Consider the following 56,119-nt stretch of genomic DNA (forward strand, 5'->3'; position numbering starts at 1 on the left):
CATCAACACCGCGTACGCCACCCCGCTCCCGACGCCCCCCGACCGGCCGGCCCGGGATCACTGCGCCCACCTCACCGAACGCTGCACCCGCCTCGGCGAGGAGGCCGCCGCGCGTCGCCTCCGGCACCTCTTGCACCGCCCGCGCAGCCGCCCGGTCCCTCCATGTCACGGCCGCGAACCCCGCACGGGATTCGACTCAGCCGCCGGCTACGACATCAACACCGCGTACGCCACCCCGCTCCCGACGCCCCCCGACCGGCCGGCCCGGGATCACTGCGCCCACCTCACCGAACGCTGCACCCGCCTCGCCGAGCGAGCCGGCCGGGCCGCCGCGCGCCGGCTCCGGCACCGCTTGCAGCCGCTCGCGCAGCCGCCGGGTCCCTCCACGTCACGGTCGCGGACCCGCCGGGCCCCGACTCCGTCCGCGTCCGCCGTTCCGGGTGCTCACAAGCTCGTCCAGGTGCCCCGGTCCCTGGCCGTCGCGTGCAGGGCCTCGATGTCGGCCGGTTTGAGCATGCCGCCGGTGCGGGCGAGGTCGGGGAGGTCGCTGTCCGTCAGGACGCGGGCCTCCCTCGGGGGCGGGCTCACGCGGAGGTCGGCGGGTTCGACGAGGGCGAGGACGGGGCGTACCTCGGCGGTGAGGGCGTAGGAGGCCCGGCCTGCGTCGGCGCGGAGCCCGCGCAGCAGGGGGCGGGGCTCGTGGCGGCCGAGGGCGACGAGCGGGTCGGCGACCGTGACGCGCTGTCTGCGGGCGTAGAGGGAGCGGACGCAGAACAGGCCGCCGGGGCCGATCACCAGGTGGTGGATGCGGGCACCGCCGGGCAGCGGAACGGAGTGCAGGGTGCGCCAGCCCGCGCCCTCCAGCGCGTCCAGCGCCGCCCCGACCGTCTGTTCGGCCGCGAGGGCCCGGCGGCGCGGGTCGGGGCGGAACCGGTGCGGCGGTCCGGGGTCGCGGTCGAGGTCGATCAGCAGGGCCTCGCCGGGACGGTTGGGGGCGAGGTCGTCGTCGGGGTGCAGACTCAGCCGGGCCAGCTCGGCGGCGGTCGGCACGGGCGGCGGGCCCACCGTGACCGGGCCGGTGACGAAGGGGCGGAGGGCGGCGAGCACGTCCGCTCTCGACTCCTCGCTCAGCAGGTTCACCCGGCCCGTGTCACGGTCGTACCAGGCGACGTTGCTCCCGTCGGTGCGGCACACGTACAGGCGTTCCTGTCCGTGCCGCCAGGTCGGTATGACGCGCAGTCCTTTCATGCACCATCACCCCCGACCATGGGAACAGGCGGGGTGCTCCATCGGCAAGAAGCCGGATACCTTTGAGGGGACGACCCGTCGTCAGGGGCTTGGGGAGGCCGCCGTTGCCGCCGCGCAGAAAGCAACCCGACGTTCCGGCTCCGCTCGAACCATGGAGCGAGATCGTGCCCGGCCTGTGGATGGGCGGGCACGAGTTCGCGGGGCGGACCGGCACCGGAGAAGTCGAATTCGCCGTTGTGGGCGATGAGTTCGATCTCGTGCTGTCCCTGCTGCGGCTGCCCGGGTACGGGCCGGCCGACGGCGTCGAACACCATGTGTGGCCGATCCCGGACGGACCGCTCGACGGTACGCAACTGGCGGGCGTGATGCGGCTGGGGCAGGCCGCGTGCGACGCGCTGGAGGACGGCCGGAAGGTCCTCGTCCGCTGCTTCCACGGCTACAACCGGTCCGGTCTGGTCGTCGCCCACGCGCTGATCCGCGACGGGCACTCCGCGGAGGAGGCGATCCGGCTGATCCGCACCCGCCGCTCGCCGTGGGCGCTGCACAACGAGCTGTTCGTGGAGTATCTGCACACCGGGCTGCCCACCGTCCGCTTCCTGGAGGAGCTGGAGGAACTCGCCGAGTAGGGCGGAACGGGCCACGCATAAGGTGTACGGGACCGAAAGCCGCCCTTCCGTATCCAGGAGTCCCGTGTTCCACAGCCGCTCCGCGCGCGCGGCCGTCGGCGCCGTGTTCGCCGCGGCCGTCGTCGTGCCGCTGACGGGCTGCGGTGACTCCGGGGGCCTGGTGAGCGCGGGCGCGACGCCCACCGCGAACGGCCCGACCCGGCTGTGGCCCGGGCAGCCGCCCGCCTCCTCCCCCGCCTACGACTTCGGCGAGGCCGAGACCGAGGTGGTCAAGGGGGTGACGGCCCCCGGCGACGACATCCGGAAGGTGGACCCGGTGGCGGTCGTGCGCGCCGAGATCGCCGCGCACCCCGACGTGTACACGGGCTCCGCGGCCCCGTACCGCGGGACGGCCCGGCGCATGGCCGACTGCGACACGGGCGGCGACCGCGGCGAGTGCCCCGTCCTGGAGGCGTACCACCGGGACCTCACCGGCGACGGGCACGACGACATGGTGCTGGGTTTCCGGCTGCTGCCGGGCAACCAGACGGCCGTACGGATGTACACCTTCCGCAAGGGCCGGCTGGTGCAGGTGCTCGCCAACGACGACGCGGTGATCGCGGTAGAGCTGGCGGGCCGCACCGTGATCATCCGCACGCCCGCGGCGATCGTCGGCTACGAGTACCGCACACAGTGGAACTGGGACGGGGAGCAGCGGGCGATGCTGCTCACGCGGGACGAGATCCTGCGGGTCGGGGGGCCGTCGGGGGCGTCCGGGGGGCCCGCTCCGTCGCGTTCGCCTTCCGGGTCGTCGCCCTCGCCGTCCGCCCGGTCGTCGGAGAGTCCGTGATACGCGCCGGAGAGTCCGTCATACGCGCCGGAAAGCCCCTGATACGTGCTGGAGGGAAGCGTCCGGGGCTGCGCCGCCGGGCCGCCTCGCTCACCTGGAAGGCGCTGGCCTTCATCACCGTCATGTGCTGCGGTCTGGCCGCACTGCTCGGTGTCCTCGTGCATGTCTCGGTCACCCACCAGACGGTCGACGACGCCCGCTCGCGGGCTCTGGACCGGCTGGAGACCGCGACCCGGGCGTACGAGGCCGGGAACCGGCTCCCGCCGGACGCCGGGGTCGATCCGCCGGGGCTGCCGAAGGCGCTGCGCGCGCTGGCGGCGAGCGGGCGGCGCGGCACGATGATCGGCGTCGTCGACGGCTCCCCCACGATGTGGGCGGCCACTCCCGCCGACGGCCGCGCACTCGCCGTACGCCTCGACTACGCGCAGAGCGCGGCCACGATCGAGGGGCTCGACCGGGCCATCCTGGGCTCGTCGGCGCTGGCGATCGGGGTGACGCTGACACTGGGCGCGCTCGGCATCACCCGGGTCACCCGGCGGCTGCGCACGACCTCCCAGGTGGCGCGGCGGATCAGCGCGGGCGACCTGGACGCCCGGGTCGGTGACCCCCGTACGACGGATCCGACGCGCCACCGGGACGAGGTGGCAGCGGTCGCCGCGGCGCTCGACACGATGGCATCGACGCTCCAGCGGAAGCTGCTCAGCGAGCAGCGGTTCACGGCGGACGTGGCGCACGAGCTGCGGACACCCCTGACCGGGCTGCACGCGGCGGCCGAACTGCTGCCGCCGGGGCGTCCCACGGAGCTGGTGCGGGACCGGGTCGCCGCGTTGCGGACGCTGACCGAGGACCTGCTGGAGATCTCCCGCCTGGAGACGGGAAGCGAGCGGCTGGACCTGGAGGAGGTCCGCTTGGGCGTGCTGGCGGGCCGGGTGGCCTCGCACGCCGGTTCCGGCACGGAGGTGCGGGTCGTCGAGGACACCTGCGTCGAGACCGATCGGCGGCGGCTGGAGCGGGTGTTGGGGAATCTGGTGGCCAACGCGCACCGGCACGGGGCGCCTCCTGTGGTGCTCACCGTGAACGGGCCGGTGGTGACCGTGCGGGACCACGGGGGCGGGTTTCCGGAGTATCTCGTCACCGACGGGCCGCAGCGGTTCCGTACGGAGGGCTCCGCCAAGGGGCATGGGCTGGGGCTGACAATCGCCGTGGGGCAGGCGGAGGTGCTGGGGGCGCGGCTGGAGTTCTCCAACGCCTCCGACGGGGGCGCGACGGCCGCGTTGCGACTGCCCGGACCGGGGACTGATCTCGCGTCCGGGAGCCGGCCCTTCCCCGATGGCCCAATACGAAAGGCGCCCCGTTCTCCCTCCTCCTAACGTGGCGATTAGTCAGCTTCGCCCCCTTTCTGGAGGAGCATCACATGTCCCTGCGGATTCTGTTCATGCGGTTCGGCATAGCCGCCGCCGGTGGCGCGCTCATGGCGCTCGCGGCCACCACTCCCGCCGCGGCCGGCGAGGTCCGGGGCCACACCGGCGCCTCCCACAACACCGTCAAGGGGAAGGTCACGGCCCGTACCGGACTGATCCTGCGCAGCGCGCCGAACCGCGGTGGCGCGGTCATCCGTGTCGCGCCGTACGGCGAGATCGTCAAGATCTTCTGCAAGACCCAGGGACAGACCATCGACGGCAACCGTCTCTGGTACCTGCTCACCGACGGCACCTGGGCCTGGGGTTCGGCCCGCTACATCGAAACCTGGAAGACGCCACGCTGGTGCTGAGCTGAGCGACAAGGCGCACAAGACATTCCATTTGGGTAGGTTCCGGTCATGACCACCAAGGCCGGAACGACCCTGGCCGCGGATCCCGCGGACCCGTCCCCGCCCGCCGTTCGCCTCCCCCGGCGCAGAGGCGTCGAGTTCAGCCTCGTCGTCGTGGCCGTCCTGCTCTCCGTGTACGGCTACTGCGCCGTCGGCCTGGCGAAGAACGGCACGCTCCCGCCCGGCGCCGCCGACTACGGCGCCGGGCTCGGCGTGCTCGCGCTGCTGGCCCATCTGGCGGTGCGGCTGCGGGCGCCGTACGCCGATCCGCTGCTGCTGCCCATCGCGGTGCTGCTGAACGGGCTGGGGCTGGTGCTGATCCACCGGCTGGACCTGGAGACCCCGGCCGACCGTGCGGCACCCGCCCAGCTGAACTGGTCGGCACTGGGCATCGGGTTGTTCATCGTGGTCGTGGTCCTCCTGAGGGACCACCGGCTGCTCCAGCGGTACGCGTACGTCTCGGTGGTGGGCGCGCTGGTGCTGCTGGCGCTGCCGATCCTCTTCCCACCCGTCAACGGGGCCCGGATCTGGGTGCGGATCGCCGGATTCTCCCTCCAGCCGGGCGAGTTCGCGAAGGTGCTGCTGGCCCTGTTCTTCGCCAGCTATCTCGCGGCCAACCGCCACGCGCTGGCGTACGCCGGGCGCCAGATCTGGCGGTTCAAGCGCCTCCAGCTCCCCACCGGGCGGGTGCTCGGACCGATCGTCACCATCTGGCTGCTGAGCGTCGGGGTGCTGGTCCTGGAACGGGACCTGGGCACCTCTCTGCTGTTCTTCGGCCTGTTCGTCATCCTGCTGTACATCGCCACCGGCCGTACCGGCTGGATCGCGGTGGGACTGCTGCTCGCGGGGGTGGGCGCGGTCGCCGTCGGCTGGCTGGAACCGCATGTCCACGGCCGGGTCGAGGACTGGCTGGACCCGTTCGCGTCCATCGAGGCGGGGCGGGGCGCCAACCAACTCGCGCAGTCGCTCTTCGCGTTCGCCGCCGGGGGGCTGCTCGGCACCGGGCTCGGCCTCGGCGACTCGATCCTGATCGGCTTCGCCGCCAAGTCGGACTTCATCCTGGCCACGGCGGGCGAGGAGCTGGGCCTGGTCGGACTCTCGGCGGTCTTCCTGCTCTACGCCCTGCTGGTGGAGCGGGGCTACCGTGCCGGTCTCGCCCTGCGCGACCCCTTCGGCCGGCTGCTCGCCATCGGTCTGGCCTCGATCATCGCCCTCCAGGTGTTCGTGATCGCGGGCGGTGTGACCGGGCTGATCCCGCTGACCGGCATGGCGCTGCCCTTCCTGGCCCAGGGCGGCTCCTCGGTCGTCACCAACTGGATCATCGTGGCCCTGCTGATGCGGCTGAGCGACTCGGCCCGCCGGCAGTACGACGGCCAGGAGGAGAGGGACACGTGACCAAGTACATCCGCCGTGCCGCCGCGCTGTGCGCCCTGCTGCTCGTCGCCCTCCTCGTCAACGCCACCCGCGTCCAGGTCTTCCAGTCCCGTGCGTACGACGACCATCCCGCCAACCGCCGCCACGAGATCGCCCGTTGGGGCCAGCCGCGCGGGAACATCCTGGTGGGCGGCCGGCCCGTCACCGGCTCCAGGGACACCGGAGAGCAGCTCCGCTACGAACGGACGTACCGGGAGGGCCCGTTGTACGCGCCGGTCACGGGCTTCGCCTCGCAGGTGTACGGGACGACACTGCTGGAGCACGCCGAGAACCCCCTCCTCGACGGCAGCGACCCGATGCTGTCCTTCCTGCCCCTGTGGAACGACATCACCCGTGACCAGAACGCCGGCGGCGAGGTCGTCACCACCGTCGACGCGGGGGCGCAACGGGCGGCCTATCTGGGGCTGGGCGCCCGCCGGGGCGCGGTCGTGGCCCTCGAACCGGCCACCGGGCGCGTCCTGGCTCTCGTCTCCCGGCCTTCGTACGACCCCGGGCTGCTGTCGGGGAACGGCCCGTCGGTGGCGCGGGCCTGGGCGCGGCTCAACGCGGACGAGGGAAAGCCCCTGCTCAACCGGGCGGTGCGGCAGACGTATCCGCCGGGGTCGACCTTCAAGGTCGTGACGGCCGCCGCGGCGCTGGACGCCGGGGTGGTCCAGGACCTCGACGCCCCCACCCGCTCCCCCGCCCCGTACACCCTGCCGGGCACCACGACCTCCCTCACGAACGAGGTCGAGGGCTGCGAGGACGCCTCACTGCGCTACGCCTTCGAGTGGTCGTGCAACACGGTGTTCGCGAAACTGGGCGTGGACGTCGGCCTCGGCACCATGAGGGACACGGCACGGGCCTTCGGCTTCAACGACTCCGGGCTGCGCATCCCCTTCTCCGTGGCGCCGAGCAGCTTCGACACCCACATGGACCGGGCCCAGCTCGCGCTCTCCTCCATCGGCCAGTTCGACACCCGTGCCACACCTCTGCACATGGCGATGGTCACGGCGGCCGTCGCCAACGGAGGGACCGTCAGACCGCCGTACCTGGTGGAGCGCACCACCACGGCCGACGGCCGCACCGTCTCCACCGCCGGTACGCGGATCCCCCGTCAGGCCATGACCCCGACGACCGCCGGACAGCTCCGCGAACTGATGCTCGGCGTCGTCTCGGACGGCACCGGTACCAACGCCACCGTCCGGGGCGCCGCGGTCGGCGGCAAGACCGGCACCGCGCAGCACGGCATCGGCAACTCCGGCACCCCGTACGCCTGGTTCATCGGCTGGGCCCAGTCCCATGACGCGCCGGAGCCCGAGGTGGCCGTGGCGGTGGTGGTCGAGGACGCGGACGCGGTACGGGGTGAGATCAGCGGGGGCGGGGACGCGGCCCCGATCGCCAGGGAGGTGATGACGGCGGTGCTGAGAGGAGCCGGTTGAGCACGGCAGGCCCCTGGAGAGCGTCCACCCATTGAGATAACCGGTGTCGCCCCTGAGACGCCCGACCTATCGTTCGGTCCATGACTGCCGTCGCGTACGAACTGGCCCAGGTGAACATCGCCCGTCTCAAAGCCCCGCTCGATTCCCCCCGGCTGAAGGACTTCGTCGACGCGCTGGACCCCGTGAACGCGGCCGCGGACGCCGCCCCCGGCTTCGTCTGGCGTCTGCAGAGCGAATCGGGCAACGCCACGGACGTCCCGGTCCTCGGGGACGAGTGGCTGATCATCAACCTGACCATGTGGCAGGACATCGACGCCCTGACGACGTTCATGTACCAGGGGCAGCACCGGGAGATGCTGTCCCGCCGCAGGGAGTGGTTCGAGCGGCTGGCGGAGGCGGTCACCGCGCTGTGGTGGGTGCCGGCCGGCCACCGCCCCTCCGTCGCGGAGGCGGAGGAACGGCTCCTGCACCTCAGGGCACACGGCCCGACGCCGTACGCCTTCACCCTGCGGACGACGTTCCCGGCAGGGCCGGCCGAACCGACCGGAGGGCCGGCCACCGACGCGGCGCCGGGGGTCGCCGTAGGCTGACGACGCCGCGGCCGGGCGCGGCGGATGCCGACGCCTTGCTGCCGGAGGGGGCCGGATGCGGCCGTCAGCGGATCGGCCGGCGCAGGTCGGCCCGGACCCGGAGGGTCAGCCCGGCGCTCTCCGCCAGGTCCACCTTGTCCGGGTCCTCGCCGATCAGCGCGGGGTCGACCACCAGGACCGTGACGCCGGTGTTGCCGTCGTTCCAACCGCACTGCGGATAGACCGTCCGCGTCCCCAGATCCTTCCGGGCGAGAAGCTGGCAGGTCACGGTGACATCGGACCCCGCGGGACGGAAGTCCCGCGGCGGTACCACCACCTCGGTCCCGTCGAGCCCGTTCGCCCGCCCCAGCATCGCGTCGCGCGCCCCGTCGGGGTCCTTGAACCGGCCGTACAGACCGGTGATCGACAGCTGGCCGCCCCGGTTCACCGGCGTGTACGTGGCGGTGGCCGCCTCGACGTCCCGGGCACCCAGGGTGCGCTCGGCGTCCCGGGCGAAGGCGCCGTCGGACGCGTCGGAGTAGTCCCTCTTCAGCTCGTACTCGCCGTCGAGCAGCTTCGCAGGCAGCGTTAGCCGGTACTCGGCCGCCGGATAGGCGGCGTCGGAGTCGCCCCGGAGGAGCACGAACGCGGCTACACCCGCGACCAGCAGGAAAACGGCCCCTCCCACGATCCCGAGGACGAGCCCGGTCCGGCTCCCGCGCGTCGGCGGGGGCCAGTCCCCCTGGTGGGGCGAGCCGTCCGGGGCTCCCGGGACCGCGGCGGGCGCCGCGGCGTACCGGTCGTGCGACTGCGGGTGCGGCGGAGGCGTGGACATCCCGGCACGCTACCCAGCCGCCGGCCCGCGCAGGAGCCCCGAGCCCCTGCGCCGAGCGCTTCTTCACCGATAGTTCCGGCCGCGTTCGCCCCGCCGTCGCCGCACGCGCCCGGCCGGTTCGCCCGCGCTTCACGCACCGCACCGGTAGACGCGTCGTCAACAAGTCGCACGCAAGGGATTGACGGCCTTGCTGACAAGTAGTCTCATAAGCGGTGACCGCCGGTAACTGACCGAAAATCCCCGTACGACGAGGTGGGAACAGCCATGACGACGGTGACCTCGGTGTCCGAGGCGGAGGTGCTCCGTGACGCCCTCGGCCTGCTCAAGGACCGGGAGCAGGTGGCCGAGCGACTGCTCGCCTCCTCCGCGAAGCACTCCTTCGACCCGGACAAGGAGCTGGACTGGGACGCGCCCTTCGAGCCGGGGAAGTGGTTCTGGCCGCCGGAGCTGGTGTCGCTCTACGGGACGCCGATGTGGAAGCGCATGCCGGAGGAGCAGCGGATCGCCCTGTCCCAGCACGAGGCGGCGGCGCTGGCCTCGCTCGGCATCTGGTTCGAGATCATCCTCATGCAGCTGCTCGTGCGGCACATCTACGACAAGGCGGCGACCAGCGCGCATGTGCGTTACGGGCTGACCGAGATCGAGGACGAGTGCCGGCACTCGAAGATGTTCGCCCGCCTGATCACCAAGGGGGACACCCCGTACTACCCGGTGAGCCGTCTGCACCAGAATCTGGGCCGTCTCTTCAAGACGATCTCCACGACCCCCGGTTCCTTCACGGCGACCCTCCTCGGCGAGGAGATCCTCGACTGGATGCAGCGGCTGACGTTCCCGGACGAGCGCGTCCAGCCCCTCATCCGCGGTGTGACCCGGATCCACGTGGTCGAGGAGGCCCGGCACGTGCGGTACGCCCGCGAGGAGCTGCGCCGCCAGATGGTGACGGCGCCCCGGCTGTCCCGCAGCTTCACCCGGATCACCTCCGGTGAGTTCGCCCGGGTCTTCTCCGTCGCCTTCATCAACCCCGCCGTCTACACCAATGTCGGCCTCGACCAGCGCGAGGCGCTCGCGCAGGTGCGGGCGAGCGGGCACCGTCGCGACATCATGCAGACCGGCTCGCGCCGTCTGACCGACTTCCTGGACGACATCGGTGTTCTCCGGGGAGTGGGGCGGCGGATGTGGCGGTCCTCGGGGCTGCTGGGGTAGGGGGGCAGGGCGCCCAGTGGCCCGCGCGTGCCGGGCATGTCGGACTGCGAGATCCCCGGTGCACGAAGGGCACCTCGCTCGGTGAACCGGTCTGCCTCGGCTGCGGGAACCGCCGGCGGCAGTCCCGGATGCCCCTCGAAAAATGCCGCCCACGGAACCGCAGCCCGCACTCCCGGATCAGCAGCCACGTTGCCCGCGCATTGACCGCGACATGCAGGTCAAAGCTCCCCACGGTGGTGTCCAACAGACCTGAGTCGACCGACTCGCAATGGCAGAGCACCAGCGCGGTGACGTCCCCGGTTCACGCTCGACGCTGTCGAAGAGCTGAGCCGGCACAGCCGGGTCGCTCAGGTCCGTCTCGACGGCATGCGTTCTCGCCCCGAGGGACGCCACCTGCTTCCGCAACTCTTCGGGCCCACCGGGCTCCAGGCTCCACCGCATGCGCGCGTCCTGCGGAGTCCATTGCGTGAGGGCCACGTCCCAGCCGGCTCTGGCCAGACTCAGAACCACGGACGCCGCGCTCCCCGCCGAACGGCCCGCCCCCGTGAACGGGGCAAGCGGACGCCCCGACTTTCCCACGTCCTTCCGCCGCTCCAGGGGCGTCTCGCCGCTTATGACCCTCGTCCTGGCGGGCCACCCCACACCACAGCACCGGTTTTCCCCAGCACCAAGGCTGGATCAGACAGGGCCGCAAGGCACGGCCGGTCCTGGGCCGGATCAACCGGGGAGTCTTCCTGGAAGACCGGTTCACTCCGCGCGTGGATCCCAGCGGAACCGCCGCACTGCCACCACCGCACCGACCGCGCCCCACAGGAGCAGGACCACGAGGTCCCGCCAGGGGAGGCCGGTGCGGTCCGTGGTGAACGCACGGAGCAGGGCGTCGTTGAACGGCTTCACCGGCAGTGCGGCAGCGACGCTGTTCAACAGACCGGAGTGGATGGGCATGTACGTGCCCGAAATGAACACCAGCGGGAAGAGGACGAACTGCACGACCGACGGCGCGGCCTCCGCGTTGCGGATCAGCGACGCCACCGCGACCCCGAGGGCGCAGAAGGCTGCGGCGCCGAACACGAGCGTCAACACCAGCGCGGGCAGCTGCGAGGAGGCGGGCAGCGAGACGCCGTGGAGCCGGCCGACCACGGTGATGAGCAGGACGTCGGCGACGCTCACGACGATGCAGTGCGCCAGCAGCCCCACGAAGTACGCGGAAGCGGGCAGGGGCGTCGCCCGAACCCGTTTCAGGATCCCGTTCTGGCGCCGTGCCGCCAGCACGATCGCCAACTGGCTGTAACAGGAGCCCAGGACGGACACCGCGGCGATCGTCGACACGTAGTACTGGAGCGCGGACCGGCCGTAGTAGAAATCGCTCTTGCCCATGCCTCCGAACAGACCGCCGAAGATCGCGATGACGACGACCGGGAACGCGAACGTGAAGAACGCGCTCTGCGGATTGCGCCAGAACGTCAGCTGCTCGTAGCGGATCTGGTGCCACAGCAGGGCGAGTCCGCGGCGCCGGACCTGCCGGCCCGGGGCGCGGGGAACGGCAGTGCTCATGACGCGCTCCTTTCCGGCGTGCGTTCGGGCGCGCTCCGGTCCTGGGCGGTCAGGCGCAGATAGACGTCCTCCAGGCTCGGCCGGCCGACCGTCAGCCCGGCGAGCACGGTGCCGCGCCTGAGCGCCCAGTCGGTGAGCCGGTGCAGGGTGCCGGTCGGCTCCGCGGACTCCACGGTGACCAGGCCGTCCTCGTCCGCCTCGGCGACCACCGGCAGGTCGGCGACCGTGCTGCCGGGCGGCAGTGCGAAGCGGATCCGGGCTCGCGCGATGTCACGCCCCCCGAGGGTGGTGGGGGTGCCCTCGGCGACGATCCGTCCGGCGGAGATCACGGCCACCCGGTCGGCCAACTCCTGCGCCTCCTCCATGTAGTGCGTGGTGAGCAGGATGGTGGCGCCCGCGTCGCGCAGGTTCCGCACGAGCTGCCAGGCGCCGCGGCGCGCGTTCGGATCGAATCCGGTGGTCGGCTCGTCGAGGAACAGCAGGCTCGGGTTCCCGATCATCCCCAGCGCCAGGTCCAGGCGCCGCTTCTGGCCGCCGGAGAGCGTGCGGACCTTCTTCTTCTCCTGCCCGGCGAGGTCGACCAGGCCGATCACCTCGTCGACGTCGCGCGGCGCCGGGTAGTAGCCCGCGTTGCGGGCGATGGTCTCGCGGACAGTGAGGTAGGGCTCGACCGCGATGTCCTGCAGCACGAGCCCGAGCCTCTCGCGCAGGGTGCGCGCCGTGGACCGGTCGCCCGGGTCGAGGCCGAGGACGTCGACGTGACCGCCGTCCCGGGTGCGGAACCCTTCGAGGATCTCCATGGTGGTGGTCTTGCCGGCGCCGTTGCGACCGAGCAGCGCGAAGATCTCCCCGTGCTCGACGGTGAAGCTCACCCCGGCCACGGCCCGCACCGCACCATAGGTCTTGTGCAGGTCTTCGACGACGACCGCGCTAGACATGGCGGTCACCCGCCGTCCGGTGCGCGTGCGGCGGCGTCACACGTGGACGCACGTGACCTCCAACGTCAGGTCGAGATGGCGCCCGGCCATCCCGCGGGCCGCGATCACACCGAACTCGGTACGGTCGACGCGGGCGGCGGCACGGACGGTGAACGCGTTGGCCGTCACCCGCGCGTGCACGATGGACAGGCTCGCGGGCCGGGAGACCCCGCACGCGGTGAGCGTGCCGGAGACGGACGTGGCGTCCACCCGCTCGGAGACGAACGCGATCAGCGGGTTCCGGTCGGTGTCCAGGAACTTCGCCGACCGTACGTTGCCGTCCCGCTGGTCGTTGCCGGTGCTGAAACTCGCTGCGTCGATCTCCACGCGCAGACACGACTCCGACAGCGGCTCGGCCACGTCGACCGTGCCGCCCCGGATCGCGAACGTGCCGTGCACGGGCATGAGGCCGAAGAGGTGTCTGCTCTTGAACGAGATGGACGAGTTCTTCGTGTCGATCGTGTAGCGACCGAGCCGGGGAGATGTCGTGGTGGGGTTGCCTGTCGCATCCATGCCCTCATTCCACGGCGGCCGGCGCTCCGCGCGGCAGGGCGAGCAGTCGGTTCCCGGAGCGACGAACGGCTGGTCGTCGCGGGCCGCATGCGACTTTCGTAGGGTCCGCACGAGGCGGAGGTACGGGGTTGTCACGACGCGGCCGGGGTGGTGGCCCGCATGGCCTACGGTAAGCGTCATGACCGACGGACCGTGGCACCGCCGGCACTGGGTGGCCGTGGACGTGGCGATCGCGGCCGGCTTCGCGCTGCTCGACACCGGCACCACGGTGATCGGCGCCAGCTGGTGGCCGCACCACCCGGACACCCTCGCCTGGGTCATGCTGGGCCTGCAGGCGCTCGCCTGCGCCTCGCTGGCCTTCCGCCGCGTGGCCCCGCTCGCCGTCGTCGGCGTGCTCGGCGCGTTCACCGTCGCCGTGACGCTGCTGATCTCACCGGTCGGCGTGCTGACGCCCGCGAACGACACCAACGTTTGGGCCCCCTACGCGACCCTGGTGGCCGCCTACGGCCCGTTCTTCTTCCAACAGAACCGCCGCACGGCATTCCTCATGCTCGCCGCCTTCACCCTCCTCGTCATGCGGCCCTGGGAGCCGTCGGTCACCGTCATGACGATCGGGCTGCTGCGCACCGCGGTCGGCCCGCTGCTCGCGCTCTACTTCGACGCCCGCCGACGCATGGTCTTCGCCCTCGTCGAACGGGCCGAGCGAGCCGAGCGGGAGCGCCACCTGCTCGCCGAACAGGCCCGTGCCGAAGAACGCGCGCGGCTCGCCGGGGAGATGCACGACGTCGTCACACACCGGGTGAGCCTGATGGTGCTGCAGGCCGGAGCCCTGCGGGTGACGGCGCAGGACGAGGGGACCCGGCAGGCGGCGGAGGAACTGCGCGCCGCGGGCTGCCAGGCCCTGGAGGAACTCCGGGACCTGGTCGGCATCCTGCGCACCACGCCCGAGGTTGACCGGACGCCCTCGGTGGCGGGCTTCGCCGACCTGGTCGCCGAGTCGACGGCGGTGGGCACACCGACCGATCTGCTCGAGGACGGCGACCCGGCCCTTGCCTCACCGGTGGTCGGGCGCACCGCCTACCGCGTCCTGCGAGAGGCGCTGACCAACGCCCGCAAGCACGCGCCAGGCGCCCGCGTGACCGTGCGGGTGGAGTACGGCGAGGCCCAGGTGCGGATCACGGTCCGCAACAGTGCCCCGACCGGCAGAGCGAGCAGCGCCCTCGCGGGCACCGGCTCCGGCATGGGTATCGCGCATCTGCGCCGGCGCATCGAGCTCGTGCACGGCACCCTGCGTGCCGGGCCCTGTTCCGACGGCGGGTTCAGCGTCGAGGCGACGCTGCCCGCGTACGTCCCGACCGCGGAATCGGTGGTGTGAGCGTGGCCCGAGTAGTGGTGGTGGATGACGAGCCCATGGTGTGCGTCTTCCTGCGCACCATTCTCGACTCGGCCCAGGACCTGGAGGTCGTGGACGTGGCCCACGACGGCGCGGCCGGCATCGAGGCCGTCCGGCGCAGCCGCCCGGATGTCGTGCTGATGGACCTGCGCATGCCGCGCATGGACGGGCTGACCGCGATCGAACGCATCAATGAGCAGCTTGCCCAGCCGCCGAACATCGTGGTGCTGACGACCTTCGACGCCGACCAGTACGTGCTGCGTGCCCTGCGGGCCGGCGCCACCGGCTTCCTGGTCAAGTCGACCCCGCCGGAGGAGCTGATCGGGCTCGTGCGGACGGCTGCCCAGGGGCACACCGTCCTGTCGCCGTCCGCTGCCCGCCGGCTCATCGCCGCGTCGACGGACAGCCTTTCGGCCCGTGACCGCGCACGCGAGCTGGTCGCCTCGCTGACCGAACGGGAGGCCCAGGTCCTGGCCGGCCTCGGCGAGGGCCTGTCCAACGCGCAGATCGCGGCCCGGCTCTTCCTCTCCGAGGCCACGATCAAGGGCCATGTGTCGCGGATGCTGGACAAACTGGGCTGCGTCAACCGCACCCAGGCCGGCCTCCTGGCCCACGACGCGGGCATCATCGGCTCGTCGTAGGGCCAGGTGTCGCCACTTCCGGCCCGCCGGCCGCCGTCAGGCGCGCCAACGGCGCGGTGCGCCGGTCCTTCACCAGCTGCTCCGTCGGGAACCTTCTCGGCCGACGGCGCGGCGGGAGTTCGCCTCGTCGCGCCGCCGGGTGGCCGTGTCCTGGAAGACGGAGTCGGGCAGGATCCGTGACACCCGTTCGTACACCGGGCACGGCCCTGTCGTGGGCAGCAGCGCCACCGCGCTCCCTGCTCCTCCAGGCCTGCCCCCGCGGTTGAGACGGTCGGCCACCGGCGTGGTGACGCTGAGCCGCGGGACCCCGTACACCGGTGCGTTCGCGTGGGAGCCGCGGCCGCCGTGGTGGATCAGCAGGCGGCAGCTCGGCAGGCGGACGTCTGGAACCGACTCCACGGCACGCATGTGTCCGGCATCGGCCCGCGCTCCGCGACCTGCGCGGGCAGCGATGCGTCGACGACCTCGGCGTCGAGCTCCGCCAGGGCAGCTCGCTCTTCGTGAGTCCCGGCAGCCGAACCCGCACCCGAGCCACAGGGCGCCCACCCCCGCCGCGCGACTACGCTGCCCGTATGACGTCCGAGGCCCCCACCCGCGCGTACCGCCGCCTGAGCGTCGAGGAGCGGCGCAGCCAGCTCCTCGACGCGGCCCTGGAACTCTTCGCGCACAAAGCCCCGGAGGACGTCTCCCTCGACGACGTCGCGGAGGCGGCCGGTGTCTCCCGCCCCCTCGTCTACCGCTACTTCCCCGGCGGCAAGCAACAGCTCTACGAGGCGGCTCTCCGCTCGGCCGCCGACGAACTGGAGCAGTGCTTCGACGAACCCGCCGAGGGGCCGCTCACCGCCCGGCTGTCCCGCGCCCTCGACCGGTATCTGACCTTCGTAGACGAGCACGACACCGGTTTCAGCGCCCTGCTCCAGGGCGGCAGCGTCGTGGAGACCTCACGGGCGACGGCCATCGTGGACGGCGTGCGCCGGGCCGCCGCCGAACACATCCTGCGGCATCTTGGGGTCACGGAGCCGGATCTCCGTCTGCGGATGACGGTCCGGATGTGGATCACCGCCGTGGAGGCCGCCTCCCTCATCTGGCTCGACGAGGGCAAGCGGCCGGACGTGGCCGAACTGCGCGACTGGCTCGTGGAGCAGTTCGTCGCCTGTGTCACCGTCACCGCCGGCCGCGACCCGCAGACCGCGGCCGCCGTCCGGGGCGCCCTCGCGGTGGAGGCCGCGGACGGGGCCGTCGGCGGCCTGGCCCGTCGCGTGCTGCCCGTGGTCGGCGACGCCGCCCACCTGCTGTGACGGCCCACCTGCTGTGACAGCCCACCTGCTGTGACACTGGTCCGGTGAAGACACAGGACACTCCATTCGTCGGCGGCCCCCTGGACGGCCGCGTCCTGCCGGTGCTGCTCGGCATCACCGGGCACCCGCCGAAGACGTACCGGGTCCCCGTCCCCGATTCCGCGGGCGGCCCCGACACGGTGCTCGTGTACCGCAGGGTCGACGCCGGCCGGGGCGGGTTCATGCACCAGTTGTGGAAGTACGAGTACGACCCGGACGCGGATCCCGCCCGGCGCCCGAAGTGGCCGTGGTCCCGCCCGGAACGGCAATCCGCCACGCCGCCCGCGAAGCCGCCGTCCCCCGACGAGTGACCTCCGCGGGCCGGACGGCCCACCCGGCGCGCGCTGGTCCCCCGCTCCTCCCATCCTGCCGGTGCGAGATGGACGGCCCATCCGCGCACCGGAGGTGATGACGTGTCAGGAAAGGCCCTGCGTCTGGTCCGTACGGCGACGGCCACGGCGGTCGCGGCCGGCGCACTCCTCTCGGCGGCCACCGTCCCGGCCGCGGCGGCACCGCTGCCGCCGCCCCCCGACGACACGGCCGGGGCCGTGACGGCCGACGTCGACACCGCCGGGACCACCGCCGACGGCGACACCGCCGCCCCCGGCGGACGCTCGGTGGCCGAGCTTCTCACCGACCTCCGGCGGCTGTACCGCGAGGCCGAGGAGGCCAAGGAGGCCCACCGCGCAACCGAGGAGGAACTCGTGAAGCAGCGGGCGCGGGTCGCGCGTCTCGACCGGCGCCTCGCCGCCGCCCGGCTCTCCCTGCACCACAGCCGGAGCGCCGCGGGGCGCCTGGCCCGCCAGCAGTACCAGAACAGCAGCACCGACCTGTCCCCGTACGTCCGGCTGCTTCTCGCCCGCGACCCGCACCGGGCGCTGGAGCAGGGCCATGTGATCGGCCAGGTCGCCCAGGAACGTGCCCGGACCGTGGAACGGATGGTCGGCAGCGAGCAGACGACGGACGCGCTCGCCCGCCGGGCCCGCGCCGCCCTCGACCGCCAGCTCACCCTCACCGAGCGCCGCCGGACGGAACGCGACGCGGTACGGAACCGCCTCGGCGAGGTCGAGCGGCTCCTCGCCTCCCTCACCACCGAGCAGCTCGCCGGCATCAAGAGGCTGGAGAGGGGCGCGGCGGCCGCAGCCCAACGGAGGCTCGTCGCCTCCGGTGCACTCAGTGCCGTACGGCCGCCCACCCGTACCGGTGCGAAGGCGCTGCGCTACGCGGTCGCCCAGATCGGCAAGCCCTACAAGTGGGGCGCCGCGGGCCCGAAGGCGTACGACTGCTCGGGGCTGACCTCCCGTGCCTGGTCCCACGCCGGCCGGCGCATCCCCCGCACCAGCCAGGCCCAGTGGGCCCGCCTCCCCCGCGTCCCCCTCACCAAGCTGCGCCCCGGTGACCTGGTCGTGTACTTCCCGAGGGCCACCCATGTCGCCCTCTACCTGGGCAAGGGCCTGGTCGTCCAGGCCCCCCGCCCCGGCACCACCATCAAGGTCTCCCCCATCGCCGCCAACCCGCTCCTCGGCGCCGTACGCCCCGACCCCAGGGCCAAACCCCTGAAACGCTTCGACCTCCCGAAGCTTCCGAAGACGGCGACGAAGGGCTCGGACAAGGGCTACGACACGTAGTGAGGAGGGCTGCGGTCGCGGTGTCGGGGGGAGGGGGACTGGGTCCGGTGCTGTGACCGGAAAGGTTCACCGGCTCGCGACGCCCGGCACACCTTTCCGGTCACAGCACTGAGGGCTGTCCCGTGATCCGCGGTGGATCAGCGCACGGCGTCGGCGCGGCGAGGTGCCGTAGCCGGCGTCGTGCGCCCGCCGGGGATGACGGGACACCCCTTAGCCCCCCGCGACCTCCGACAGGTACGCCTCGGTCTTCTCCGCCTCGAAGAAGTAGTTCTCGAAGTCCGCCGGGTCGTCGAAACCGGCCGCGAAGCGGTCGGCCACCCGGGGCAGCGCGCCTGCCGCTCCGATCAGAGTCAGCACATGCTCCGGCGGCTCGCCGAGCATCGCGTTCGTCCACTTCGTCGCCGGACCCGCGGTCTCCGCCCAGAACCGTTCGAACGTCCGCCGCATCCACGCCTCGTCGAACTCCGCGTCGCCGTGGTCCAGGATCGCCCGCAGATACGTTGCTGCGCACTTGGACGCCGTGTTGGCGCCCTGACCGGTCAGCGGATCGTTGGTCACGACCACGTCGGCCACGCCGAAGGCGAGCCCGCCGCCGGGCAGGCGGGCGACCGGCTGCCGTACGACGGGGGTGTAGCGGCCGGCCAGCACTCCGCCCGCGTCGGTGAGTTCGACCCGGCGGGTCCGCGCGTGCTCCCACGGTACGTACCGCTCCATGAGGTCCAGGGTCAGGGCGAGGTGCTCGGCCGGGTCGTTGACGCCCTCGAAGACATCGGCGGGACCGCCGGGCACGCCCTCCCAGAAGAGCAGGTCCGCCCGGCCGGACGTGGTCAGCGTCGAGGTGACGAAGAGCTCGCCGACGCCGGGGACCAGATTGCAGCGCGCCGCCTCGTAGTCGGGGTGCTCGGGGCGCGGGTCCAGACCGTGGACGTACGCCGCCGCGAGGGAGCGCTGCGGCCGGGTGAACGGCGACCGGGCGGGGTCGCGGGCGAACATGGAGACCAGCTCGCCCTTGCCCGCGGCGACCAGGACCAGGTCGTAGACGCGGGCGAAGTAGTCGAGGTCGGAGACGGCCGCGCCGTGGATGACCAGTTGGCCGCCCCGCTGGGCGAAGGTGTCCAGCCAACCGGCCATCTTGACCCGCTGGTCGACGGACTGGGCGTACCCGTCGAGCCGCCCGACCCAGTCGACGAGGCGCTCGGCCCCGGGGCCGGAGACGGAGACGCCGAGGCCCACCATCCTGGGCGCCTGGGACTCCCAGAAGTTCAGCCCGAGGTCCCGCTCGTGCTGCAACGCGGTGGGGAACATGCACTGCGTCGACGTGACCCGCCCGTGCCGGATCTCGTCCGCCGTACGGTTGGACATCAGCGTGACCTCGTACCCGTGCGACTGGAGGCCGAGGGCGAGCTGGAGCCCGGACTGGCCGGCTCCGACGACGAGTATCTTCCGCATCCGGACTGGTCTCCTCCTACGCCGCTGGGTGCCCCGCGCCCCGCCGGGGCTACTCGGGGCTGACGGATATCGCGTGCCCGCAGAGCGCGAGCAGGGTCTCCAGCACCGAGGCCCGGTCCCGCGCGTCCATGATCATGACAGGTACATGGGCGGGCACGGTCAGCGCGTCCCGTACGTCCTCCGGCTCGTAGCGGTCGCTGTCGTCGAACTCGTTGACGGCGACGATGTACGGCAGGCCGCAGCTCTCGAAGTAGTCGAGCGCGGGGAAGCAGTCGGTGAGGCGGCGGGTGTCGGCGAGGACGATGGCCCCGATCGCGCCGCGCACCAGGTCGTCCCACATGAACCAGAACCGCTCCTGGCCGGGTGTGCCGAACAGGTAGAGGACCAGGTCGTCGTCGAGGGTGATGCGGCCGTAGTCCATGGCCACGGTGGTGGTGATCTTCTCCGGGGTCGCGGAGAGGTCGTCCGTCGCGGCGCTGGCCTCGGTCATCAGGGCCTCGGTGCGCAGCGGGGTGATCTCGGAGACCGCGCCGACGAGGGTGGTCTTGCCGACGCCGAAGCCGCCCGCCACCACGATCTTGGTGGCGATGGGGGCGCGGGTCAGGTCGGCCTGCCAGGGTTTCAGGTCCTCCTCGGGCTCCGGCTCGTACCGGGGCGCGGGCGCCCCGGCCAAGCGGTCGAGGCCGCGGGAGGCGGCCCGGGCGAAGCCGCCGGGCCGGGGGGCGTCGACGGTGACGCCCGGGGTGACGCCGGGCGAGGCGTCGGGGGTGACGCCAGGCGAGGCGGCGTCAGAGACGGCGGAGTCCACTCAGCACCCTTTCCAGCAGAGCGCGGTCCGGCTGTCCCGGTCCGTGACCTGTTCCGTACACACGGATCTTTCCCTGGTCCGCGAGATCGCTGAGGAGGACGCGGACCACACCGAGCGGCATCTTCAGCAGCGCGGCGATCTCCGCCACCGTCCGCATACGGCGGCAGAGTTCGACGATGGCCCGCATCTCGGGCATCACCTTGGTGGTGAGTGAACCTCCCCCACTGCTGGACGCGTGGGCGCTGCCCCCGTCCGACTCCGGCCTGTCGGCCGGGGCTTCGAGTACGGCGACGAAGGTCTCGACGAGGAGCACATGACCGAAGCGGGTGCGGCCGCCGGTCAGGGAGTAGGGGCGTACGCGGGCGGGTTTGCGGTCCCCGCCGCGCACCGGGAGCCTCTTGTGAGGGCTCCGCTGCGGGCCCGGCTTCCTCGCCGAGCCCGGCTTGGGGGCGCGCGCCCTGGTCTTCTTCGCGCCGCTCATCGCCTGCTCCCGGCCGCCTCGATCTCCTCGGCCTCCAGGGACTTGCGCAGTTCGCTGCGGAGCTCGGGCGTCAGGACGTGTCCGGCGCGGCCGACGAAGAGAGCCATGTGGTACGCCACCACGCTCATGTCGCAGTCCGGGGAGCCGTGGACGCCGAGCAGCGAGCCGTCGCTGATCGACATCACGAAGAGGCTGCCCTCGTCCATCGCGACCATCGTCTGCTTGACCCCGCCGAACTCCATGAGCCCCGCGGCACCGATGGTGAGGCTGCCGATGCCGGAGACGATGGTGGCGAGGTCGGCGGCGGAGCCCCGGGGGCCCTGGGGCCGTTCGCCCTGGGCCTCGCGGGCCTCGGCGTTGCGGCCGGGGTCGGAGGAGAGCAGGAGCAGACCGTCGGAGGAGACCACCGCGACCGACAGCAGTCCCGGCACCTCCTCGACGAGGTTGGTCAGCAGCCAGTGCAGGTTGCGGGCTTCACTGCTCAAGCCGAAGGTACTGGGCGCGGTCAACTGCTTGCCTCCTCGGAAGTGCCCCCCGTGGTGTCAACTGCCTCTGTCCGGTACTCCTGTGGCTCGGGTGCCCGTGTCTCGCCCGACTGCTCGGCGATCTCCGCCTCGACGTCACGGCGTCCCTCCCTGGCCCCCTGGTGGAACCCGCCGAGCCGACGCCTGAGCTCCTCGGCGTTCACGCCCCCCGCGCGCGGCTGCGGGGCCGTGGGCGCGGGCGCGGTGATCCTGGGCGTGCGCTTGGGCAGGCCCTTGTCGGTGAGGCGCGGGGCCTTCGCCGACGTACGCGCCGCGTCTCCCTCGTCGGCGGCGCGCTCATGGGTGTCGGGGCCGATGCCGTACGGGTCGTCGGCGTCCTCGTCGGCGGCCGTCTCCGGGGCCACCGGAGCGAACAGCTCCATGGTGGTCTCGGAGACGGACTCCGTCGGGGTCCCCTGCGCGTCGTCCCGTTCGTCGTCGGCCTCGTCGTCCCCGGCCGTGTCCGCGTTCCCCTCGCGGGCAGCCGTGTCCGTGTCCGCGTTCCCCTCGCGGACGGCCGTGTCCGTGTCCGCGTTCCCCTCGCGGACGGCCGTGTCCGTGTCCCCGTCCGTCTCTGCGTTCGTGTCGGGTTCGGTGTCCTCGTCCTGCGCGGCGCCGTCCGCGTTCCCCGCGCGTCCGGCGGCGTGAGCGGCCTCCCGTGCCAGCAGTGCCCGTTCCGCGGCCTCGATCAGCGGGTCCCCGTCGCCCTCCGGCTCACGTACGGCGACGCTGCGGGCGGGCAGGGCGCCGTCGTTGGTCTCGGCGGCGATGCCGGGCATGGACAGCACGGGCCCCGCGGCGAGCGACGGCCCGGCGGCGGGCGCGGCCGGCACCGCGGCCAGCAGCGACTTGGGCAGGACGACGACCACGGCGGTGCCGCCCGACGTCTGCTCCTGAAGCCGGACGCGGGTGCCGAGCCGGTGGGAGAGGCGGGCCACGACGTAGAGGCCGAGACCGAGGCTGTCGCCGTCCTCCTGGTCGTAGGGGGCCTCGGGGTCGAAGTCGGTGAGGCGGGCGTTCAGCTTCGCGAGCCGGTCGGCGGCGATGCCGATGCCGCCGTCCTGGACGGAGACGGAGACCTCGCCGTTGTCCATCAGCCGGCCGGAGATCTCGACGGACGTCTCCGGCGGTGAGAACGACGTGCCGTTCTCCAGGAGTTCGGCGAGGAGGTGGCTGAGGTCGTCGGCGGCGAACCCGGCGATGTGCGCGCTCGGCGGCAGCGCGGCGATCCGGACCCGTTCGTAGCGCTCGATCTCGCTGACCGCGGCGCGGACGACGTCGACCAGCGGGACGGCCCCGGCGTGGTGCTGGATGTGCTCGTGGCCGGCGAGGACGAGGAGGTTCTCGCTGTGGCGCCGCATGACGGTCGCGAAGTGGTCGAGCTTGAAGAGGGTGGAGAGCCGTTCGGGGTCCTGCTCGCGCTCCTCCAGGGACTCGATGACGGCGAGCTGCCGCTCGACGAGGCCGAGGGTGCGCAGCGCCAGGTTCACGAACGTGCCGTGGATGCTGTGCTGGATCCTGCCCAGGTGGGCGCCGGCCTCGGCGAGTTCGGCGCGCAGCCGGTCGCGTTCGTCGGCCATGGTCTGGCGCTGGCCGATGAGGTGCTTGCGGTCGCCTTCCAGGGGCGCGAGCCGCTCGTGCAGCGCGAAGGCGTGCGCGTGGAGCGCGTTGACGGAGCGTACGACCTGGGCGAACTCGTCGTTGCGGCCGGTGAACTTGATGGGTTCCTCGGCGACGGGGTCACCGGCGACGCGGGCGGAGCCGATGCGCAGCACCGCGAGCGGGCGGGTGAGGGAGCGGGCCATGCCGGTGGCGACACCGACGGCGAGGAGCATCAGCGCGCCGAGGAGGGCGACCCGGATCTCCAGTGCGGTCACGTCGTCGTCGCGCAGCTGGGCGAGGTCCTTGGTGCGCCGGTCGTAGAGGGAGGACTCGGCGCCGCGCATCAGGTCGACGCGGGCGGACAGCGCGGTGTCGATCTTGGTGGCGCTGGTGCCCTTCTCGTCGTCGGAGAGGACGGGCCGGTCGGTGAAACGCGCGAGGTACCTGTCGGCGGCGTTGGCCTCGGGGCCGGTGACCGTGGCGTCGTAGGCGGAGCGGGTGGTGGCGGGAGCGATCTCGCGGAAGTGGGCGAGAGCGGCGTCGGAGCGCACGCGGGCCTGCTGGGCGGCGGCGGCGAGGGCGTCGCGCTGCTTCTCGTCGGCGGCGGAGGAGCCGGTCGTGGTGGTGGGCAGCCCGGTGGCCGGGTCGACGACGGTCTGCGTGGTGCTCGGGATGCTGAGCGCGGCGACGAGCAGGCCCCGGGCTGCGGCGGCCTGCTGGACGGCGGTGTCGAGTTCGGCGAGGGCGTACGCCCCGCCGCCCGCGCGGGGCGGCAGTTGCTGGGCGAGTTCCTCGGCGAGCGCGTGGAGTTCGCTGACGACGGCGGTGTACGCCTGATGCGCTTCCAGAGCGGTGCTCCGGCCGGAGAGCGCCGCTTTCCGTACGGCGGCGATGGACCCGATGTCCTTGCGCAGCGCGGCGGATGTGTCGGTGTCGGCGCTCAGCTCGGCGACCTGACGGTCGACGCGGTCGGCGCGCTGCTCGTCGGGCGCGGCCGACTTGGACCGCCCGGCGGCGATGTACGCGGTGACCTCGTCACGCTCGTCGGCCAGCGCGTGGGCGAGGGTGAGTGTCTCCTGGGTCTGCTCGGCGAGCGTGACCAGGCTCTGGGTGTCGTGCAGTTGCTCCGAGGCGGCGAGGATCGACGGCGCCCCCGCGCCCGCGATGGCGGCGGCCACGACGGCCACGGCGATGATGAGCCGGTTGCGCACGTGCGCCTTGCGCCCGGTGCCGACGGTGGGGGCCTGCTGCGCCGTCCCCTGCTGGTTCGGGGAGGCCGCGGAGGCCTTCGAAGCTGCCTTCTTGCCTGTGCGCCGAGGCCGCGTCTTCTGCACCGGTGCTCGCATTCCTGACTCGTTTACCCATGGGTCCGGGTGACGTTCCGTCAACTTGTGAGCGTCCCCCCGGTACGGCTCCCGACCCTCCCAGTGCCGGTGGGCGGTGGTCCCGCATCATCGGTCCCGCCACCCGAAGGAGTGAACATCGCCGGAGAGTTGGCGGGCAAGTTCCACCGGCTCGTGCCGACGCCCCGCACAGTCGGCCGGTTGGACGTCGGCGACGCGCTTTGGCAGTATTCGCCGCCGCGCTTCACCACTCACGATCATTCCATGCCAAACCCGGCGCCCGGCTTGGAGGGTGCGGGCCGCACGGCGACCATTGTCGGCCTTTCACGGATCTTGTGGAGGGCTCGTGCAGACTGGCCGAATGCGTACTGAACTCGTCTCGGAGCCCGGCGATCCCAACCGCCCCAACGAGGACTTCGCGTCGGTCGCGCTTCCCGCCGGAGGACAGGGCGGCACCGTTGTCCTCCTCGACGGCGTGACACCACCGCCCGCCGAATACGGCTGTCGACATTCGGTCGCATGGTTCGTCTCCCGCCTCGGCGGCGCACTGACCGAACTGTCCCTTTCGGAACGGGATTCACCCCTGACGGCAGTGCTTTCGCAGGCAATCACTCGTACCGCCCGTGCGCACGCCCAAACCTGTGACCTTTCTCACCCAAGAACCCCACAGGCCACGGTGGTTCTGGCGCGGTGGTCGGAGGAGACGCTGGAGTACCTGGTCCTCTCCGACTCCGCGCTGCTGCTCGAAGGCCCGGACGGGCTGGTGACGACGGTGCTGGACGACCGCCTTTCGGAACTCCCGCGCGCTTCTCTCGCCACCGCCGCGATCGCCGACTCCACCGTCCGCAACAAGGAGGGCGGTTTCTGGACGGCGGCGGCCGATCCCGCCGTGGCCGCACGGGCGGTGACCGGGACCGTTCCGCGCGCAGGGGTACGGGCCTTGGCCGCCCTGACGGACGGGGCGACGCGCTGGGTGGAGAAGTTCCGCGAGGGCGGCTGGGAGGACTGCTTCACCTTCCTGCGGAAGGAGGGCGCGGCCGCGCTGGTGGAGCGCGTACGGGACCTGGAACACGCCGACGCCGAGCGCCGGTTCCTCGGGCGGGCGAAGACCCATGACGACGCGAGCGTGGTGTACGCGGAGCTGTGAGGGCGCGGGCCGCTGAGCGCGGTCAGCCGGTCAGCCCTCGACACCCTTGTTCAACTGGTTCAGGAGCCGCGCGAGTTGGGCCACCTCGTCCCGGTCCCAGTCGGCCAGCTGGCGCACGTACGCCACCCGACGGGCGTCCCGCACCGCGCGGAACCGCGCCCGCCCCTCGTCCGTGAGGTGGACGAGCCAGGCGCGGCCGTCGGCGGGGTCGGGCTCGCGGGCGATGAGGCCGAGGTGTTCGAGCGCGCGCAGCTGACGGGACATCGTGGCCTTGCCGACGCCGATGTACGCGGCGAGTTCCGTGGCGCGCAGCCGGCCCGTCTCGTCGAGCCGGGCGAGCAGGCCGTACGCGGCGGACTCCAGGTCCGGGTGGACCGCCCGGGCCATCTCGCCGGACTTGGCGCGGGCGCGCCGCAGCAGGACCGTCAGTTCCCGCTCCAGCGCGAGGAAGGCCTGGTCCATGCCGCCGGTCGGCGTCCCGGGCCCGCCATCGCCCGCGCCGCCGTTTCCGCCCTCGTCCTGCACGTCAGCGCTCCTGATCCCGATCCGCGTTGCCGAAGAGTTGCCGAAAGTTTCCGCCGGGGACGGTTGTCGCGGGCGGCGCCGTAAGTATTCCGCAGGTGGCGGGTGACACCGACCGCCGGGAAGGCGCGCGCGACGGGCGCCACCCGCACGGGGCACCCAAGGGAGAGGCCCGGGCCTCCCTCACGGGACCCGGGCCTTCCCTCGTCCGGTGGATGTCCGTCACGTCACCACCGGAGCTCCATGGCGCCGCCCGTGCGCCGGGCGGCCGTACCGTGCGGTCGTCAGGCCGCCGCCGGGACCGCCACCTCCGCCGGTGACAGGGCCAGTTCCAGCACCTGGCGGACGTCGGTGACGGCGTGGACCTCCAGCTTGTCGAGGACCTCGGCGGGGACGTCGTCCAGGTCGGGCTCGTTGCGCTTGGGGATGATCACCGTGGTGACCCCGGCCCGGTGCGCGGCGAGCAGCTTCTGCTTGACGCCGCCGATGGGCAGGACCCGACCGGTGAGCGAGACCTCACCGGTCATCGCCACATCCGTGCGGACCAGCCGGCCGGACAGCAGCGAGGCCAGAGCCGTCGTCATGGTGACACCGGCGCTCGGTCCGTCCTTGGGCACCGCACCCGCCGGGAAGTGGATGTGCACGCCCCGGTCCTTCAGATCGGCGACGGGCAGCTCCAGTTCGGCGCCGTGCGAGCGCAGGAAGGAGAGCGCGATCTGCGCGGACTCCTTCATCACGTCACCCAGCTGCCCGGTGAGCGTCAGCCCCGCCGCTCCCGTCTCCGGGTCGGCCAGCGACGCCTCGACGTAGAGGACGTCGCCGCCCGCGCCGGTGACCGCGAGCCCAGTGGCCACACCGGGGACGGCCGTACGCCGCTCCGCCGGGTCCTGGGCCGACTCGGGCACGTGGTGCGGGCGCCCGATCAGTCCGCGCAGGTCGGCGTCGGTGACGGTGAAGGGCAGCTCTCGCTCGCCCAGTTCGTGCTGGGCGGCCACCTTGCGCAGCAGCCGGGCGACCGACCGCTCCAGGTTCCGCACGCCCGCCTCGCGGGTGTACTCGCCGGCGAGCTTGCGCAGCGCGCTCTCGTCGAGGGTCACCTCGTCGGTGTCGAGCCCGGCCCGCTCCAGCTGCCGCGGCACCAGGTGGTCACGGGCGATGACGACCTTCTCGTCCTCCGTGTAGCCGTCCAGCCGGACGAGCTCCATACGGTCCAGCAGCGCCTCGGGGATCGCCTCCAGGACGTTCGCCGTGGCGAGGAAGACGACGTCGCTCAGGTCCAGCTCCACCTCAAGGTAGTGGTCCCGGAAGGTGTGGTTCTGCGCGGGGTCGAGGACTTCGAGCAGCGCGGCGGCCGGGTCGCCCCGGAAGTCGGAGCCGACCTTGTCGATCTCGTCGAGCAGGACGACGGGGTTCATCGAGCCCGCCTCCTTGATGGCGCGGACGATACGGCCGGGCAGCGCGCCCACGTAGGTACGCCGGTGGCCGCGGATCTCCGCCTCGTCCCGTACGCCGCCGAGGGCGACCCGGACGAACTTGCGCCCCATGGCGTGGGCCACGGACTCGCCGAGGCTGGTCTTGCCGACGCCAGGCGGCCCGACGAGGGCGAGCACGGCACCGCCGCGCCGTCCGCCGACGACGCCGAGCCCGCGGTCGGACCGCCGCTTGCGCACGGCGAGGTACTCGGTGATGCGTTCCTTCACGTCCTCCAGACCGGCGTGCTCGGCGTCCAGGACGCCCTTCGCGCCCTGGATGTCGTACGCGTCCTCGGTCCGCTCGTTCCAGGGCAGTTCGAGCACGGTGTCGAGCCAGGTGCGGATCCAGCCGCCCTCGGGCGACTGGTCGCTGGACCGCTCCAGCTTGTCGACCTCCTTGAGCGCGGCCTCCCGGACCTTCTCGGGCAGGTCGGCGGCCTCCACACGGGCGCGGTAGTCGTCGGACTCCTCGCCCTCCTTCTCACCGTTCAGCTCGCGCAGTTCCTTGCGGACGGCTTCGAGCTGACGGCGCAGCAGGAACTCCCGCTGCTGCTTGTCGACGCCCTCCTGGACGTCCTTGGCGATGGTCTCGGCGACATCCTGCTCGGCGAGGTGGTCGCGGAGCTGCTGGGTGGCGAGCTTCAGCCGGGCGACCGGGTCGGCCGTCTCCAGCAGCTGCACCTTCTGCTCGGTCGTCAGGAACGGCGAGTATCCGGAGTTGTCGGCGAGCGCGGAGACGTCGTCGATCGCCTGCACCCGGTCCACGACCTGCCAGGCGCCGCGCTTGCGCAGCCAGCTGGTGGCGAGTGCCTTGTACTCCTTGACCAGTTCGGCGACATGGCCGGGCAGCGGCTCCGGCACGCTCTCCTCGACCCTGGTCCCCTCGACCCACAGCGCGGCCCCGGGCCCGGTGGTCCCGGCCCCGATCCTCACCCGGCCGCGCCCCCGGATCAGCGCCCCCGGATCGCCGTCGGCGAGCCGCCCCACCTGCTCGACGGTACCGAGCACACCCGTGACCGCGTACGCGCCGTCGATCCGCGGCACCAACAGCACCCTCGGCTTGCCCCGTTCCGCCCGCGCCGCCGCCTGCGCGGCTTCCACCGCGGCCCGTACATCCGTGTCATTGAGGTCCAGCGGCACCACCATGCCGGGCAGCACGACCTCGTCGTCGAGCGGCAGTACGGGCAGGGTGAGCGGTGCGGACATCGAAGCCATGATCTCTCCCTCGGCATTCAAGTTGAGCTATGCCGACTCAATGCACATGAGCCCCGGGATGTTCCCCGAGGGCCGAGGTGTTCGCTGTGGGCGATCAAAGAGGGGCGTCGCCCCGAAGCCGAAACCCGCTGGCCCTTCACGGCTGCGCGTAATAGTCTGAATGCGAGTTCACCCATTACCATCACGCGCAGACAGGGGCGACAGTGGACGGAATCGTGCGGGCCTGGGTCGACGGCTGGGTCGTCTCGCGCGGGGCGGCGCCCCCGGTGGTGGAGCCCTGGGGCTACACCATCGACAACGGAACGGCCGCTCACGTCACCCGCCATGTCCTCGCGGCGACGCACGACGACGTCGAGGAGGAGACGGTCCGGAAGGTGGCCGACGCCGTGACCGGGTCCGGGGTGTGGCTCAAGGTCTTCGCCGAGGCGACGCGAGTCGGCCCCTGGCTGGGTGAGGGCTGGTGGGTCGACCCGGAGCCGGGCTGGCTGATGGCCGTACCCCTACGGGCGCACGCAGCACCGGCCGCCACCGCCCCCGGGGGATACCGCCTGCGGACCTGGTCCCGAGGCGGCGTGATCCGCGCGATGATCGCCGCACCGGACGGCTCCTGGGCGGCACGCGGGCAGATCGCCCCGACTGGACGGACCGCGGTCGTGGACCAGATGGAGACCTCCCCGTCCCACCGCCGCCGAGGCCTCGGCACGCTCGTCATGCGCACCCTGACCCGGTCCGCGCTCGAACAGGGCGCGGAGGTCGGAGTACTGGGCGGAACACCGGAGGGCCGGGCCCTGTACGAGTCCCTGGGCTGGACCACGGTCGCGCCGCTGACGACCGCGAGATTCGACGGCCGGCAGTAGGGATGTCGATCCTCCGCCCTGCGCCAGGCGCCGCCCGGCGGACGGCCCTGGGGACACGGCCTGGGTGACGGCCTTCACCGAGGCACCGGCCCCGGCCCCGGCGCGTCACGGGCCAACGTGTCACGGGCCACCGCCGCCGCCCGCCAGCGCCGTACCACCGGCCACGCGGCGATCCCGATGCCGAGGGCGATCAGATGCCCCCAGTTGGTCATCGGGTCCGCGAACACGAGCAGGTCGTCCACGAGCATCCCGCCGAAGGCGAGCAGCAGAGGCCAGCGCGACCACCACGGCAGCAGGGCGGCCAACGCGCCCACGCTCGCCGCCACCCCGAAGCTGATCCCGTAGTCGAGGCGGTGCAGTGAGCTGCCCGGCAGCCCGCCGGTCAGGACGGACAGTGCCACCGGGACCTCGGTGGCGAGGGTGGCGAGGACATGGCCCAGCAGGAAGACCGCGGCCGTCCGCCGGCCGCCGATCCGGCGTTCCAGCGCGGTCAGCACCAGTACGAAGGCCGGTGTGTAGGGCGATGCCACCCCGCCCGCGATCCACAGCGCGCTCGCGACCAGCACCGGCACCGGGGCGCCCAGGAGATGTGCCACGTCCGTGCTGAAGCCCTGGTGCAGAGCGTGGACGAGGGCCGGGTCCGCGTACTCGGTGATGACCGAGGTGGCGGCGAGGACGGCCAGGTACCAGAAGGTGAAGGGCGTGTCGGTGGGGATGGGCAGCAGCCGCCAAGGGCGTGGGAGGGAGGCGCGGGTGGGACATGCGCGACGGCCGGGCGCGGCCCGGACCTTCCGGCCGCCGAACTCCGAAGCCTCGGCCCGCTCGTGTCCGCCCACCGAGGGCCCGGGCTTCGCCCCGCCCCCTACCGATGTCGCCGTACCCGGCTGTCGTGGGATTCCGTCCAGGAGCGGCCCGGCCGCCGACGGTGGCGTCACGTCGGTCCGGTTCAGCCCTTCCCCGGTCTCCACACGGTCCAAGGCGAGGCGCTCCTTCCGTTTCGCCTCCACCTTCGGTACGCCGCCACACCGCTGTCTGTGACCTGTGCCACCTTCACCGTGATTCACAGCAATCCGACAGCCTCACCCCACCGCCGGCTTGGCGTTTCACCGGGGCCGACCGCGTGAGGGGCCACCGCGTCCACTTCCTGATGGCCCGCATCCGCGGGGCTTGCCGAGAAACGCGTCGACAACCCCGTACGCCCGTCGCCGCGCGAGGAGTTCGGGCTCGGGCTCTTCGCGTGACGGTGCGTCGGCGCGCCCCGGAGATCCGAACGCACCCCGACGCCACGGGCCGGCGCTCCGCACCCGCCGACCCCCGGCGCAGCGGTCGTAATTCAGCCGCCGTCAGGCGAGGGAGCGTGAAAATGGAGGGATGACCACCATCGACGTACCCGAAGTCATCGACCGGCGCGAGGGCCCCTACGGCGAGGTCGTCCTGCGGCGGCACGGGGAGCTGTTGCAGATCATCGCCAACGGGTGCTTTCTGATGGACACCTCCGACGGGCGCTCGGAACGTCTGCTGGTCGACACGGCCCTCGACGCCCTGACCGGACGTTTTCAGCCGAGTGTGCTGATCGGGGGTCTGGGCGTCGGCTTCTCGCTCGCACACGCCGCCGCGAACCCGAGTTGGGGCGCGATCACCGTTGTCGAACGCGAACCGGCCGTCATCGACTGGCACCGCACGGGACCCCTCGCCGAACTGTCCGCAGCGGCCCTCGCGGACTCGCGCACGGAGATCGTGGAAGCCGATCTCGTCCAGTACGTCAATGAGACTTGCGCCACGTTCGACGCGCTCTGCCTGGACATCGACAACGGGCCCGACTGGACCGTCTCCGAGAGCAACGAAAACCTGTACTCACCGGCCGGATTGGCAAGCTGCGCAAGGGTGTTGAACCCCGGCGGCGTACTGGCCGTGTGGTCGGCACAGCCTTCCCCGGAATTCGAGGAAACCTTGGGGAATGCCGGGTTCCAACAGGTGCGTACCGAAGAGATCCCCGTTGCCCGAGGAGTTCCGGACGTGGTGCACCTCGCGGTCCGACCTGGATAGCCCTGGCGTGGTGACTGCCCGTACCCTGCTTGCCTGGCGCCGATCATTCAAGCGTCAATCGCAGTCATGCGCAGCCATGCGTAGTCAAGGGATCACCCCACGGATTCCGGAAAGCAACTCAGGGGCGGGCGATGGAGCAGACACACACCTCCCACAGCGGCACGACGGCGACCCCGGGCGCACAGCGCCGGGTGCTCGTGGTCGAGGACGACCCGACGATCGTCGACGCCATTGCGGCCCGCCTGCGCGCCGAGGGTTTCGTCGTACAGACCGCGTCCGACGGCCCGGCGGCCGTGGACACGGCGGAGGCATGGCAGCCCGACCTGTTGATCCTCGACATCATGCTGCCCGGCTTCGACGGCCTGGAGGTGTGCCGGCGCGTCCAGGCCCAGCGGCCCGTCCCCGTGCTGATGCTCACCGCGCGGGACGACGAGACGGACATGCTGGTCGGGCTCGGCGTCGGCGCCGACGACTACATGACCAAGCCGTTCTCCATGCGTGAACTGGCCGCGCGCGTCCATGTGCTGCTGCGCCGAGTGGAGCGGGCCGCGCTGGCCGCCACCACCCCGCGCTCGGGCATCCTGCGCCTCGGTGAGCTGGAGATCGACCACGCGCAGCGCCGCGTCCGGGTGCGCAGCGAGGACGTCCACCTCACCCCCACCGAGTTCGACCTGCTCGTATGTCTCGCGAACACGCCGCGTGCCGTACTCTCGCGCGAGCAGCTGCTCGCCGAGGTCTGGGACTGGGCGGACGCGTCCGGGACGCGGACCGTGGACAGCCACATCAAGGCGCTGCGGCGGAAGATCGGCGCGGAGCGGATCCGCACGGTGCACGGTGTCGGGTACGCCCTGGAGACCCCGACTCCCTGAGCCACGCCCGCACCGCGCGCGTCGGACTTGCGTAGGCACAGGGGGCTGGTGGCGATATGAGCGGAGTCGGTGACCCGCGGTCGGGGAACCTCGGTGACGCGCAGTCACGGAAGGTCGCCGGGCCGCTGGGCGGTCTGCGTCCCTTCTCGATCAAGACGAAACTGGGCACGCTCGTCGTCGTCTCCGTTCTGATCACCACGGGTCTGTCGATGATCGCGGTGCACACCAAGACGGAGCTGCGCTTCATCACGGTGTTCTCGATGATCGCCACACTGTTGATCACGCAGTTCGTGGCGCATTCGCTCACCGCTCCGCTGGACGAGATGAACGCGGTCGCCCGGTCCATCTCGCGCGGCGACTACACCCGCCGGGTCAGTGAGAACCGCCGGGACGAGCTGGGCGACCTGGCGCACACGATCAACCTGATGGCCGACGAACTGGAGGCCCAGGACCGGCAGCGCAAGGAGCTCGTGGCGAACGTCTCCCACGAGCTCCGCACCCCCATCGCGGGCCTCAGGGCTGTGCTGGAGAACATCGTGGACGGCATCGCGACCGCCGACCCCGAGACGATGCGTACGGCGCTGAAGCAGACGGAACGCCTGGGCCGGCTGGTCGAGACACTGCTGGACCTCTCCCGCCTCGACCACGGCGTGGTCCCGCTCCGCAAACGCCGTTTCGAGGTGTGGCCGTACCTCTCCGGGGTCCTCAAGGAGACCCAGATGGTCGCCGCCGCGCGCGGGGGCATGGCCTCCGGTTCCGGCGCCCACACCCGCAAGGACGTCCACCTCCACCTCGACGTCCACCCCCCGGAGCTGACCGCGCACGCCGACCCCGAACGCATCCACCAGGTGGTCGCCAACCTCATCGACAACGCGGTCAAGCACAGCCCTCCGCACGGCCGTGTCACCGTCAAGGCCCGCCGCGGGTCCACGCCGGAATCCCTGACCCTCGAGGTGCTGGACGAGGGCCCCGGCATCCCGGAGTCCGAGTGGCACCGTGTCTTCGAGCGCTTCAACCGCGGTGCCGTGAGCCGTCCGCACGGCCCTGGCAGCGACGGCGGCACCGGCCTCGGCCTCGCCATCGCCCGCTGGGCCGTCGACCTCCACGGCGGCCGCATCGGGGTCGCCGAGTCCCCCAAGGGCTGCCGCATCCAGGTGGCCCTGCCCGGCGTACCGCCCCAGCGCTCGCCCCAGTCGTAGGGTCGCGCCGCGGAGGAGTCGAGAGCCGGGGTGGTCCGGTGAGCGCGGCACCGTCGTGGCCGCTCGCGCGGTTCCCTGCGGCCCCTGTCGACATGGGGGCGCGCCCTGCGCCTTTCAGAGGGCGCGGCGAACCGCGCGACGAGGCACGGCGCGGCCTCGGACGCACACGGGCACTGTCTCCCCCGGGGATCGCGGGGCCGGGGCGACGGCGACCCCGGCGCAGGTACCCACGAACCGGTGGCTGAATCCCCTCACCCTTGCCAGATTTCGCTCATCCTGTCAGGGCTTACATCTCTGCCAAGTTGACGTAAAGTTCGAACCGGAGCCACAAGATCCACGTTCGATCCGCATCGACGGACACGTGTGATCAGGTGCGTTCAGGCAGCGGGCCGCGTGTTCATCGCCGCAGGCCCCGCCCGACGCATGCCCCATCTGTGCTCACGACACCCATTCCGGACCGGAACCCCGCTTGTTTCCCGCCATTTCCAGCGCCGAAACACGCATTCCGATGTGACTTACGCGACGATGAAGGGGCTCGACCTGACCTTCCCGGCCACGGAGGCGTAGCCTTTATTCCCGCTGTCCATCACCTTGTGAAGCGGAAGAGGGCGGTTGCCGCCGTGTCGCCACAGTCCCCCAGTAACTCGAGCATCTCGACCGACGCAGACCAAGCGGGTAAGAACCCCGCCGCGGCCTTCGGTCCGAACGAGTGGCTCGTCGACGAGATCTATCAGCAGTACCTCCAGGACCCGAATTCGGTAGACCGAGCCTGGTGGGACTTCTTCGCCGACTACAAGCCGGGGGCGGCTGCCGCCTCGGCTCCGGCGGGTACTGCGGCGAAGGGGGCCGCAGCGACCACCACGCCCGCGGCACCCGCCGCCCCGGCCCAGGCCGCTCCCGCGGCTCCGGCCGCGCCCGCTCCGGCCGCCGCGAAGCCCGCCGCCGCTGCCCCGGCCCCGGCCGCCGCGAAGCCCGCGGCCGCCGCGCCCGCCAAGCCGGCCGCCGCTCCCGCGAAGCAGCCCTCGCCGGCCGCGCCCGCCGAGGGCCCGGAGCTGATCACGCTGCGCGGCCCCGCCGCCGCCGTCGCGAAGAACATGAACGCGTCGCTGGAGCTGCCCACGGCCACGTCCGTGCGCGCCGTCCCGGTGAAGCTGCTCTTCGACAACCGCATCGTCATCAACAACCACCTGAAGCGCGCCCGGGGCGGGAAGATCTCCTTCACGCACCTGATCGGCTACGCGATGGTGCAGGCCATCAAGGCGATGCCGTCGATGAACTGGTCCTTCGGCGAGAAGGACGGCAAGCCGACCCTCATCAAGCCGCCGCACGTCAACCTCGGCCTCGCCATCGACCTGGTCAAGCCCAACGGCGACCGCCAGCTGGTCGTCGCGGCGATCAAGAAGGCCGAGACGCTGAACTTCTTCGAGTTCTGGCAGGCCTACGAGGACATCGTCCGCCGCGCCCGCGACGGCAAGCTGACGATGGACGACTTCACCGGCGTCACGGTCTCCCTGACCAACCCCGGCGGCCTCGGCACCGTCCACTCCGTGCCCCGTCTGATGCCCGGCCAGTCCGTGATCATGGGCGTCGGCTCCATGGACTACCCGGCCGAGTTCCAGGGCACGAGCCAGGACACCCTGAACAAGCTCGGCATCTCGAAGGTCATGACGCTCACGTCGACCTACGACCACCGGGTGATCCAGGGCGCCGCCTCCGGCGAGTTCCTCCGCCAGGTCGCGAACCTGCTGCTCGGCGAGAACGGCTTCTACGACGACATCTTCGAGGCCCTGCGCATCCCCTACGAGCCGGTCCGCTGGCTCAAGGACATCGACGCCAGCCACGACGACGACGTCACCAAGGCCGCCCGCGTCTTCGAGCTGATCCACTCCTACCGGGTCCGCGGCCACGTCATGGCCGACACCGACCCGCTGGAGTACCGCCAGCGCAAGCACCCCGACCTCGACATCACCGAGCACGGGCTCACCCTGTGGGACCTGGAGCGCGAGTTCGCGGTCGGCGGCTTCGCCGGCAAGTCCCTGATGAAGCTCCGCGACATCCTCGGCGTCCTGCGTGACTCGTACTGCCGTACGACCGGCATCGAGTTCATGCACATCCAGGACCCGAAGCAGCGCAAGTGGATCCAGGACCGCATCGAGCGCCCGCACACCAAGCCGGAGCGCGAGGAGCAGCTGCGCATCCTGCGCCGCCTGAACGCGGCGGAGGCCTTCGAGACCTTCCTGCAGACGAAGTACGTCGGCCAGAAGCGCTTCTCCCTGGAGGGCGGCGAGTCCGTCATCCCGCTGCTCGACGCGGTCATCGACAGCGCCGCCGAGTCGCGCCTGGACGAGGTCGTCATCGGCATGGCCCACCGCGGCCGTCTGAACGTCCTCGCGAACATCGTCGGCAAGTCGTACGCGCAGATCTTCCGCGAGTTCGAGGGCAACCTCGACCCGAAGTCGATGCACGGCTCCGGCGACGTGAAGTACCACCTGGGCGCCGAGGGCACCTTCACCGGCCTCGACGGCGAGCAGATCAAGGTCTCCCTGGTCGCGAACCCCTCGCACCTGGAGGCGGTGGACCCGGTCCTGGAGGGCGTCGCCCGCGCCAAGCAGGACATCATCAACAAGGGCGGCACGGACTTCACCGTCCTGCCGGTGGCCCTCCACGGCGACGCGGCCTTCGCGGGCCAGGGCGTGGTGGCCGAGACCCTGAACATGTCGCAGCTGCGCGGCTACCGCACCGGCGGCACGGTCCACATCGTCATCAACAACCAGGTCGGCTTCACCGCGGCCCCCGAGTCCTCCCGCTCGTCGATGTACGCGACGGACGTGGCGAGGATGATCGAGGCCCCGATCTTCCACGTGAACGGCGACGACCCGGAGGCCGTGGTCCGCGTCGCGCGGCTCGCCTTCGAGTTCCGCCAGGCGTTCAACAAGGACGTGGTGATCGACCTCATCTGCTACCGCCGCCGCGGTCACAACGAGTCGGACAACCCGGCCTTCACCCAGCCGCTGATGTACGACCTGATCGACAAGAAGCGCTCGGTGCGCAAGCTCTACACCGAGTCCCTCATCGGTCGCGGCGACATCACCCTGGAAGAGGCCGAGCAGGCGCTCCAGGACTACCAGGGCCAGCTGGAGAAGGTCTTCACCGAGGTTCGCGAGGCCACGTCGCAGCCGGCGTCCGCGCCGTCCCACGACCCGCAGGACGGCTTCCCCGTCGCGGTGAACACCGCGGTCACGGCCGAGGTCGTCAAGCGCATCGCCGAGTCCCAGGTCAACGTCCCGGACCACATCACCGCCCACCCGCGTCTGCTGCCGCAGCTCCAGCGCCGGGCGTCGATGGTCGAGGACGGCACGATCGACTGGGGCATGGGCGAGACCCTCGCCATCGGCTCCCTGCTGCTGGAGGGCACCCCGGTCCGCCTCGCCGGCCAGGACTCGCAGCGCGGCACCTTCGGCCAGCGTCACGCGGTGATCATCGACCGTGAGACGGGCGAGGAGTTCACGCCGCTGATGTACCTCTCCGAGGACCAGGCGCGGCTGAACGTCTACAACTCGCTCCTGTCCGAGTACGCGGCGATGGGCTTCGAGTACGGCTACTCGCTGGCCCGCCCCGACGCGCTCGTGATGTGGGAGGCCCAGTTCGGCGACTTCGTCAACGGCGCCCAGACGGTCGTGGACGAGTTCATCTCCTCCGCCGAGCAGAAGTGGGCGCAGACCTCCGGTGTCGTCCTGCTCCTCCCGCACGGCTACGAGGGCCAGGGCCCGGACCACTCCTCGGCCCGCCCCGAGCGGTTCCTCCAGCTCTGCGCGCAGAACAACATGACGGTCGCCATGCCGACCCTGCCGTCGAACTACTTCCACCTCCTGCGGTGGCAGGTGCACAACCCGCACCACAAGCCGCTGGTGGTCTTCACCCCGAAGTCGATGCTGCGCCTGAAGGCCGCCGCGTCGAAGGCGGAGGAGTTCACGACGGGCGGGTTCCGCCCGGTCATCGGCGACGACTCGGTCGACCCGGCCGCCGTCAAGAAGGTCGTGTTCTGCGCCGGCAAGGTCTACTACGACCTGGAGGCCGAGCGGCAGAAGCGCGGCGCCACGGACCCCGCGGCCGCCGAGACGGCGATCATCCGCCTCGAGCGTCTCTACCCGCTGCCGGGTGCCGAGGTCCAGGCGGAGATCAAGAAGTACCCGAACGCCGAGAAGTACCTGTGGGCCCAGGAGGAGCCGGCGAACCAGGGCGCGTGGCCCTTCATCGCCCTCAACCTGATCGACCACCTGGACCTGGCGGTCGGCGCCGACGTCCCGCACGGCGAGCGTCTGCGCCGCATCTCCCGCCCGCACAGCTCGTCCCCCGCCGTGGGTTCGGCCAAGCGGCACCAGGCGGAGCAGGAGCAGCTGGTGCGTGAGGTGTTCGAGGCGTAAGCACCCTCGACGGCATCCGTACGCGGCCGGGCCGCACCCCTTCCGAGGGGTGCGGCCCGGCCGTTTTCCCGCACTTATCCTTGACCCATGTACTTCACGGACCGTGGCATCGAGGAACTGGAGAAGCGGCGCGGCGAGGAGGAGGTCACCTTCGAGTGGCTCGCCGAGCAGCTGCGGACCTTCGTCGACCTGAACCCGGACTTCGAGGTGCCGGTCGAGCGGCTGGCGACCTGGCTGGCACGGCTCGACGACGAGGACGACGAGTAGGTCCCGGAAGTGATGCCCCGGTCCACGAGGCCCCCGACTTCTCAGCTCCGGGGGCGCGGCCGGGGTCAGTCGTGAGGGCGGCAGAGCTCGTACATCAGGCCGAGGGCGCCGTGGGCGACCAGGAGGGCACCCGCGACGGCCCAGCCACCGCTGCGGCGACGCAGGCCCCAGGCCGTGAGCGGCAGGCCCGCGAGAAGCTGTGTGGCGGCGAGGGCGCGGGCCCGTGACGTGCCCGCCCAGGGCAGCCAGGGGCCGAGACGGCCGCGTTCGAGCGCGTCGAGTTCCATGCGCACGGCTCCGCGCCAGCCGGTCCATTCGATGCGCTGGACGTCGGACTGGACGCGGGCGACCTCGCGGAGACGGTCGGCGGGTTCGCCCGGTGTGAGGCCGGCCGGGAGGACCACACCGGCGCGGGCCAGGACGGCGAGGAGGCCCAGCATGCGGGTGCGGGCGTCCGCCGACGGGTCCGGTTCGGTGAGGTCGTGGAGCGGCTGGGCGTCGAGGACCGGGTCCAGGCCGAGCCGCGCGGCGAACGTGCGCATCGCCTCGTCCTCGCCGACGGGGGTGCCGTTCCTGAGCCATACGTAGCCGACGGTGCGGCGAAAGCCGGCCGCCAGGGTGTAGCCGCTGCGGTCCGCGTCCCACCAGAGGGCCAGCACGGGCCAGGGAGCGCCGACGGCGAGCGCGGTGGCCCAACCGGTCAGGACACGGTCGACGGGCTCCCCTCCGTGCATCCACGGCTTTCCCTCGGGTACGAGCGCGCTCCACTCGGGGCCGGCCGACGTGAGCAGCATCCGCTCCCGGAGGAGCTGGGCGACGGGGGCGACCGCGTCGCGGTCCGCGCGGCAGAGCAGCAGGGCGCCCGGGGACGGCGCGGATCGGGGGCGCGGGGATCCCGGAGTGCTTTCCGTCGACATGCATCCACGCTAGGGCGATTTGTTCGCATTCATCCTGCGGGGTCACCAGAACGGGTGTCTTGACTTCCGACGCGCGCGATATATCGTGAATTACATGAGACGCGATATGGCGCGTTGCGCAGTCCTGTTCGGTCAGTTGTAGGGGCCGGCCTGCTGCCGGGCCGGCCCGGCATGGGGCCGGTCTGCCATCGGGCCGGCTTGTCCTAGGGGGTCAGCACATGTCCGAGTGGTCGGTAGCCGAGCCACGGAAGCTCACGTTCGACGAGCCGGTGACGGCGCTCCAGGTGCGCGTCGTCAACGGAACGGTGAACGTCGTGGGCACTGACGAGAGTTCCGCCCGTCTGGAGGTGTCGGAGCTGGAGGGGCCGCCCCTGACGGTGACGCAGAAGGACGGCACCCTGACCGTCGCGTACGACGATCTGCCGTGGAAGGGCTTCCTGAAGTGGCTCGACCGCAAAGGCCGGCGTCGCAGCGCCCTGGTCTCCCTCGCCGTCCCGGCGGGCACGCGCGTCGAGGTGGGCGCGGTCGGCGCGAGCGCCGTCATCTCGGGGGTGGAGGGGCGTACGGAGGTGAAGGGCGTCTCGGGCGACACCACCCTGGTCGGCCTGTCGGGACCGGTCCGGGCGACGACGGTCTCCGGGAACGTGGAGGCGCAGGCCCTCGCCGGAGACGTCCGGCTGAGTTCCCTCTCCGGTGACCTGACCGTCATCGAAGGGTCCTGCCCGACCCTCAAGGCGGACTCGGTGAGCGGCTCGATCATCCTGGACCTCGACCCCGTCGGTGGCCCGAGCCAGGTCGGTCTCACCAGCGTCTCCGGTGAGATCGCCATCCGCCTCCCCCACCCCGCCGACGCCGAGATCGAGGCCAACACCGCCAGTGGCACCATCTCCAACGCCTTCGAGGACCTCCGCGTCAGCGGCCCCTGGGGCGCCCACAAGGTCACCGGCCGGCTCGGCACGGGCAACGGCCGGCTGAAGGCCACGACCATCTCGGGTTCCATAGCGCTTCTGCGCAGGCCTCCGGCGGAGGACGAGCCCTGGGACGAGGGCGAGGGCGGCGGCCCATCCGGGACCGTCCACGCCGGTGAGGGCGTACCGGCGGGCGGCGGCGCGACCGGCCGCGAGGCCGCGCGGGACATCCCACCGGCCGAGCCGTCCGACGCCGTGACCGACAATGCGTCTGCCGGTGCCGCCGAGCCGTCCGACGGCCAGGCCGACGGCACGAGCCCCAGCACGACCGACAAGAAGGTGCTCTGACATGCCTCCCGTCTTCGCCCACGGACGCCTGCGGTTGTATCTGCTGAAGCTGCTGGACGAGGCGCCGCGCCACGGCTACGAGGTGATCCGACTGCTGGAGGAACGCTTCCAGGGCCTGTACGCGCCCTCCGCCGGCACCGTCTACCCCCGCCTCGCCAAGCTGGAGGCGGAGGGCCTGGTCACCCACACCACCGAGGGCGGCCGGAAGGTGTACGCGATCACGGACGCCGGCCGCGCCGAACTGGCCGACCGCAGCGGGGAACTGGCCGATCTGGAGCTGGAGATCCGGGAGTCGGTGGCGGAGCTGGCCGCCGAGATCCGGGCCGATGTACGGGGGGCGGCGGGCGACCTGCGCCGCGAGATGCGTGCGGCGGCCTCCGCGGCACGCAAGGGCCCCGGAGCCGGCGCCGGGGAGCACGAACCGCTCGGGGAGTTCGGGGAGCAGGCCGACAAGGAGGCATGGCGCGCGGCGAAGGAGGAGATGCGCCGCGTCAAGCAGGAGTGGAAGGAGCAGGCCCGGCGCGCCAAGGACGAGAGCCGTCGCGCCCGCGAGGAGGCCCAGCGGGCCCGCCGTCAGGCCAAGGAGGCACAGGAACGGGCCCGCACACAGGCACAGGAGGAGCTCCAGCGCATCGCCAAGCGGGTCCAGGAGCACGTCCAGGACCACTTCTCCCGTGGCGACTGGCCGACCGGGGTACGCGAGGGCCTGACGGAACTGGCGAAGGAGTTCGGCGAGTTCGGGAAGGACTTCGGAAAGGAGTTCGGGAAGGACCTCGGCTTCGGACGCCCGGGGGCGGAGTCCGGCTCGGGTACGGCGGGCACGGGGGGTGCGCCGGCCACGGGTGCGGAGGCCGGTGCGGGTACGGGTGGGGCGGGTACGGGTGGGTCCGCCAGGGCGACGGAGGCGGGCGGCACCGGCGCCTGGGAGCCGGACTACACGACCACACAGGAGGACTTCCCGGGCGCCTACGAGCCCACATGGGTGCACGAGGCCTCTACCGGCGACCCGGCCCGCGATCTCGACCGGCTCCTCGACCGCTTCCGCGACGACATCCGCGACGCGGCCCGCGACCACGGGGTCACGGAGGACCAACTCCGCGATGCGCGCCGCCATCTGTCGACGACCGCCGCCCACATCGGAGCGGCACTGCGGGCAGCCAAGGGGTGAACGGGGAATCGGAGCGGCCCACGCCTCGCGGCGGGGCCCCCTCCCTCGTCAGCTCGCCCTGGCCTCGCCCGGCCCGTACAGCACGCGTTGCAGGGCCTCGTAGGTCACACCATGGTCGGCGAGGACCTCGGCGGGAACTCCGGGGCGGGTGGTGAGCGCGAGGAGCATGTGCTCGTCGCCGATGTGACGGTCGCGGTGGGACTGGGCGACGCGAAGGGAGCGGGTGAGGACGTCCTTGGCTTCGCGGCTGAAGGGGCGGTGCCCCGAGCGGCGAGCCCGGCCGCTCCTGTCGCCGCGCCCACCACCCCTTCGGCCGAACCGTTCGCTTCCGTCCCCGTCACCGTCACCCCGACCCCTCCCCGGTTCCAACGCGCCTGCCCCATGGGCCTCCTCGACTCGGGAGATGATCTGCGAGAGGTCGATACCGAGATCGGAGAGGGCGTCCGCGTCGGCGCGGGTGAGGCCGCCCCGGCGGCGGGCATCGGCCAGAGCCTGTTCGACGGAGCCCCGGTTGTCGGCCAGGCCCAGCGAGGCGAGGGCGAACGAGGCGCGGCTGGCGCGGCGGTCCAAAAGGGCGAGCAGGAGGTGTTCCTCGGTCACCTTGTCGGCGCTGGAGCGTTCCGCGTGGTCGACCGCGGCGAGGACCACGGCACGGGCATCCTTCGTGAACCGTTCGAACATCAATGCCTCCCGTACTTCTTGTGCACGGCCTGCCTGCTCACACCGAGTTCCGTGGCGATCTCCTGCCACGACCAGCCCTGGTTGCGCGCGCTGCGCACCTGTACCGACTCCAACTGCTCCAGCAGCCGCCGCAGCGCGGCGACGGCCCGCAGCCCGATCCGGGGGTCGCGGTCGCCGGCACGCTCGGCGAGATCCGTTGCTTCGGTCATGGCGTCAACTTACGTTGACAAAGTCCGGCTGTCAACGTTGGTTGACATGACGAAGGCCGGCCCGAGGGAACCGGGCCGGCCTTCGTACCGCTTGTTCAGCAGGAGGGAGCCGTCAGGGGTTGGTGAGCACGATCTTGCCGAAGAGGTCGCCGGACTCCAGGCGCTCGAAACCCTCACGGGCGCGGTCGAGGGGGAGCACCTCGTCGATGACGGGGCGGACACCCGTCGCGGCACAGAAGGAGAGGAGGTCCTCCAACTCGTCCTTGGTGCCCATGGTGGAGCCGACGACTTTGAGTTCGAGGAAGAAGATGCGGGTGAGCTCGGCGTGGGAGGGGCGGTCGCCGCTGGTGGCACCGGAGATGACGAGCGTGCCGCCGGGGCGCAGCGACTTCACCGAGTGGGACCAGGTGGCGGCGCCGACGGTCTCGATGACCGCGTCGACGCGCTGCGGCAGCCGCGCCCCCGACTCCAGCGCCTCGACCGCGCCGAGTTCCAGCGCCCGCTTGCGCTTCGCCTCGTCCCGGCTGGTGGCGTAGACACGCAGGCCGGCCGCCTTGCCGAGCACGATCGCGGCGGTGGCGACACCGCCGCCGGCGCCCTGGACGAGGACGGAGTCACCCGGACGGACGCCGGCGTTGGTGAAGAGCATGCGGTAGGCCGTCAGCCAGGCGGTGGGCAGGCAGGCGGCCTCTTCGAAGGAGAGCTCCGCGGGCTTGGGGAGGACGTTCCACGTGGGGACGGTGACCAGTTCGGCGAAGGTGCCCTGGTAGCGCTCGGTGAGGATGGACCGGGGCTCCTTGGGGCCGACTCCGTGGCCGCTCTGGCCGATCACCGAGTGCAGGACGACCTCGTTGCCGTCCTCGTCGATGCCTGCGGCGTCACAGCCGAGGATCATGGGCAGCTTGTCCTCGGCGAGGCCGACACCACGCAGGGACCACAGGTCGTGGTGGTTCAGCGAGGCGGCCTTCACCCTGACGGTCGTCCAGCCGGGCCTGGACTCCGGGGCGGGGCGGTCACCCAACTCCAGTCCGTTGAGCGGGTTGTCACGGTCGATACGGGCGGCGTAGGCAGCGAACATGGGCCTGACCATAGGTGTACGGCGCACCTGATGGAACCGGGCAACGCTGTGACACGCGTCCCGCGAAGGGCTGCGCCCCGCGGAGCCCCCGGGAATCTGCGGGTGGGTGGGGGCTGATCGCGCAGTTCCCCGCGCCCCTGGAGGAACGGGCCTGCGGCCCGCCCTCCCCCTGAAAAGCACGGGGGGCAGCCCCGGTCGCTTTTCAGGGGCGCGGGGAACTGCGCGAGCAACCACGAACCACCCGCAGCCGCCGACGAACCCGCACCCCCGAGCCACTAGGCACCCAAATCCGCCCCCCCAGCAAAAAGGCGGCCCCGCCCCCACCCACGGGGACAGGGCCGCCAAACGCACTCGCACCCACCTCAGCGGCGAGCGACCCCCTCCGCCCGCGCGGCCGCGGCCACCGCCGCCGTCACCGCGGGAGCGACCCGCTCGTCGAACGGGGACGGGATGACGTAGTCGGGGGCGAGGTCGTCACCCACGACCGCGGCCAGCGCCTCCGCCGCCGCGATCTTCATCCCCTCGGTGATCCGCGACGCCCGCACCTGGAGCGCCCCCGCGAAGATGCCGGGGAAGGCGAGGACGTTGTTGATCTGGTTGGGGTAGTCGGAGCGCCCGGTCGCGACGACCGCCGCGTACTTGTGGGCGACGTCCGGGTGCACCTCGGGGTTGGGGTTCGCCATGGCGAAGACGAACGCGCCCTCGGCCATCGAGGCGACGGCCTCCTCAGCGACCGTACCGCCGGAGACGCCGATGAAGACGTCGGCGCCCGCGAGCGCATCCTCCAGGGAGCCCGTGATCCCGGCCTTGTTGGTGAACCCCGCCACCTCGCGCTTGACGTCGGTGAGGTCCTCGCGGTCCGCGGAGATGATGCCCTTGCGGTCGGCCAGGGCGACGTCGCCGATGCCCGCCTCGACCAGCATCTTGGCGATCGCCACACCGGCCGCGCCGGCACCCGAGATGACGGCCCGCAGCTGACCGATCTCCCGGCCGCTGAGCCGCGCCGCGTTCCGCAGCGCCGCCAGCGTCACGACGGCCGTACCGTGCTGGTCGTCGTGGAAGACCGGGATGTCCAGGCGCTCCTGGAGCCGCTTCTCGATCTCGAAGCAACGAGGGGCCGAGATGTCCTCCAGGTTCACGCCGCCGAAGGACGGGGCGAGCCGGACGACGGTCTCGACGATCTCGTCGACGTCCGTGCAGGCGAGCGCGATCGGCACCGCGTCGACGCCGCCGAACTGCTTGAACAGGATCGCCTTGCCCTCCATCACGGGGAGGGACGCCTCGGGGCCGATGTCGCCGAGGCCGAGGACCGCCGTACCGTCCGTCACGACGGCGACGACGGAGGACTTCCAGGTGTAGTCGTCGACCAGCTCGGGACGCTCGGCGATGGCGGTGCACACCCGCGCGACGCCCGGCGTGTAAGCGAGGGACAGGTCGTCCTTGTCGCGGATCGGCACCGTGCTCTGCACGGCCATCTTGCCGCCGCGGTGCAGCGCGAAGGCGGGGTCGAAGGAGTCGGGGGCGCCAAGGGAATTGAGGGGCTCCCCGTTGCCTTCCTGGCCCGTACTGCCGTCGCTGCTCTCGGTGCGAGGATTGACAATCTCCGCTGCCACTGTTGTTTACCCCTTAAGTCTTCAAGGTTTGAGGGTGACCGCTCCCGGTTCGGGAGTGGGCGGGCACCGCGTAAGGCCCAGGTCAACCGGTACGTACGGCGACACGTATGGGCTCAGACGCGACGGGCGCGCCGCACACGCGCCCTGGGCCCCGGATGAGGGGTGTAAGGAACCTTCTTACCGGACGGACGGCGCCGACGACGAGTCCAGACCCGTTCATACCTTGAAGGTCACAACTCGAAGGTCATTTGCGGCCCTCTGGGGGCGCCACGACTCGTCGACGAATGACGGGACAAGTCGGATAATCCATGACAGCACCCCATACCGCCGCGTGCGCGCGATTCACAGCCGACCGCATCCTGAGATGAACAGAAGATCTTCCGGCCTGAAGAGATAAATTCCGCACAAGATCCTGCGCGATCGCACGGTCCGCAGCGGTTCATGGGCCATTCGGGGTTGACCCGTTATGCGATTTTGACATTGCGGGTCATCTGAATAGACATGCCCGAATGGCAAGATGCCGTAATCACACGAGGTCGCGACACTCGAAGAAGCGTGTCAACCATCGACCTAGGCAACTCCACCCATCCCGCCGGAGGAACCCACCATGACCGCAAGCACCACTCGTCGTACGACCGGCCTGCGCTCCCGGACAGCCGCGGTCGGCGCGATCGCGGTCGCGGGCGCCCTGCTGCTCACCGGCTGCGGTGACCAGACCAAGGACGACAACGGCAGCGCCACGGCCGGCTCGGCCCCCCTGGCCGAAAAGCTTCCCTCGGAGATCCGCAGCAAGGGTGTCATCCGCGTCGGCTCGGACATCGCGTACGCGCCGGTGGAGTACAAGGACGACGCGGGCAAGGTCGTCGGCATCGACCCCGACATCGCCGCCGCGATGGGCAAGCAGCTCGGTGTCGAGTTCAAGTTCGAGAACGGCACCTTCGACACCCTCATCGGCGGCCTTGCCGCCAAGCGGTACGACATCGCGATGTCGGCCATGACCGACACGAAGGACCGCCAGGAGGGCATCGACTCCGAGACCGGCAAGAAGGTCGGCGCCGGCGTGGACTTCGTCGACTACTTCACCGCGGGTGTCTCGCTCTACACCAACAAGGGCGACGACCAGGGCATCAAGACCTGGGACGACCTCTGCGGCAAGACGATCGCCGTCCAGCGCAACACGTTCTCGCACGACCTCGCCAAGGACCAGGCGAAGAAGTGCAAGGACGACGGCAAGGGCACCCTCAAGATCGAGGACTTCGCCACCAACCCCGAGGCCGAGACCCGGATGCGCGCCAAGGGCGCGGATGTCGTCTCCGCCGACTACCCGGTCGCCGCCTACTCGGTGAAGACGTCGGGCGGCGGCAAGTACTTCCAGATCGTCGGCGACCAGGTCGAGGCAGGCCCGTACGGCATCGCCGTCGCCAAGGACAACACCAAGCTGCGGGACGCCCTGCAGGCCGCGGTCCAGGCGATCATCGACAACGGCGAATACAAGAAGATCATCGAGAAGTGGGGCGTCGAGGACGGCGCCGTAACCGAGTCGAAGATCAACGGCGGCTCCTGATTCTCGGCTCGGTTCTGAAAGGCTCCACCCGTGACTGTTGACGTCAACAAGACGGACGGTCCTGCCGACACACCCCCTGCCGGTCCGGAGGCCATCAAGGCCATCCCGGTCCGGCACCCGGGGCGCTATGTGTCCGCGGCCATCGCGCTCGGCCTCCTCGGCTCGATCATCTACGCCTTCGCGCAGGGCAACATCAACTGGGGCGCGGTCCCCGAGTACTTCTTCAACGGCCGTGTCATCGAAGGCCTGCTGAACACGCTCCTGCTCACCGTCGTGTCCATGCTGATCGGCATCGTGGGCGGCATCCTGCTCGCCGTGATGCGCCTGTCGAAGAACCCGGTGACGTCGTCGATCGCCTGGTTCTACATCTGGTTCTTCCGTGGCACACCGGTCCTGGTCCAGCTCTTCGTCTGGTTCAACCTGGGCATCGTCTTCACGTACATCAACCTCGGACCGATCTACAAGGACTACTGGTCGGTCTTCATGACGCCGCTGCTGACGGCGCTGCTCGGTCTCGGCCTCAACGAGGCCGCGTACATGGCGGAGATCTGCCGCGCCGGTCTGCTGTCGGTCGACGAGGGCCAGACGGAGGCGTCGCACGCGCTCGGCATGAGCCACGCGAAGACGCTGCGCCGGATCGTCATCCCGCAGGCGATGCGCGTGATCGTGCCGCCCACGGGCAACGAGGTCATCAACATGCTCAAGACGACCTCGCTGGTCTCGGCGGTGGGGTACATGGACCTGTTCAAGGTGGCCCAGGACATCGGCCAGCGGGCCGGTTCCGTGGTGGAGATGTTCTTCCTCGCCTCCGCCTGGTACCTGATCCTGACCAGCGTCTTCAGCGTCGGCCAGTACTACCTTGAGCGGTACTACGCGAAGGGCTCGACCCGGTCCCTCCCGCCGACCCCGATCCAGCGCTTCAAGGCGGCCGTGCTGCCCGCGCGCCGCCCGAAGGGAGTCTCGGCATGACCGCCATGGTGAAGGCCGAGGGCATCCACAAGTCCTTCGGCCCCGTGCAGGTCCTCCAGGGCATCGACCTGGAGGTGCAGCGGGGCGAGGTGTTCTGTCTCATCGGCCCGTCCGGCTCCGGCAAGTCGACGTTCCTGAGGTGCATCAACCACCTCGAGAAGATCAACGCCGGCCGGCTGTACGTCGACGGCGAGCTGGTCGGCTACCGCCAGAAGGGCGACAAGCTGTACGAGCTCAAGGACAGCGAGGTCGCGCTGAAGCGCCGGGACATCGGCATGGTGTTCCAGCGGTTCAACCTGTTCCCGCACATGACCGCCGCCGAGAACGTCATGGAGGCGCCGGTCCAGGTCAAGGGCGTCAGCAAGGCGCTGGCCCGCGAGCGGGCCCGGGAGCTGCTGGAGAAGGTCGGCCTCGGCGACAAGGCGGGCAACTATCCCTCGCAGCTCTCCGGCGGTCAGCAGCAGCGTGTGGCGATCGCCCGGGCACTGGCGATGGAGCCGAAGCTGATGCTGTTCGACGAGCCGACCTCGGCGCTCGACCCGGAGCTCGTCGGCGACGTCCTCGACGTCATGCGCGACCTCGCCGAGTCCGGCATGACCATGGTCGTCGTCACCCACGAGATGGGCTTCGCCCGCGAGGTCGGCGACAGCCTGGTCTTCATGGACGGCGGTGTGGTGGTCGAGGCGGGCCACCCGCGTGACGTGCTCACGAACCCGCAGGAGGAGCGCACCAAGTCGTTCCTGTCCAAGGTGCTGTAGCACGGCCCGGCCGGAAACGGCTGGAGAGAAGGGGCGGTACGGGTCTCTCCCGTACCGCCCCTTCCACGTGCGGGTCCGCCTCCGCGGGGGCTACTTCACGGCCAGCAGCAGGGTGTCGGAGGGCGAGCACCAGACCGGCCTGGCCTCCGCGAAGCCCTTCTCGCGCAGGACGCGGGCGTGCCATGCCGGGGACGGCATGTCGCCGTCGGCGTGCTCGCCGTAGATCTCGAAACGGCGGGCCGTCGGCGCGGCGAGTACCGGGTCCTGGGCGGCGAGCTGCCACCATTCGGCCCAGTCGACGACGCCGTTCGCCCTGGCTTGTTCCATACCCGCGTGGCGGTGGGCGCGCTCCGCCGCGTTGATCCGGGGCGTGGTCTCGTCGATCATGTGGTCCGCGTTCATGAAGACACCGCCGTCGCGGACGAGCTCCGCGACCTGACCGTAGAGGGCGGCGAGGGGTTCGCTGTGCAGCCAGTGCAGGGCTGTGGCCGTCAGCACGGCGTCGTACGAGTCGTACGGCAGCTGGGTGGGCCAGTCGGGGTCGGAGAGGTCGGCGGTGACGAAGGTGACGCGGCGGTCGCCCTCGAAGGTGCCCTCGGCGATGGTGAGCAGCGCGGGGTCGAGGTCGACGCCGGTGCTGACGGCCTTCGGGAACCGCGCGAACAACCTGGACGTGATGGATCCCGTACCGCAGGCGAGGTCGAGGACGCGGGGCTCGGGGCCGACGAGGGCCTCGACCATGTCGAGCATGACCCGGAACCGCTCCTCACGGTCGGGCATGTACCACTCCTGCTGCCGGTCCCAGCTGCGCTGCCAGGCCTGCCAGTCGGTGCCGAACGAGGTTCCGCTGCCGGTGCCGGTGGTCGTCGTCATGGGAGCCCCTTCTCACGGTACGTCGTAATACCCTGAAAGCACGATCAGCTGTTACCTGACCCGCACCACGACGATAGATCGCCCCCGTAAGGACTACAAGTGGAACTGGCCTATTACTCGGATTACGCCGTGCGCCTCGTGAACAGCGAGGAACCGCTCCGGGGCAAGGACACACTCACCTCGGTCGAGGCCGTCCGCGACCTCTTCGGGGGCAACCAGTCGGCGGCCCGACGGGCGACGGACGCCGACGTCACCCGGTTCCGGTCGGTGCGGACCCGCCTGCGCTCGGTCTTCGAGGCGGCGGACGGCGGCGACGAGACGCTCGCCGTGGACCTGTTGAACTCGCTGCTGCTGGAGTTCCCGGTGAGCCCGCAGATTTCCGGCCATGACTTCCGGGACGACGACGGCCGCCCGCTGTGGCACATGCACCTGGCGGACCATCCCTCGAACGCGACGGCCGGCTACGCCGCGATCGCCGCGATGGGCCTCGCCTTCCACCTGACCGAGTACGGCGTGGACCGGCTCGGGCTGTGCGAGGCGGCGCCGTGCCGCAACGCCTACCTCGACACCTCCACCAACCGCTCCCGGCGCTACTGCTCCGACCGCTGCGCGACCCGCGCCAACGTGGCCGCCTACCGCGCCCGCAAACGCCTGGAGGCGGACCGGTCGCAGAGCACCGGCCGGGCCGCCGAGAACGCCCAGCGGGCCACGGCGAACAGCGAACGCTGACCGTCCGGCCGGGGCCGGTAGCGGAACCGGACCCTGCCGAGCACCAGTTCGTCGGGGACGGTGCCGTAGTCCGTGCTGTCCCCGCCGGCGTACGCGTTGTCCCCGAGGACCCACCAGCCGCCGTCCCGCCGCTCGGCGACGCGCTTGACGACGAGCAGGTCCTGCTGGAAGGGGTGCCGCAGCACGACCACGTCACCGATCCTCAGCCGCGCCCCGTAGTGGACGAGCAGCCGGTCCCCGTGGCGCAGCGTCGGCACCATGGACGGTCCCGTCACCTCGGCCACCCCCAAGGGCAGAACGGCCCTTGCCCGCTCGCTCTCCTGCGCCGGCTCCGGCATCCCTCGGCACCTCCCCGGTTCGAACCTCCACCAGTCCCAGTCTGACCCCGGACTTTTGTCCTAAGCCCATGGGGGCACTCGCGAAAACCTCTCTCGCAGGGAGTAATGTCCCACCTGAGAAGACGATCACGAGGAAGGAATGCTCCATGCTTTCCCGCCTGTTTGCCCCCAAGGTCAAGGTCAGCGCGCACTGCGACCTGCCCTGCGGCGTGTACGACCCGGCCCAGGCCCGCATCGAGGCGGAGTCGGTGAAGGCCGTGCAGGAGAAGATGGCCGCCAACGACGACCCGCACTTCCAGGCTCGCGCGACCGTCATCAAGGAGCAGCGCGCCGAGCTCGCCAAGCACCACGTGTCGGTCCTGTGGAGCGACTACTTCAAGCCCCCGCACTTCGAGAAGTACCCGGAGCTGCACCAGCTGGTCAACGACACCCTGAAGGCCCTCTCGGCCGCCAAGGGCTCCACCGACCCTGCGACGGGCCAGAAGGCGCTTGACTACATCGCCCAGATCGACAAGATCTTCTGGGAGACGAAGAAGGCCTGATCCTCCGATCACGCCTTCCGGCCCTGCGACCCGCCCGGTCGCCTGGTCGTCCCGTCCGCACCCGGCCCGCAGGCCGCCGAGCACGGCGTCCACGGCGGTCCGGGTGCGGTCGTGTTCAGCGGGTCGCGAGCCGATTGCGGTCGAAGCGGCTCCGTTCAGACGGTGCTCCGGGTGTCCGTCACCGTTCCCCGGGCCAGCGTCTCGCTCACCGTGATCGTCCCGGGCACGGAGATCCTCAGGCTCAACGGGTCGCCCAGCAGCGCCTCCTCGCTGCCCATCGGGGAGCCGGTCGCCGGGTCGACGAGCAGCGAGTCCCGGAAGACGGCCTTCCGGTGCCTGCTCTCCTGGGTGATCGCGAGGGCCTGCCGTCCGTGCCAGGTGGTGGTCCTCGACACCTGCACGTCGGTCCGCCTCGCGAGGACCTGGAGCGCCGCCGCGCGCAGTGCGGGCTCGACCGTGCCGCCCGAGGCCCGCCCGGCCGCCTCCAGCATGGCCGAGACGCCCCAGATCAGCCTCCCTCCCTCCCAGTTGACCTTCCTCAGCTGAGCGAGCAGCCGATCAGGGTCGGTCGAGAAGGGAAGGAGCGCCTGCCATGCGGAGTCCGGCGCGAAGTACCCGGGGCCGTGCCGCTCGTCCCGGACGCCCTCGCCCTCGACCAGCCCCGCCGCGCGGGCGTCCCGTTCCTGGTCCGGATTCGGGAAGTACGGTTCGCCGTACGCCTGGCGCTCCCGGCCCGCCCCGTCGGACGTCCTGATCCACTGCTCGGTCACCGTCGGAACCGCTGCGTTGGCGACGCCACCGGGCACGTCACCGGCGGAGTTCAGCCACCAGCCCCAGCTCTTGAGATAGAGGTACGGGCCCCGCACCGCCTCGGGAGCGAGCCCGCGCACCTTCTCCGCCAGCTCGGCCAGCACGTCGCGCGACGAGGTTCCCGCGATCGTCCGCAGGGTCAGCACGGGCGGCGTCACCAGAGCCTGTGCCTCCCCGCCCGCCCTGAGCAACCGGCCCAGCTCATCGGAGGCGGCGACCGCGGTGGCCGTGGCCACGATCCCGCCGGCCAGCAGAACCCGCCTGCGGGACATGCCCGTTCGCGCCCGGGGCGCCGGCGCGGCCTCGGTGGCCAGGAGCGCCGCCAGTTCCCGCTCGGCACGGGCCGGGAGGGCACCGTCGAGCCCGAACTCCCCCTGCGGATCGGGAGGCATCAGCTCCCGCACCCTCCTGAGATCTCCCTTCACCTCGTCCTCCCGTCCACTGGCAGTCTGTCCTCCGAAGGCCGGGCCTCGTCCGCGGCCACCGCCGCCTCCAGCAGCCGGCGCGCGCGATGCAGGCGGACCTTGAAGGCCCCGACGCCGCACCCCATGACCTTGGCCGCGTCGCGCACGCCCAGGCCCTCCCAGGCCACGAGGAGCAGCACTTCTTGTTCCCGCACCGGAAGCCGGTCCAGCACACCCCGCGCGCCGAGTCGCCGAAGCACCTCCTCCTCGGCCGCCGGTTCGGCCCCGGCCTCGTGGTCGGCACGGATGCGGTCGTCGAGCCGGCCCGCCCGGTCCCGGGCCCGTAGGGCGTTGGCGGCGACGCGGCGGGCGATGCCGTACAGCCAGGGCAGTTCCCCGCCGCGCAGTTCGTGCCGGTTCCGCCAGGCCGCCAGGAACACCTCGGCCGCGGCGTCCTCGGCGGCGGCCGGGGGCAGGCGCCTGCGCAGGAACCTGAGAACGGGCAGGTACGTCCGCCGGTAGACCTCCTCGAACCGCCCGGGATCGTCCATCGGTCTGCTCACGCCCGCCCCTCCCCTGCGCGCTGGCTCCACCTTGTTTGTGTCCGGCACGACGCGAGAGTTACCGGAGGCCGGAGGCCGGAGGCCGGAGGCGGATCGGTTGGGGGATGGGCTGGGGCTGTGCGGCCCGGCCCGATGCCGGTGGGCGTCAGAGGATGTCCGCGGCGGTGAAGTGCCGCTGGTACGTCATCCCCTCGTCGGTGCCGCGCAGCACCCAGAACGCGTCCAGGTCGCGCCTCTTGGCGTCCAGGAAGCCGGGAGCTCCGACGACCACGTCCAGGTGGTGGTCGCCATCGGTGTCGAGGAGCGGGCCGACGACGGTGATGCGGTTGCGGGTCGGGCCCCGGCCTTCGGCGGGGGTGTCGCTGCCGGGGACCCCGGGGGTGTCCAGGGTCACCGCCCGGACCGCGTCCGCGGTGGCCGCCCGGAGGTCGGGGACCAGCCAGACGACGCCGTTGCTGTCGTTGGCGCCGGTCGCGGAGGTGACCAGATCGGCCCGACCGTCACCGGTGACGTCGCCGAGGGCGGTGCCGCCCATGCCGCCGTACTGCGGGGCGTCCCTCAGGCCCGGCGGTGAGACCGTGGTCATGCCACCCCGCGCGCCGGTCTCGGGTCCGGAGGGGGTGCTCAGGGTGTATCCGGCGCTCAGTTGCTTCCGGTACGCGAAGAAGCCCGCCGAGTACAGGTCGTCGGTGCCGTCGCCGTCCACGTCCCCCGCCTGCCCCTCCAGGCCGAGGTCGGGTCGCTCGCGGCGCTCGGCGAGCCTCAGCCCTCCCGGGCCGCCGCGCAGATACTGCAGACCGCTGACGCCCACCCCGCCGTCGCCTTCATTGTCCGGATCGGTCCAGTGGAACCAGAGCACGAGATCGGTGGCCCGGTCGCCGTCGAAGTCGCCGGCCAGGGAGCGCACCGGAATCGAGTCGGTCGGGCGGCCGTTGCGCAGCTTCTGGACGCGGGCGGGTGCGCCTCCGCGCCGGATGGGGCCGTACCACACGGTGCCCTCGGGACCGTTGGCGCCGCCGGGGAGGAACAGGTCGGCGTGGCCGTCCCCGTCGAAGTCGCCGGTGGCCGTGGGGCTCGTCGGCGCCCCGGTGAGCGGCCGCGGATCGGTCACGCCGCGCGGACCGCCCCACAGCACGGTGGGTCCGCCGGTCCGCGGAGCACGCACGAGATCGGTGTAGCCGTCGTGGTCCAGGTCGGTGCGCAGCAGCCGCGTTTCATCGGTCGTGGTGCTTGAGGGCGGCCCCGGGGCCACGGTGCGTCGGCGCGGATCCAGTCCCTTCGCCGACCCGTAGACCACGAACAGTCTGCCGCCGGTGATCACCGCGGCGAAGTCGTCGTAGCCGTCGCCGTTGAGGTCCTCCGGCCGGGGGTGCCGCGAGGGTTTCCCGGCGGGCGGCCGTTCGGCCCTGACATCGGACGGGGACCGCCCGCCCGTACGGCTCGCGCCGGCATCCGGGCGTCGCTCCCCGCCGGTGCCCGCGGCCGGGCGCTGGGCGGAGTCGCAGCCGGTCGCCAGGAGAACGGCGGCCAGTGCGGCAGCGGCCAGTCCCCGGATGCGCCGGGTCGACCGGGCGGATCGAATACCACCGGTCGCGTCCGCCACCGGCCGCGCCCTCCACGGTTTCTGCGTCAGCCGCTCCACGGGACCTCGCACGTTCACCTCGACACCACCCACCGGGACACCAACTGGACTGCCGACGGGGCGGAAAGGTTGCCGCGGTGGGGGGCGACTGGGGGAACGAGGCGGGACGGAGGGGAACGAGGGGCGACGGGGGCGACTTGGTCAGCGCGGTCGAGGGTGCGCGCCGAGAGAGGGCTGGGGGTGCGCCCACCCCAGCCAGTCGCCGCCCCCACGACAACCTCCCGCCCAGCCCGGCTCAACCGACCGCCACCCCCGACTACGCGCCCCCCGGCCCCGGCCAGATCGCCGACGCGTCGTCGCGGGTCGGGTCCGGGAGGTGGACGGGGCGGGTCGGGATCGGGTGGGGGACGCCGTCGGTGGTCGCCGTCCACGGCGCGGGGTGGCCCGAGTAGCACAGGGTCGTCAGGGCGAAGACGTCGTCGGCGTAGACCTCCACGTACTCACCGATCGTCAGGACCCGCAGGCGGGCCGGAGGTTGGGACAGGACGGTTTCGTCCAGGGTGGAGCCGTCGGGGCCGGTCACCCGGAGGTTCTTGCCGTCGCAGCCGATGGTGAGGGCCGGAAGGGTGGAGCCGGGGGCGTCGGTGCGTAGGGTGATCTCCACGGGGCGGCCGGACACGGCGATGTCGCCGACCGCGTGCAGGAGAGGACCGTCCGTCTCCGCGCCCAGCCAGCGGTCCAGGCCCGGCCACCACTCCAGGCGGGGAGCCGAGTCCTCGGGAACGACAAGGGACTTGGGCTGGGCCAGCATGCCGCGGCAGCGGTCACCGGTGTCGGCGAGGCCGACGCGGCGAGGGGTGGTGTGGAGGACGACCCGGGAGCCGTCGGGGGCGGGGATGACGCGGGGCGCGTAGGCGCCGGTGGGGCCGAGGGGGCCGCGGCGGGTCCAGGGGCCGCGCAGGGTGGGCGCCGTCCAGGACTCGAAGCCCCGGGTCGCGCCGATGGAGCCGAGGAGCAGCCAGCTGCCGTCGTCGAGGCGTTCGAGCACGGGGCATTCGAGTTCGTCGACGTCGCCGGGTGAGATCAGCGGCGGGTGGACGGTCCAGTGCTCCAGGTCGGGCGAGGTGGCGAGGGCCACGCAGCCGCTGACCTCGACCGGGAGCGAGGCGTCGCTCGCGCAGACCACCATCGCCCAGCCGTCGCCCTCGTCGTCCCGCACCACGAACGGGTCGCGCCAGCCCATGCCCTCGCCCGTGCGGTACCAGCGGGGGTCCGCCTCGACGACCGGTCCCGTGCCGTGACGCCGCCAGCCGGTGCCGTCCGTGCGGTCGGAGTACGCGAGGCCGACCGACTGCAACGGCCAGCCCTCGGGGGTCAGCCCGCTCACGCCGGTGTAGAACATCGCCATCCCGGAGCCGTGCCGGAAGGGGTGCATCGTCCACACCGCCTGCTGGTCGAAACGGCCCGGCAGCCCGTTGCCGAAGGCGGTGCCCCGCGGCTGCCAGCCCACCAGGTCGACCGAGGTGGCCCTGCCGTAGGAGGTCTCCATCCGCAGGTGGTCGAACTCGGTGGTCCACGGCCCCTGGAGGTGCAGCACCGCGTAGGTGCCCTCGTCGTCGCGGAGCAGGGCGAAGTCGTTCACGCAGAGGCCGGGCGGGGCGTATCGCATGCACAGTTCCTGTCGACTCGCAGCGCCCAAACGCGTGCGCTGACCATAGACCTTTTAGGTCTCGCTGGAGAATCGGCCCAAGTAAATCTGAACGCAAACGCTTGCGCAACAACCGGGCCGGGTTTACGGTCACGTCACTCACAGCTCACACCG

General features: G+C 71.6%; 52 protein-coding genes. 27 read left to right on the plus strand and 25 right to left on the minus strand.

The annotated features are described in order from the left end of the window. Positions 1-444 precede the first annotated feature (444 nt). Positions 445-1,248, minus strand: a complete 804-nt coding sequence (locus ACZ43N_RS33035; RefSeq protein ID WP_468102723.1) for a nuclease-related domain-containing protein — start codon at positions 1,246-1,248, stop codon at positions 445-447. A gap of 104 nt (positions 1,249-1,352) precedes the next feature. On the opposite strand from ACZ43N_RS33035, the gene ACZ43N_RS33040 reads away from it, so the two are divergent. The 7 genes from ACZ43N_RS33040 (at position 1,353) to ACZ43N_RS33070 (ending at position 7,958) form a co-directional block, all read left to right on the plus strand. Beyond that, on the plus strand, positions 1,353-1,874 hold the full coding sequence (locus ACZ43N_RS33040; protein ID WP_468102724.1) for a protein-tyrosine phosphatase family protein: 522 nt from the start codon (positions 1,353-1,355) through the stop codon (positions 1,872-1,874). A 64-nt stretch (positions 1,875-1,938) separates the two neighbouring features. Further along, positions 1,939-2,703 (plus strand): hypothetical protein, encoded by a 765-nt coding sequence (locus tag ACZ43N_RS33045; RefSeq protein WP_468102725.1) that lies wholly within the window; start codon positions 1,939-1,941, stop codon positions 2,701-2,703. A gap of 122 nt (positions 2,704-2,825) precedes the next feature. Then, on the plus strand, positions 2,826-4,073 hold the full coding sequence (locus ACZ43N_RS33050) for an ATP-binding protein (RefSeq protein ID WP_468102792.1): 1,248 nt from the start codon (positions 2,826-2,828) through the stop codon (positions 4,071-4,073). A gap of 44 nt (positions 4,074-4,117) precedes the next feature. Further along, positions 4,118-4,474: an SH3 domain-containing protein gene (locus ACZ43N_RS33055; protein WP_468102726.1), complete on the plus strand. Its 357-nt coding sequence runs from the start codon at positions 4,118-4,120 to the stop codon at positions 4,472-4,474. A gap of 48 nt (positions 4,475-4,522) precedes the next feature. After that, positions 4,523-5,908 carry an FtsW/RodA/SpoVE family cell cycle protein gene (locus ACZ43N_RS33060; protein WP_468102727.1) on the plus strand — a complete coding sequence of 462 codons (1,386 nt, stop codon included), beginning with the start codon at positions 4,523-4,525 and terminating at the stop codon, positions 5,906-5,908. After that, positions 5,905-7,368, plus strand: a complete 1,464-nt coding sequence (locus tag ACZ43N_RS33065) for a penicillin-binding transpeptidase domain-containing protein (protein WP_468102728.1) — start codon at positions 5,905-5,907, stop codon at positions 7,366-7,368. The genes ACZ43N_RS33060 and ACZ43N_RS33065 overlap by 4 nt, the downstream gene beginning before the upstream one ends. An 80-nt stretch (positions 7,369-7,448) precedes the next feature. Beyond that, a complete protein-coding gene (locus tag ACZ43N_RS33070; protein WP_468102729.1) occupies positions 7,449-7,958 on the plus strand; it encodes a DUF3291 domain-containing protein in 510 nt (169 codons plus the stop codon). Positions 7,959-8,022: 64 nt separating this feature from the next. Here the strand turns inward: ACZ43N_RS33070 and ACZ43N_RS33075 are convergent, their stop codons facing one another. Next, positions 8,023-8,772 (minus strand): hypothetical protein, encoded by a 750-nt coding sequence (locus ACZ43N_RS33075; protein WP_468102730.1) that lies wholly within the window; start codon positions 8,770-8,772, stop codon positions 8,023-8,025. Positions 8,773-9,036: 264 nt separating this feature from the next. Between ACZ43N_RS33075 and ACZ43N_RS33080 the strand changes: the two genes are divergently transcribed. Further along, a complete protein-coding gene (locus ACZ43N_RS33080) occupies positions 9,037-9,975 on the plus strand; it encodes an AurF N-oxygenase family protein (protein WP_468102731.1) in 939 nt (312 codons plus the stop codon). Positions 9,976-10,722: 747 nt separating this feature from the next. Here ACZ43N_RS33080 and ACZ43N_RS33085 read toward each other — a convergent pair. The 3 genes from ACZ43N_RS33085 to ACZ43N_RS33095 are packed head-to-tail and all read right to left on the minus strand — an operon-like array spanning position 10,723 to position 13,019. Beyond that, complete coding sequence (locus tag ACZ43N_RS33085; protein ID WP_468102732.1) at positions 10,723-11,529, minus strand: ABC transporter permease; 807 nt, start codon at positions 11,527-11,529, stop codon at positions 10,723-10,725. Next, positions 11,526-12,467 (minus strand): ABC transporter ATP-binding protein, encoded by a 942-nt coding sequence (locus tag ACZ43N_RS33090; protein WP_468102733.1) that lies wholly within the window; start codon positions 12,465-12,467, stop codon positions 11,526-11,528. The genes ACZ43N_RS33085 and ACZ43N_RS33090 overlap by 4 nt, the downstream gene beginning before the upstream one ends. A gap of 36 nt (positions 12,468-12,503) precedes the next feature. Next, on the minus strand, positions 12,504-13,019 hold the full coding sequence (locus ACZ43N_RS33095; RefSeq protein WP_468102734.1) for a YceI family protein: 516 nt from the start codon (positions 13,017-13,019) through the stop codon (positions 12,504-12,506). A gap of 178 nt (positions 13,020-13,197) precedes the next feature. Between ACZ43N_RS33095 and ACZ43N_RS33100 the strand changes: the two genes are divergently transcribed. Then, complete coding sequence (locus ACZ43N_RS33100) at positions 13,198-14,394, plus strand: sensor histidine kinase (RefSeq protein WP_468102735.1); 1,197 nt, start codon at positions 13,198-13,200, stop codon at positions 14,392-14,394. After that, positions 14,391-15,053 carry a response regulator gene (locus ACZ43N_RS33105; RefSeq protein ID WP_468102736.1) on the plus strand — a complete coding sequence of 221 codons (663 nt, stop codon included), beginning with the start codon at positions 14,391-14,393 and terminating at the stop codon, positions 15,051-15,053. Before ACZ43N_RS33100 ends, ACZ43N_RS33105 begins: the two co-directional genes overlap by 4 nt. Before the next feature lie 69 nt (positions 15,054-15,122). Here the strand turns inward: ACZ43N_RS33105 and ACZ43N_RS33110 are convergent, their stop codons facing one another. After that, positions 15,123-15,452, minus strand: a complete 330-nt coding sequence (locus ACZ43N_RS33110; protein WP_468102737.1) for a nucleotide disphospho-sugar-binding domain-containing protein — start codon at positions 15,450-15,452, stop codon at positions 15,123-15,125. Positions 15,453-15,625: 173 nt separating this feature from the next. Between ACZ43N_RS33110 and ACZ43N_RS33115 the strand changes: the two genes are divergently transcribed. The 3 genes from ACZ43N_RS33115 (at position 15,626) to ACZ43N_RS33125 (ending at position 18,018) form a co-directional block, all read left to right on the plus strand. Further along, complete coding sequence (locus ACZ43N_RS33115; RefSeq protein WP_468102738.1) at positions 15,626-16,351, plus strand: TetR/AcrR family transcriptional regulator; 726 nt, start codon at positions 15,626-15,628, stop codon at positions 16,349-16,351. Positions 16,352-16,395: 44 nt separating this feature from the next. Beyond that, positions 16,396-16,701, plus strand: a complete 306-nt coding sequence (locus ACZ43N_RS33120; RefSeq protein WP_468102739.1) for a hypothetical protein — start codon at positions 16,396-16,398, stop codon at positions 16,699-16,701. A 102-nt stretch (positions 16,702-16,803) separates the two neighbouring features. Then, positions 16,804-18,018: a C40 family peptidase gene (locus tag ACZ43N_RS33125; protein WP_468102740.1), complete on the plus strand. Its 1,215-nt coding sequence runs from the start codon at positions 16,804-16,806 to the stop codon at positions 18,016-18,018. A 210-nt stretch (positions 18,019-18,228) separates the two neighbouring features. On the opposite strand, the gene ACZ43N_RS33130 is transcribed toward ACZ43N_RS33125, so the two are convergent. From ACZ43N_RS33130 to ACZ43N_RS33150, 5 genes are all read right to left on the minus strand, one after another. Further along, positions 18,229-19,467 (minus strand): styrene monooxygenase/indole monooxygenase family protein, encoded by a 1,239-nt coding sequence (locus tag ACZ43N_RS33130; protein WP_468102741.1) that lies wholly within the window; start codon positions 19,465-19,467, stop codon positions 18,229-18,231. A 49-nt stretch (positions 19,468-19,516) separates the two neighbouring features. Then, positions 19,517-20,140 carry a GTP-binding protein gene (locus tag ACZ43N_RS33135; protein ID WP_468102793.1) on the minus strand — a complete coding sequence of 208 codons (624 nt, stop codon included), beginning with the start codon at positions 20,138-20,140 and terminating at the stop codon, positions 19,517-19,519. A 115-nt stretch (positions 20,141-20,255) separates the two neighbouring features. After that, positions 20,256-20,756: a DUF742 domain-containing protein gene (locus tag ACZ43N_RS33140; RefSeq protein ID WP_468102742.1), complete on the minus strand. Its 501-nt coding sequence runs from the start codon at positions 20,754-20,756 to the stop codon at positions 20,256-20,258. Further along, a complete protein-coding gene (locus ACZ43N_RS33145) occupies positions 20,753-21,265 on the minus strand; it encodes a roadblock/LC7 domain-containing protein (protein WP_468102743.1) in 513 nt (170 codons plus the stop codon). Before ACZ43N_RS33145 ends, ACZ43N_RS33140 begins: the two co-directional genes overlap by 4 nt. Next, complete coding sequence (locus ACZ43N_RS33150; protein ID WP_468102744.1) at positions 21,262-24,216, minus strand: sensor histidine kinase; 2,955 nt, start codon at positions 24,214-24,216, stop codon at positions 21,262-21,264. Before ACZ43N_RS33150 ends, ACZ43N_RS33145 begins: the two co-directional genes overlap by 4 nt. A 370-nt stretch (positions 24,217-24,586) precedes the next feature. Between ACZ43N_RS33150 and ACZ43N_RS33155 the strand changes: the two genes are divergently transcribed. Next, positions 24,587-25,372 carry a protein phosphatase 2C domain-containing protein gene (locus ACZ43N_RS33155; RefSeq protein ID WP_468102745.1) on the plus strand — a complete coding sequence of 262 codons (786 nt, stop codon included), beginning with the start codon at positions 24,587-24,589 and terminating at the stop codon, positions 25,370-25,372. Positions 25,373-25,402: 30 nt separating this feature from the next. Here the strand turns inward: ACZ43N_RS33155 and ACZ43N_RS33160 are convergent, their stop codons facing one another. Both ACZ43N_RS33160 and lon read right to left on the minus strand, forming a co-directional pair. Further along, entirely contained in the window at positions 25,403-25,897 is a 495-nt protein-coding gene (locus tag ACZ43N_RS33160) for a MarR family winged helix-turn-helix transcriptional regulator (RefSeq protein WP_468102746.1), read from the minus strand. A gap of 281 nt (positions 25,898-26,178) precedes the next feature. Next, positions 26,179-28,581, minus strand: a complete 2,403-nt coding sequence (lon, locus tag ACZ43N_RS33165; RefSeq protein ID WP_468102747.1) for an endopeptidase La — start codon at positions 28,579-28,581, stop codon at positions 26,179-26,181. A 203-nt stretch (positions 28,582-28,784) separates the two neighbouring features. On the opposite strand from lon, the gene ACZ43N_RS33170 reads away from it, so the two are divergent. After that, complete coding sequence (locus tag ACZ43N_RS33170) at positions 28,785-29,438, plus strand: GNAT family N-acetyltransferase (protein ID WP_468102748.1); 654 nt, start codon at positions 28,785-28,787, stop codon at positions 29,436-29,438. 74 nt (positions 29,439-29,512) lie between these two features. Here the strand turns inward: ACZ43N_RS33170 and ACZ43N_RS33175 are convergent, their stop codons facing one another. Continuing rightward, the gene (locus ACZ43N_RS33175; protein WP_468102749.1) at positions 29,513-30,415 is read right to left on the minus strand and encodes a rhomboid-like protein; all 903 of its coding nucleotides are present in this window, start codon (positions 30,413-30,415) and stop codon (positions 29,513-29,515) included. Between the two features lie 394 nt (positions 30,416-30,809). Between ACZ43N_RS33175 and ACZ43N_RS33180 the strand changes: the two genes are divergently transcribed. From ACZ43N_RS33180 to ACZ43N_RS33200, 5 genes are all read left to right on the plus strand, one after another. Then, entirely contained in the window at positions 30,810-31,484 is a 675-nt protein-coding gene (locus ACZ43N_RS33180; protein WP_468102750.1) for a spermine/spermidine synthase domain-containing protein, read from the plus strand. A gap of 131 nt (positions 31,485-31,615) precedes the next feature. Beyond that, a complete protein-coding gene (locus ACZ43N_RS33185) occupies positions 31,616-32,353 on the plus strand; it encodes a response regulator transcription factor (RefSeq protein WP_468079324.1) in 738 nt (245 codons plus the stop codon). Between the two features lie 56 nt (positions 32,354-32,409). Then, positions 32,410-33,552: a HAMP domain-containing sensor histidine kinase gene (locus ACZ43N_RS33190; protein ID WP_468102751.1), complete on the plus strand. Its 1,143-nt coding sequence runs from the start codon at positions 32,410-32,412 to the stop codon at positions 33,550-33,552. A 620-nt stretch (positions 33,553-34,172) separates the two neighbouring features. Beyond that, the gene (locus ACZ43N_RS33195; RefSeq protein WP_468102752.1) at positions 34,173-37,976 is read left to right on the plus strand and encodes a multifunctional oxoglutarate decarboxylase/oxoglutarate dehydrogenase thiamine pyrophosphate-binding subunit/dihydrolipoyllysine-residue succinyltransferase subunit; all 3,804 of its coding nucleotides are present in this window, start codon (positions 34,173-34,175) and stop codon (positions 37,974-37,976) included. An 87-nt stretch (positions 37,977-38,063) separates the two neighbouring features. Next, positions 38,064-38,243, plus strand: a complete 180-nt coding sequence (locus ACZ43N_RS33200; protein ID WP_003992906.1) for a DUF6104 family protein — start codon at positions 38,064-38,066, stop codon at positions 38,241-38,243. 65 nt (positions 38,244-38,308) lie between these two features. Here ACZ43N_RS33200 and ACZ43N_RS33205 read toward each other — a convergent pair whose 3' ends face one another. After that, positions 38,309-39,160 (minus strand): hypothetical protein, encoded by an 852-nt coding sequence (locus ACZ43N_RS33205; RefSeq protein ID WP_468102753.1) that lies wholly within the window; start codon positions 39,158-39,160, stop codon positions 38,309-38,311. Between the two features lie 218 nt (positions 39,161-39,378). Between ACZ43N_RS33205 and ACZ43N_RS33210 the strand changes: the two genes are divergently transcribed. Together ACZ43N_RS33210 and ACZ43N_RS33215 are read left to right on the plus strand one after the other, a co-directional pair. Next, positions 39,379-40,416, plus strand: a complete 1,038-nt coding sequence (locus tag ACZ43N_RS33210) for a DUF4097 family beta strand repeat-containing protein (protein WP_468102754.1) — start codon at positions 39,379-39,381, stop codon at positions 40,414-40,416. Between the two features lies 1 nt (position 40,417). Then, complete coding sequence (locus ACZ43N_RS33215) at positions 40,418-41,584, plus strand: PadR family transcriptional regulator (RefSeq protein WP_468102755.1); 1,167 nt, start codon at positions 40,418-40,420, stop codon at positions 41,582-41,584. A 48-nt stretch (positions 41,585-41,632) separates the two neighbouring features. Here ACZ43N_RS33215 and ACZ43N_RS33220 read toward each other — a convergent pair whose 3' ends face one another. The 4 genes from ACZ43N_RS33220 to ACZ43N_RS33235 form a co-directional block, all read right to left on the minus strand. Further along, complete coding sequence (locus tag ACZ43N_RS33220; protein WP_468102756.1) at positions 41,633-42,265, minus strand: Clp protease N-terminal domain-containing protein; 633 nt, start codon at positions 42,263-42,265, stop codon at positions 41,633-41,635. Then, a complete protein-coding gene (locus ACZ43N_RS33225; protein ID WP_055513588.1) occupies positions 42,265-42,474 on the minus strand; it encodes an RNA polymerase sigma factor sigma-70 region 4 domain-containing protein in 210 nt (69 codons plus the stop codon). Before ACZ43N_RS33225 ends, ACZ43N_RS33220 begins: the two co-directional genes overlap by 1 nt. A gap of 112 nt (positions 42,475-42,586) precedes the next feature. Then, positions 42,587-43,552, minus strand: coding sequence for a zinc-binding dehydrogenase (locus tag ACZ43N_RS33230; RefSeq protein WP_468102757.1), 966 nt, complete (start codon positions 43,550-43,552; stop codon positions 42,587-42,589). Between the two features lie 362 nt (positions 43,553-43,914). Continuing rightward, positions 43,915-45,165, minus strand: coding sequence for an NAD(P)-dependent malic enzyme (locus ACZ43N_RS33235; protein WP_468102758.1), 1,251 nt, complete (start codon positions 45,163-45,165; stop codon positions 43,915-43,917). Positions 45,166-45,772: 607 nt separating this feature from the next. Here ACZ43N_RS33235 and ACZ43N_RS33240 point away from each other — a divergent pair. The 3 genes from ACZ43N_RS33240 to ACZ43N_RS33250 are packed head-to-tail and all read left to right on the plus strand — an operon-like array spanning position 45,773 to position 48,456. Next, a complete protein-coding gene (locus ACZ43N_RS33240) occupies positions 45,773-46,729 on the plus strand; it encodes an ABC transporter substrate-binding protein (protein WP_468102759.1) in 957 nt (318 codons plus the stop codon). 30 nt (positions 46,730-46,759) lie between these two features. Beyond that, positions 46,760-47,698, plus strand: coding sequence for an amino acid ABC transporter permease (locus ACZ43N_RS33245; RefSeq protein WP_468102760.1), 939 nt, complete (start codon positions 46,760-46,762; stop codon positions 47,696-47,698). After that, entirely contained in the window at positions 47,695-48,456 is a 762-nt protein-coding gene (locus ACZ43N_RS33250; protein ID WP_468102761.1) for an amino acid ABC transporter ATP-binding protein, read from the plus strand. The genes ACZ43N_RS33245 and ACZ43N_RS33250 overlap by 4 nt, the downstream gene beginning before the upstream one ends. A 90-nt stretch (positions 48,457-48,546) precedes the next feature. Here ACZ43N_RS33250 and ACZ43N_RS33255 read toward each other — a convergent pair whose 3' ends face one another. Then, positions 48,547-49,329: a class I SAM-dependent methyltransferase gene (locus tag ACZ43N_RS33255; RefSeq protein WP_468102762.1), complete on the minus strand. Its 783-nt coding sequence runs from the start codon at positions 49,327-49,329 to the stop codon at positions 48,547-48,549. 99 nt (positions 49,330-49,428) lie between these two features. Between ACZ43N_RS33255 and ACZ43N_RS33260 the strand changes: the two genes are divergently transcribed. Then, a complete protein-coding gene (locus tag ACZ43N_RS33260) occupies positions 49,429-50,058 on the plus strand; it encodes a CGNR zinc finger domain-containing protein (RefSeq protein WP_468102763.1) in 630 nt (209 codons plus the stop codon). On the opposite strand, the gene sodX is transcribed toward ACZ43N_RS33260, so the two are convergent. Then, the gene (gene sodX, locus ACZ43N_RS33265; RefSeq protein ID WP_468102764.1) at positions 49,962-50,396 is read right to left on the minus strand and encodes a nickel-type superoxide dismutase maturation protease; all 435 of its coding nucleotides are present in this window, start codon (positions 50,394-50,396) and stop codon (positions 49,962-49,964) included. The genes ACZ43N_RS33260 and sodX overlap by 97 nt on opposite strands. A 146-nt stretch (positions 50,397-50,542) precedes the next feature. On the opposite strand from sodX, the gene sodN reads away from it, so the two are divergent. Further along, positions 50,543-50,938, plus strand: coding sequence for a superoxide dismutase, Ni (sodN, locus tag ACZ43N_RS33270; protein WP_031140564.1), 396 nt, complete (start codon positions 50,543-50,545; stop codon positions 50,936-50,938). A gap of 155 nt (positions 50,939-51,093) precedes the next feature. Here sodN and ACZ43N_RS33275 read toward each other — a convergent pair whose 3' ends face one another. From ACZ43N_RS33275 to ACZ43N_RS33290, 4 genes are all read right to left on the minus strand, one after another. After that, entirely contained in the window at positions 51,094-52,173 is a 1,080-nt protein-coding gene (locus ACZ43N_RS33275) for a hypothetical protein (protein WP_468102765.1), read from the minus strand. Beyond that, the gene (locus ACZ43N_RS33280) at positions 52,170-52,715 is read right to left on the minus strand and encodes an RNA polymerase sigma factor (protein WP_468102766.1); all 546 of its coding nucleotides are present in this window, start codon (positions 52,713-52,715) and stop codon (positions 52,170-52,172) included. The genes ACZ43N_RS33275 and ACZ43N_RS33280 overlap by 4 nt, the downstream gene beginning before the upstream one ends. A gap of 145 nt (positions 52,716-52,860) precedes the next feature. Next, positions 52,861-54,318, minus strand: coding sequence for an FG-GAP repeat domain-containing protein (locus ACZ43N_RS33285; protein ID WP_468102767.1), 1,458 nt, complete (start codon positions 54,316-54,318; stop codon positions 52,861-52,863). 295 nt (positions 54,319-54,613) lie between these two features. Continuing rightward, positions 54,614-55,966 carry a glycoside hydrolase family protein gene (locus ACZ43N_RS33290; protein WP_468102768.1) on the minus strand — a complete coding sequence of 451 codons (1,353 nt, stop codon included), beginning with the start codon at positions 55,964-55,966 and terminating at the stop codon, positions 54,614-54,616. Positions 55,967-56,119 lie beyond the last annotated feature (153 nt).

It is taken from the genome of Streptomyces sp. NPDC030814 (genome assembly GCF_055572155.1).

Coding starts and splice junctions, on each gene's coding strand:
- ACZ43N_RS33035 (WP_468102723.1), bottom strand. CDS start 1,248: ATGAAAGGACTGCGCGTCATACCGACCTGGCGGCACGGACAGGAACGC.
- ACZ43N_RS33050 (WP_468102792.1), top strand. CDS start 2,826: ATGTGCTGCGGTCTGGCCGCACTGCTCGGTGTCCTCGTGCATGTCTCG.
- ACZ43N_RS33055 (WP_468102726.1), top strand. CDS start 4,118: ATGTCCCTGCGGATTCTGTTCATGCGGTTCGGCATAGCCGCCGCCGGT.
- ACZ43N_RS33060 (WP_468102727.1), top strand. CDS start 4,523: ATGACCACCAAGGCCGGAACGACCCTGGCCGCGGATCCCGCGGACCCG.
- ACZ43N_RS33070 (WP_468102729.1), top strand. CDS start 7,449: ATGACTGCCGTCGCGTACGAACTGGCCCAGGTGAACATCGCCCGTCTC.
- ACZ43N_RS33075 (WP_468102730.1), bottom strand. CDS start 8,772: ATGTCCACGCCTCCGCCGCACCCGCAGTCGCACGACCGGTACGCCGCG.
- ACZ43N_RS33080 (WP_468102731.1), top strand. CDS start 9,037: ATGACGACGGTGACCTCGGTGTCCGAGGCGGAGGTGCTCCGTGACGCC.
- ACZ43N_RS33085 (WP_468102732.1), bottom strand. CDS start 11,529: ATGAGCACTGCCGTTCCCCGCGCCCCGGGCCGGCAGGTCCGGCGCCGC.
- ACZ43N_RS33090 (WP_468102733.1), bottom strand. CDS start 12,467: ATGTCTAGCGCGGTCGTCGTCGAAGACCTGCACAAGACCTATGGTGCG.
- ACZ43N_RS33095 (WP_468102734.1), bottom strand. CDS start 13,019: ATGGATGCGACAGGCAACCCCACCACGACATCTCCCCGGCTCGGTCGC.
- ACZ43N_RS33100 (WP_468102735.1), top strand. CDS start 13,198: ATGACCGACGGACCGTGGCACCGCCGGCACTGGGTGGCCGTGGACGTG.
- ACZ43N_RS33115 (WP_468102738.1), top strand. CDS start 15,626: ATGACGTCCGAGGCCCCCACCCGCGCGTACCGCCGCCTGAGCGTCGAG.
- ACZ43N_RS33130 (WP_468102741.1), bottom strand. CDS start 19,467: ATGCGGAAGATACTCGTCGTCGGAGCCGGCCAGTCCGGGCTCCAGCTC.
- ACZ43N_RS33140 (WP_468102742.1), bottom strand. CDS start 20,756: ATGAGCGGCGCGAAGAAGACCAGGGCGCGCGCCCCCAAGCCGGGCTCG.
- ACZ43N_RS33155 (WP_468102745.1), top strand. CDS start 24,587: ATGCGTACTGAACTCGTCTCGGAGCCCGGCGATCCCAACCGCCCCAAC.
- lon (WP_468102747.1), bottom strand. CDS start 28,581: ATGGCTTCGATGTCCGCACCGCTCACCCTGCCCGTACTGCCGCTCGAC.
- ACZ43N_RS33180 (WP_468102750.1), top strand. CDS start 30,810: ATGACCACCATCGACGTACCCGAAGTCATCGACCGGCGCGAGGGCCCC.
- ACZ43N_RS33185 (WP_468079324.1), top strand. CDS start 31,616: ATGGAGCAGACACACACCTCCCACAGCGGCACGACGGCGACCCCGGGC.
- ACZ43N_RS33190 (WP_468102751.1), top strand. CDS start 32,410: ATGAGCGGAGTCGGTGACCCGCGGTCGGGGAACCTCGGTGACGCGCAG.
- ACZ43N_RS33200 (WP_003992906.1), top strand. CDS start 38,064: ATGTACTTCACGGACCGTGGCATCGAGGAACTGGAGAAGCGGCGCGGC.
- ACZ43N_RS33205 (WP_468102753.1), bottom strand. CDS start 39,160: ATGTCGACGGAAAGCACTCCGGGATCCCCGCGCCCCCGATCCGCGCCG.
- ACZ43N_RS33210 (WP_468102754.1), top strand. CDS start 39,379: ATGTCCGAGTGGTCGGTAGCCGAGCCACGGAAGCTCACGTTCGACGAG.
- ACZ43N_RS33215 (WP_468102755.1), top strand. CDS start 40,418: ATGCCTCCCGTCTTCGCCCACGGACGCCTGCGGTTGTATCTGCTGAAG.
- ACZ43N_RS33220 (WP_468102756.1), bottom strand. CDS start 42,265: ATGTTCGAACGGTTCACGAAGGATGCCCGTGCCGTGGTCCTCGCCGCG.
- ACZ43N_RS33225 (WP_055513588.1), bottom strand. CDS start 42,474: ATGACCGAAGCAACGGATCTCGCCGAGCGTGCCGGCGACCGCGACCCC.
- ACZ43N_RS33230 (WP_468102757.1), bottom strand. CDS start 43,552: ATGTTCGCTGCCTACGCCGCCCGTATCGACCGTGACAACCCGCTCAAC.
- ACZ43N_RS33240 (WP_468102759.1), top strand. CDS start 45,773: ATGACCGCAAGCACCACTCGTCGTACGACCGGCCTGCGCTCCCGGACA.
- ACZ43N_RS33250 (WP_468102761.1), top strand. CDS start 47,695: ATGACCGCCATGGTGAAGGCCGAGGGCATCCACAAGTCCTTCGGCCCC.
- ACZ43N_RS33255 (WP_468102762.1), bottom strand. CDS start 49,329: ATGACGACGACCACCGGCACCGGCAGCGGAACCTCGTTCGGCACCGAC.
- sodX (WP_468102764.1), bottom strand. CDS start 50,396: ATGCCGGAGCCGGCGCAGGAGAGCGAGCGGGCAAGGGCCGTTCTGCCC.
- sodN (WP_031140564.1), top strand. CDS start 50,543: ATGCTTTCCCGCCTGTTTGCCCCCAAGGTCAAGGTCAGCGCGCACTGC.
- ACZ43N_RS33290 (WP_468102768.1), bottom strand. CDS start 55,966: ATGCGATACGCCCCGCCCGGCCTCTGCGTGAACGACTTCGCCCTGCTC.